The sequence below is a fragment of the Pseudomonas sp. IT-P395 genome (assembly GCF_949767675.1).
Taxonomy (GTDB): Bacteria; Pseudomonadota; Gammaproteobacteria; order Pseudomonadales; family Pseudomonadaceae; genus Aquipseudomonas.
In genome coordinates this window covers 1-56,799 of sequence record NZ_CATKPW010000010.1, presented here as the reverse complement: position 1 = coordinate 56,799, position 56,799 = coordinate 1, and the positions used below count along the sequence as shown (strand labels likewise).

Sequence of the window (56,799 nt, the reverse complement as noted above, 5' to 3'; positions counted from 1 at the left end):
ACCGCTGAAACACTTTTCTTTCCAGTTTCGCAGCGCAGAAGCCCAACGCGGCTTTGATTTCCTTCTCGACCATGCGCGTGGAAATGCCGAAGCGCTGCGAGATTTCCAGATGCGGCGCCTCTTCCAGGCGCGCCGCGATGAAGATCTTCCGGCGCCGTGCGGGCAGCTCGTACAACGCACTGAGCAGCGACTGGATTTCCTTTTGCCCACCCACCACCCGCGCCGGATCGAGGGCTTCATCGCCGATTTGCAGCAGCTCTTCGACTTCCTCGCCGGTGAGCAGGCGCGCATCGGCCTGGCGGCGGTCTGCGGCAATGTTCAGGGCCATGCGATAGAGGTAGGCATTGGGCCGCAGGACGTTCGGCGGCGTCTCCATGCGGTCGACGCGCAGGTAGGTTTCGTGCAGCACGTCGTTGGCCAGATCTTCCGAACCGAGACGCCTGCGCAGGCGCACCCGAAAGTCCTCGTAGGACGTCAGGAACAGTTGGACCATCGAACCTTGTCCGGTGTCTTTCATCCCCCGGAAACTCCTTCCCATTTGGTGCATTCCATGCGTTTCCCTGACGACTCCGGTAACAACAGCAACGTGACCGGCTGACGCAAGGCGCTGGGCGTCGGCCGGTCGATTTTGAGGTTGCGAAAGCTCTCCACCAGCGCGTTGTCGCGCCGTACATCTCCGGTCGAAGTGACCAACCGGTTGTGCTGCACCACGCCATCGCGGCCAACCCAGACCTGTAACACCGCGCGATAACTGCCCGGCCGGGTCAGCGGCGAGCGGCACAGATTGCGCTCGATCGCCGCTTGCACCGCCGTGGCGTAACTGCGATTGACGGCGACGCTTTCCGGCGTCTGTTTTTGTGCCGGCGCCGGCACGTCTTCGACCTGCGCCACTTGCAAAGTAAACGCATCGTCGCGGGCATACCGCGCCATCAAACCACTGCCGCCGAGCAATCGACGCAAGGCATCGGCGGCGGTGTATTCACCGTCCACCGCCAGCGAGCGACGACCGCGACTCAACTGACTGTCGACCAGCACCGCAACGCCGGTGGCGAGGCTGTACTGATCCAGCGCGTGCGCCAGATCCTGTGCCGGAATGTGCAGCGTCATGCGCAAGTCCGCCGGCACCGCGTCGGCCATGGCGTGGCCCGCCGCACAGCCAAGCAGCCACCCCAGACACATCCGGCGCACAAGCCTCGTTGAACGCTGAAAACCGTCCGTGGAATTGCCTCGCTGCACGGCTGACGAATCCTTGGAAATCGTCATCCTGAGGGCTGTTTATGAATCTGGTGTGACGGGCGGTGCAAAAAAACCATCACGGGAATTGCGCACGGCTTGCACTAGACTCAAGCCAAAGCGCGGCCCCTTTCGGCCGGCCAGGAGGCGAGCATGAATAGACTGTGGCGATTGAGCCTTGGCGGGCTGTTGTTGATGGCGCTGTCGAGCGCTTATGCCGAACAGCCGTTGGGCTGTGTCGAGGTGACGGTCGGCGGTTACAAGGCGCCGAATTACGACTGTTTGAGCCAGCAGATGGGTAACAACCCGGAAGGCGCAGCGGCGGCGCAGAAGAATCAGGAAGCGCTGAATGTGCCGGTGAACAAACGGCCACCGAATCAGGTTGGCCTCGCGACACCGGCGGCGACCAGTACGCGTATGGGCAATACCTTTGGCACATCAGTAAAACCACAACGCCCACCGCAATGACACCCCACCGATCGTTCCCACGCTCCGCGTGGGAATGCAGCCCGGGACGCTCCGCGTCCCATCCGGAGCCGAACGCAGAGCGTCCGTTGAGGCATTCCCACGCAGAGCGTGGGAACGATCAGGGCAGGCTCATTCGCTGGGGGTTTGGCGGAAACTCACGGCCAAACGATTCCAGCTGTTGATGGTGGTGACGGCCATGGTCAGGTCGACTAGTTCCCCTTCGCTGAATTGCTCACGGGCCTGCTGATACACCTCATCAGGCACACGACTCTCGGCTAACAACGTCACCGCCTCGGCCCACGCCAGCGCCGCACGCTCACGCGGGTTGAAGAAGTTGCTGTCGCGCCACACCGCAATCGCATACAAACGCCGATCACTCTCCCCGGCCCGTCGTGCATCCACCGAGTGCATGTCGGTGCAGAAGGCGCAGCCGTTGAGCTGCGAGGCACGGATCCGGATCAGTTGCAGCAACGGCTGTTCGATACTGAGGTTGGCAGTCAGCGCCTCCATGGCAATCATCGCTTTCATCGCCTTGGGCGAAGCGTTGTAGTAATCCAGGCGCGGGGACATGGCGGTTCTCGGTAGACGGAATAATGAGTTCACCGTAAACGCCGACAGCCATGCATTACAGCCCCAATTGCACGGAAAACCGCTACACCACTGCCCCCTGCCTTTACGCGCTGATCGTTCCCACGCTCCGCGTGGGAACGATCAAAGATCGCAGCCTTCGGCAGCTCCTACAGGGATTGGGGCCAATTTCGGGTTTTTCGGGTAGGCAACTATTGCCGGTCCCGCAACAGCGGTAATCTGGCGGGCACGCCAAATAGCCTCGGGAGCCTCGTCGGTATGGAACTTCACGTCGTGATCAACGGCCGCAAGGATCTTGCCGGTCAGTTGTATCAGCAGTTGCGCGGCGCCATTGAATCCGGGCGTCTGGCCGCTGGCACGCAGTTGCCGCCCAGCCGTCTGCTCGCCGAGCAACTGGGCATCTCACGCAAGACCATTTCCGACACCTACGCACAACTGACCTACGAAAACTTCCTCACCGGAGTGATCGGCAAAGGCACCTACGTCAACGCACGCCCGGCGCAAATCCAGCGCATGCAAAGCCACAGCGAACTGGCCAGTGCCGAGGTGATCGAGAGCTGGCGCAATCTGCCGGTGTTCCTGCGCCATCCGACACTGGAAGGCTCGCTGCGTTACGACTTCATCGGTGGCGCGACCAGCAAGGGCCAGTTCCCGCAGGATGACTGGCGCCGCTGCGTCGCCCATGCGATGCGCCAGATGAGCCAGTCCAAAGGCTTCTACAGCGTGGCCGAAGGCCTGCCGGCGCTGCGCAATGCGATTGCCCGGCACATCGCGTTTTCCCGCGGGATCAACTGTCAGGACGAAGACATCGTCGTGTGCAACGGCGCGCAACAGGCGCTGGACCTGATCACCCGTGTGCTGATCAGCCCCGGCAGTCTGGTGGCGATGGAAGATCCCGGTTATCCGCCTGCGCGCCTGTTGTTCGGCACCCATGGCGCCGAGGTGGTCGGCGTGCCGGTGGACGCCGAGGGCATTCAGGTCGAGCACATTCCCGATGGCACGCGCCTCATCTATGTCACGCCGTCGCACCAGTTTCCGTTGGGCATGCCGATGAGTCAGGCGCGCCGTGCAGCCTTGCTGGCCCGTGCCCATGAGCTGGGCGCGATCATCATCGAGGACGACTATGACAGTGAGTTCCGCTACGAGGGGCGGCCCACCGATTCGCTGTTCAATCTCGACCAGCGCGGCATCGTCGCCTACGTCGGCACCTTCTCGAAAACCCTGCTGCCGGAGTTGCGTCTGGGTTATGCGATTCTGCCGCCGGCGATTCTCGAAGCGGTGATCCGCGCCAAGCAGCTCACCGATCTGCACGCCTCGACCCTGCCGCAATGGGCGCTGGCCAAGTTCATCGCCGAGGGTTGCCTGCTCAAGCATATCCGCCGTTGTCATGCGATTTATGCGCAGCGCCGCGAGCGGATTCTCGCGCGCATGGCCACCGATCTGGCGCCATGGCTGGAGGCGGTGCCGGCCAGCGCCGGGTTCCATATGGCAGTGTTCTGCAAGGTGCCGATCGACCTGCCGCTGGTGATCGAATTGGCGAAAAAAGTTGAAGTCGGGCTGTACTCGATCAATGGTTTTTATCATCAGCAACCGGCGAAGAACGGCCTGTACTTCGGCTTCGGCGCCATCGAAACCCTCGACATCGACGTTGCACTGGATCGCCTGCGCGACATTCTCCAGCAGGTCGCCTGAGCGATTGGCCTAAAGATTTAACCGCCGATTGGTTATTGGTGTTCCGGGGGTGCAGGCCTATCCTGCACAGGCGTTATCCCTCAATGAGCAGGATTCGTCCGGCCTGATTCAGGAGTGTGAGCAATGTCCAACGAAGTGATCAATACGGTCCAGGTGCAAGCTGCCGCCGGCCGCTCGGATGAACTGGGCAGGCAACTGCAGAGGATCGTCGAAACCCTGCGCGAAACCCCGGGCTGCGATTCCTACCTGGTCGACCGCTGCCCCGAGGACAGCCACCGCTGGACGGTCAGTGCCCGCTGGCAATCGGAAGCGGCGATGCAAGCGCATTTCAACCGGCCCGAAGCGCAGGGGTTTATTGACTTGATCGATAGTCGGCTGGCCAATAGCGTGGATTTCAACAGTTTTCCTATCGTCTGATCTGACGCTATCGCTGGCAAGCCAGCTCCCACAGGGTTCAGCGTCGTTCGATAATTTAATGAACGACACAAAACCTGTGGGAGCTGGCTTGCCAGCGATGGCGTACTCAAACACGCTGAATAACCGCAGATTGGTCACCTGATCTTCCCGAATATTGGCCGTTTGAATGCGCCACCCTGCGGACTACTGTGATTGCACCCCCAGCCATCACAGGTAACCCGCCATGAAAGCCCTGCCCTTGCTCGCCGCTGCGCTCACCTTCAGCCTCTGCACGCCAGCAGCCTTCGCTCACGATCCCTCGGAAAAAGTCACCGTCCTCCAAGACCAAATGCTGAAAAACGCCCCCGGCAAAAAAGCCATGATGATCGAAGTCGACTACAAACCCGGCCAGTCCTCCATCGCCCATAAACACGAGGGCACCGCGATGGCCTACGTACTCGAAGGCGAGGTGATTTCCCAGGTGAAGGGCGAACAGGCGATCACCTACAAGAAGGGTCAGTTCTGGTACGAACCGGCCGGTTCCGAACATCTGGTGTCGAAAAACGCCAGCAAAACCAAACCTGCCAAGTTGCTTGTGTTCATGGTGCTGGCCCCGAATGAGCAAGTGCTGATCCCGCTGAAAAACTGATGGCTGTTTAACCAGCCATAAATAAATGGGCGCAAATCGACGATTGGCGCCTTTTTATTTCCCGGGGAAATTAGCTGTTATGGGTTAAAGCAAATCAAACTATTAGTCGTCTTTTATTACAGCAAATTGTCAGGTTGGCGGGTTTAGTCTGAATTAACGGTCGTCCTCAACGACTTTTAAAACTTTCCGACTGATGTTGTTTCACGGGAGAAACACCATGAAACTTGCGTTCACCAGTGTGCTGGCGATATCGGTTTTAACGCTGTCAGCCTGTTCGGTACCCACCGCGCCTCAAGCAGTTTCCTCACTGGACACCCTGCTCCCCCATCCCACCGGCCGCAGCAGCGCCACTCAGGTAAAAAGCGGTCCCGGCGTGTCGCTCGGTGTGATCTTCAGTCCAAGCACCCAGACCAACCGCGAGTACCTGCGCGACTATCAAGCCAACGCCGGCACCGGTTTCGGCCAGAGCCTGCTGGTGCAGCCGATCCACGACGCCTACGTCGCCAGCTCGAAACCGGACATGGCGGTGGAGTGGGTTAACGCATCCTTGCAACGTCAGTTCGGCTCAGTGACGGTGTATCCGGACATGCAGAGCCTGCGTGCGGCCAAGCCGGATGTGGTGGCAATCGTCGACACCCACAGCCAGTTGATCACTTCACGCAGTTCCGACATCAAAGCGGATGTCAGTGCTGATTTTTATGATGCGCAGTTGAATTACATCGGTACGGCGAAAGGTTCGGATGCGCGGGAGTTGACCCCGGTGTGGGCGGACTTCAAGCGATCGGAAGAGATTGTGGCGGATATTAATCAGCAGCAGGATGTGCAAGTTCGGGCGTTGCAGAAGTTTGACCAGTCGCTCAACAATTTAGTCGCGCGGCCTGCGGATAAAGTGTCGATGCTTGATAATAAACAGGATAAAAACTTGTATTGAATGTAAGGGCCTCATCGCTGGCAAGCCAGCTCCCACAGGTATCGTGGTGCACCCGATCCTTGTGGGAGCTGGCTTGCCAGCGATGAGGTCATAACAGCCAGAAAAAATTCAGGCATAAAAAAGCCCCGGCATCTCACGACACCGGAACTTTTTCATTCAACCACTACTTACGCCAGTTCAAGCTCGGCATTCGCAGCAACCGCAGGCACGACCGCTTGCCCGCTCAACGCCAAATCCAGCAACTCACGGTTAGCCACTGCATACATGGCGTAGTCCGTGCCGCTTGCCGCGCGGATTTCCACCAGCATGGCGCGCCAGCGCGAGATCATGCTTTCGTGCTGTTCCATCCACAGCGCCAGACGTGCTTCCACGTCCAGTGTGCCGTCGCCTTGTTGCAGGACGGAGATGGTGATCGCCCGTTGCTGCCAGTCGACGTCATCACGGAACGCTTCACGGGCCAGGGCTTGCCAGTTGTTTTCAACCGGCAGTGCGCTGATCTGTTGCAGGTACCAGGTGATGTCCAGCGCACTGCCCACGGCGAAGTAAGCCTTGGCCACTTCAGCAGGGTTCTGGCCAGTCACGTCGGACGCTTCGATGATCGGCAGCAAGGTGTACAGGTGCGAGGTGCCCGCTACCATACGCGCCAGCAATTCCGGTACACCAGCTTCGACGTACGCCTGATAACGTGCCTGCCAGTTTTCACGGATTTCGCCGCTCAGCAGTTCGTCGAGTTTCAGGCCCAGCTCTTTCAGGTGCGGACCGAAGTGTGCAACGTCACGGGCAGCGTTCTGCTCGTTGCGACGGGCACGCAGGAACCAGCGCGTAGCGCGACGGCCCAGACGCATCAGCTCGTCCATCAGCTCCAGCTGCACATCAGCGCTGACTTGGTAGTCCAGCGCTTCGATCTGACGGAACCAGTGCGGGAGGTGGAAGATGTCGCGCACGATCACGTAAGCACCGGCCACGTTCGCCGGGCTCATGCCGGTCGACTCTTTGAGTCGTTGAACGAAGGTGATGCCCATGTGGTTGACCAGGTCGTTGGCGATCTGGGTGCTGACGATCTCGCGCTTCAGACGGTGACGACGCATGGCTTCGGAGAACTTGCTGACCAGGGTCGGCGGGAACGCCGTTTCCATGTCGCGGGTCAGGTAATCGTCGTCCGGTACCAGCGAGCCCAACAGCTGCTCTTTGAGGTCGATCTTGCTGTACGAGATCAGCACCGACAGCTCAGGACGGGTCAGACCGTGGCCTTCAGCAATACGCTCGGCCAGTTGCTCTTCGGTCGGCAGGAACTCGATGGCACGGTCCAGCTTGCCACGGCCTTCCAGATCGCTCATCAGACGCTTGTACTCAGCGATGCGCGCATAAGCGCGACGGGCCGCCAGGGACAGGGCCTGAGTCTGCTTGTAGTTGTTGCCCAGCACCAGATTGCCGACTTCGTCGGTCATGCTCGCCAGCAACTGGTTGCGTTGCTTGTCGGTCATGTCACCGGCCTGAACCACTTCGTTCAGCAGGATCTTGATGTTCACTTCGTGGTCGGAGCAGTCGACGCCACCGGCGTTGTCGATGAAGTCGGTGTTGGAACCGCCGCCATTCAGACCGAACTCCACACGACCCAGTTGGGTCATGCCGAGGTTACCGCCCTCGCCCACGACTTTGCAGCGCAGTTCGTTACCGTTGACGCGCAGTGCATCGTTGGCCTTGTCGCCGACATCGGCGTGGCTTTCAGTGCTGGCTTTGACGTAAGTACCGATACCGCCGTTCCACAGCAGATCCACCGGTGCCTTGAGCAAGGCGTTCAGCAGTTCGGTCGGGGTCAGTTTGTCAGCCTTGATGTCGAAGCGTTCCTGCATCTGCGGGGAGATCGCGATGCTCTTCGCGCTGCGCGAGAAGATACCGCCACCTTCGGACATGATGCTGGTGTCGTAGTCGGTCCAGGCCGAACGCGGCAGGTCGAACATGCGCTGACGCTCGACGAAGCTGGTCGCCGGGTTCGGGTTCGGGTCGATGAAGATGTGCATGTGGTTGAAGGCAGCGACCAGTTGCAGCTTGTCGGACATCAACAGACCGTTACCGAACACGTCACCGGCCATGTCGCCGACGCCGACCACAGTGATGCTGTCTTCCTGAACATTGATGCCGCGCTCACGGAAGTGACGCTGTACGCCAACCCACGCGCCTTTGGCGGTAATGCCCATTTTCTTGTGGTCGTAACCGGCCGAACCACCGGACGCAAACGCGTCACCCAGCCAGAAGCCGTAGTCGATGGCGATGCCGTTGGCGATGTCGGAGAAGGTCGCAGTGCCCTTGTCCGCCGCGACTACCAGGTACGGGTCGTCATCGTCGTGGCGAACCACGTTCAATGGCGGCACCAGTGCGCCGTCTTTCAGGTTGTCGGTGATGTCCAACAAACCGGAGATGAAGATGCGGTAGCAGGCGATGCCCTCGGCCGCGATCTCGTCACGGCTGCCGCCCAGTGGCAGGCGACGCGGCAGGAAGCCGCCCTTCGCGCCCACCGGCACGATGACCGAGTTCTTCACTTGTTGAGCTTTAACCAGACCAAGGACTTCGGTACGGAAGTCTTCTTCACGGTCGGACCAGCGCAGACCACCACGAGCGACGTTACCGAAGCGCAGGTGCACGCCTTCAACGCGTGGCGAGTAAACGAAGATTTCGAACTTCGGCACTGGCTTCGGCAGTTCAGGGATCGCGTGCGGGTTGAACTTGAAGCTGAAGTACGACTTGTTCTGGCCGTTGGCGTCAGTCTGATAGAAGTTGGTACGCAGAGTCGCTTTGATCAGGTCGAGGTAACGACGCAGGATGCGGTCTTCGTTGAGCACCTGGACGTCGTCCAGTGCGGTCAGAATCGCTTGTTCCAGACGCAGTTGCTTGTCTTCCAGATCGTCGCTGCCGAGTTTGCGCGCCAGATAGAAGCGGGTCTTGAACAACCGGGTCAGCTCGCGAGCGATGTCGGTGTGGTTGTTCAGGGTGCTGGCGATGTAACCCAGATCGAAGCCCAAACGAATCTGCTTCAGGTAACGCGCGTAGGCACGCAGCAGCGCGACGTCGCGCCATGGCAGGCCGGCGGTCAGTACCAGACGGTTGAACGCATCGTTTTCGGCATCGCCACGGACGATGTGGACGAAGGCGTCCTGCAGGGTGTCGTTGAGTTGCTGGATGTCGAGGTCCAGGCCTTCCGCGGCAGTGAACGCGAAGTCGTGAATCCAGAACTCGCGGCCATTGGTGTGACGCAGACGGTACGGGAATTCACCCAGTACGCGCAGGCCGAGGTTTTCCAGAATCGGCAAGACGTCGGACAGCGCCAGCGGCGTGTCGGCGTGGTACAGCTTGCAATGCAGCTCGCGCTGGCCGGAGACCTGACCGAGCGGCTGATAGAAGCTCATCACCAACGGATTTTTTTCGTTGAGGCTCAGCAGGTGCTGCATGTCGACCACGGCCGAATGCGCGGCAAAACGCTCGCGGTAGCCGGCCGGGAAGCCTTTCGGGAAGTCGGCCAGCACGTTGGTGCCGTGGGCTTCGCCGAAGCTCTCGACGGTCAGAGCGGCGTAATCATCCTGCCAGCTGCGGCAGGCTTGCACGACTTCTTTTTCCAGCAACACCGGGTCGATGTCGAGACGGTTTTTCGGGTCGACACGCAGGATCAACTGCACGCGCGCCAGTACCGACTCGGAGAAGAATGTCCAGAATTCGCAATCGGAAGCCTTCAGGCGCTCCATCAATACTTGCTGGATCTTCTGGCGAACTTCGGTGGAATAGATGTCGCGCGGCACGTAGGCCAGGCAGTAGCAGAAACGACCGTACGGGTCTTTGCGCAGGAACACGCGAATCTTGTTGCGTTCCTGGATCTGCACGATCGACATGACGGTGGTGAACAGTTCGTCGACCGGGGTCTGGAACAGGTCATCACGCGGCAGTACTTCAAGCACCTGCGCCAGTTCCTTGCCCAGGTGAGCCTTGGACTGGAAGCCGGAGCGGGTTTCGATTTCTTCGACCTTGCGGCGGATGAACGGGATGACCCGCACGCTCTCGCCATACACCGAGGAGGTGTACAGGCCCATGAAGCGGTGTTCCTTGATGACTTTGCCGTCAGCGTCGATTTCACGGATCGACACGTAGTCCGGGTACGCCGGACGGTGGACACGGCTTGGGTGCGCAGCCTTGGCGAACGACAGCAAGGTCGGTTCGCGCAGGTAGGCAACGGCGTAGTCTTCGATGCGCAGGTCTTCGTAGGTCAGGCCGGTGCGCAGCAGTTTGGTCAGGCCGAGGAAGGAGTTCTGGTCGTACTCGATGTGGCCGCCATCGGCCTGATCGGTGACCACGAATTCTTCGTAGCCGAGGAAGGTGAAGTGGTTGCCCACCAGCCATTCCAGGAAGCTTTTGATTTCGTTCTTTTCGTCGGCATCGACGGCGAAGGCGCTGTTGTCGAGCTTGGTGAGGATTTCCTGCACCTTGGCTTTCATCGGCTCGAAATCGGCGACCGCAACGCGGACTTCACCGAGAACCTGTTCCAGCTCCTTGCTCAGCACATTCAGTTCGGCCGCGTTGGCGCAGCGGTCGATTTCCAGGTACATCAGCGATTCGTGCAGAACGCCTTCGCCGGTGCTGCCTTTTGGCAGGATTTCCAGCAGCTCGCCCTTGCTGCCACGACGCACGCTGAGCACGGTGGTTTGCAGGGTGTGGATGCTGTAGCCGCGGCGGTTCAGCTCGGTGCGGACCGAGTCGACCAGAAATGGCAGGTCATGGTGCAGGACTTCGACCGCTGTGTGGGTCGACTGCCAGCCATGACGCTCGTAATCAGGGTTGTAGACGCGCACTTGCGGTTGCGCGTGATCGAAGCGCTCAAGCAGGCGCCACGCAGAAAGAGTACAGCCAGCGAGGTCGGAGAGGCGACGTTGAGTCAGCTCGTCCAGGGAAATGATGCCGAAGAATTGTTCAGCGAACAGCGCCACTTGTGGCAGTGCCTGTTCACTGATGTGCTGCGCCAGTGCCGCTTGCAGTTGGTGCTGGAAGTCGGCTTTGCTGGCTGCGGTGAAGAACGCCATCTGTGGTACTCCGCTTAAGCTTGTTATTGATGGAAAGCGTCGCGTGCAACACCCCTTTCGGGGCTTGTGTCGCCCTGTTCCTGATTCTCGGGCAGAGGAAACAGGGGGACAGGTGGGTGAAGCTGGACGGGACACTCAGGTCACATTCACCTTCCATAGAATGAGCATCTGCAAAAGCGACTGCCAGCGGTGCCGACAATGCCTTTACGGGTGCTCATCCGTTGCGCAGCTTAAAGGGTGCGACAATGTGTCTGCTTGCGGTGCTGCGACATATTCGGTCATTGGCACGTAAACCGAGGGTTTGGCACCGGTAAACACTAGCACTCGTGGCGCAAAACGCTGGTCTGAATGCCCGTTTTTACGGTACATGCGTGCCAGAAATGACCATTGACCCACGTCGCGTTCACGACACATCCTCTGACACTCTCACATGCAGAAATTCCCGAGGACTGGCAGAATCGCGCCCATTAGCGACCGACACGCCCTTTGAGGCAGGAATTGACCATGCAAATGACCACCGCCCTACTGATCGTCAACCCGTGCGATGACGAAGAAGACAACATGGCCATGCTCTGCTGCCACAGCGACAAGGGCGACATGTTCCTGATGAGCCGCTACCCGGATGAAGATGAGCTGGAGATCACCCTGGATGGCGAGCCTTCGACCCTCGACGGTGTGAAAGTCACCCTGACTTCGACGCTGCTGAAGATCGAGATTGCGGCGGCGGATGCCGATGCGTTGAATGGGGATGATGTGCTGGAGATCAGCTTTAACCCGGATATGGTGGATCTGGATGAGGTTGTCGAGACCTTGACGAACATCCTTGACGGGACGGGTACCTTCATTAACGAAGTTTGATGGCGTCCAGACTGGCCCCATCGCTGGCAAGCCAGCTCCGACAGTGATCGATGTGTTGCACAATTCGCATGCACAACGCTGAACCTGTGGGAGCTGGCTTGCCAGCGATGAGGCCAGAACAGCCACCTCAACACTCCCCCACTACAAAAACCCAACAATTCCCCCAGTCATTTCCCGCACTTTGCGCAAAATGCCGTTAGTCGCCACCCCCCGCGATGGATTAAAGTAACGCCCCCAGCCCCGGCGTTATCCGAACGCCTGTGGCCACCCCTTTCCAGGAACAGTCACCGATGGAACATCGTGAAGCGCTGCTGGCGCTGCGAACCTTTCTTTCAACGCAGATTCTCGGCCAGGAAAAACTCATCGAGCGTTTGCTCATCGCCCTGCTCGCCGATGGCCACATGCTGGTCGAGGGCGCTCCGGGTCTGGCCAAGACCAAAGCGATCAAAGAACTCGCCGAGGGCATCGAAGCCCAGTTCCATCGCATTCAGTTCACCCCGGATCTGCTGCCGGCCGACATCACCGGCACCGAGATCTATCGCCCGGAAACCGGTAGTTTCGTGTTCCAGCAAGGGCCGATCTTCCACAACCTGGTGTTGGCGGACGAAATCAACCGTGCCCCGGCCAAGGTGCAATCGGCGCTGCTCGAAGCCATGGCCGAGCGTCAAGTCAGTGTCGGCCGCAGCACTTATGAGCTGTCGCCGCTGTTTCTGGTGATGGCCACACAGAACCCGATCGAGCAGGAAGGCACTTACCCGCTGCCGGAAGCGCAACTCGACCGTTTCCTGATGCACGTGAAAATCGGTTTCCCGGACGCCGCCGTCGAACGTCGCATCCTCCAGCAGGCCCGTGGCGAAGCGTTGAACGGTGAAACCAAGCCCGAGCGCCGCGTCAGCCAACAGGCGATCTTTGCTGCACGCAAGGAAATCCTCGGTCTGTACATGGCCGACGCCGTGGAGGAATACCTCGTGCAACTGGTCATGGCCACGCGCAACCCGGCCAAGTTCGACCCGGAAATGGCCGAGTGGATCGCCTATGGCGCCAGCCCGCGTGGCTCGATTGCCCTTGACCGCTGCGCCCGCGCCCACGCCTGGCTGGCCGGTCGCGACTTCGTCAGCCCGGAAGACATTCAAGCGGTGCTGTTCGATGTGTTGCGTCACCGCATCATCCTGTCGTTTGAAGCCGAAGCCGCCGGCATCGATCAGGATCGGGTGGTGCAGCGGATTCTCGACGTCGTAGCTGTCGCTTGACCCCCATGAACGCCTCCCTGCCGTCCGAACCGGGCATCCGCGTCAGCCTCGCCGAGCTGATCGAGATGCGTCACCGAGTGCGTGAGGTGCAGCTGTTTTCCACGCCGAGTCAGCGCAGCCCGCTGATCGGCCTGCATCACTCGAAATTCCGTGGCCGTGGCGTCGACTTCGATCAGGTGCGGGTCTATCAGGCCGGCGACGACGTGCGCACCATCGACTGGCGCGTTACCGCACGCACGCAAGAGCCGCACACCAAGCTGTTCCATGAAGAACGCGAACGGCCGATTTTCATCATGGTCGAGCAAAGCACACGGCTGTTTTTCGGCTCGGGGCTGATGTTCAAATCGGTCCTCGCGGCGCAAGTCGCGGCACTGATTGGCTGGGCCGCGCTTGGTCACAATGACCGGGTTGGCGGACTGGTGTTCGGCGACAACGAGCACTACGAAATCAAGCCACGGCGCAGCAAACAGAGCCTGCTGCAATTGCTCAACCGTCTGGTCAAGGTCAACCAGTCGCTGCACAGCGAGCGTGAGCCGGATCGCGATGCGTTTGGCGTGGCCTTGCGCCGTGCCCGTGAAGTGTTGCGTCCAGGCAGCCTGGCCATCGTGATTTGCGATGAACGCGCCTTGTCCGACAGCGCCGAACAACAGCTCAGCCTCTTATCGCGTCATTGCGACCTGTTGATGTTACCGATTTCCGATCCGCTGGATCATGCCCTGCCCGCCGCCGGGCTGTTGCGCTTCGCACAACGCGGCGCGCAACTGGAACTCGACACGTTGAACTTCGAGCTGCGCCAGACCTATCGCGCCCAGGCCGAAGCACGCATCGCGCGCTGGGAATTGCTCGCGCAAAAGCTGCGGGTGCTGTTGATGCCGCTGAGCACGCAAAGTGAAATGGTCGAGCAGATGCGCGAATTCCTCAATCCGCAGCGTCCGGGGAAAGGTCGATGAACGGCCTCGAACAACTGCAACCGCTGATCTCGCCGCCACCGATTGCCTTCTGGCCGCCGGCGCCGGGCTGGTGGCTGCTCCTGTTGTTATTGCCGCTGCTCGGTTTCGCCGTGTGGAAGCTGCGCCGTTTCATTCCGATGAAAAAACGCCCGATCGTCCGTGCCGAGCAGCCGCTCGACCCGGTGCGCGTCGCCGCCCTCGCTGAACTCGCACAAATGCCCAAACCCTACGACGGCGCCCCGGCCGGTGCCTGGCTGCAGCAACTCAACGGCCTGCTCAAACGCCTGTGCCGCAACCACTACCCCTACAGCCAGAGCCACACCCTCAACGGGCGTAAATGGCTGGCCTTTCTCGACAACCGTTGTCCGGCGGCCGGTCTGACGCGCTGGATGGTGCTGGTCGAAGGCGCGTACAAACCGGAATGCAAACTCGACGACAAAGCCATCGCCGGCCTGACCCAGGCTGTCGACACGTGGATTCGCAAACATGTTTGAGTTCGCCTGGCCGTGGATCTTCGTGCTGGTGCCGCTGCCGTGGCTGATGCGTCTGGTGCTGCCAGTGGCGGACAGTGGCGAGCCAGCCTTGAAAGTGAGTTTTCTTGCCGATCTGGAAGGCCTCGCCCGCCGCCGCGCCCGCGCCAACCTGCCGGCGTGGCGCCAGCAAGCACCGTTCATGCTGTTGTGGCTGTTGCTATTGACCGCCGCCGCCCGCCCGCAATGGCTCGGCGAACCACTGCCGATTGCTGCCAGCGGGCGTGATCTGCTGGTAGCGGTGGACGTGTCCGGCTCGATGGATTTCCCCGATATGCAATGGCAGGACGAAGAGGTCAGTCGCCTGACGCTGGTGCAGCATCTGCTCGGTGATTTCCTTGAAAGCCGCGATGGCGACCGTGTCGGCCTGATCCTGTTCGGCAGTCAGGCTTATCTGCAAGCGCCGCTGACGTTTGATCGCCACACCGTGCGCGTCTGGCTCGACGAAGCGCGCATCGGTATTGCCGGCAAGAACACCGCCATCGGTGATGCCATCGGTCTGGCACTGAAACGCCTGCGCATGCGCCCGGCGCAAAGTCGCGTACTGATTCTGGTCACTGATGGCGCCAACAATGGCGGCGAAATCGACCCGCTGACGGCGGCAAAACTGGCCGCCAGCGAAGGCGTAAAAATTTACCCGATCGGCATTGGCGCCAATCCCGAGGACAGCGGCTCGACCGGTCTGCTGGGCGTCAATCCGAGCCTGGACCTCGACGAGCCGGCGCTCAAAGCCATCGCCGAAGTCACCGGCGGCCAGTATTTCCGCGCCCACGATGGCAAAGAACTGCAAGCCATCAAAGACACCCTCGATCAACTCGAACCAGTGACTCAACAACCGACCCAGGCCCGCCCGGCACAAGCCCTGTACCACTGGCCTTTGGCGCTGGCGTTATGGTTGAGCCTGTTGCTGGTCGCCCGTGAATTGTGGCCGGACAACCCGCTGCAACGCCTGTTCACCAAGGAACTGTATCTGCAAAGTCCACTGCCTGACTGGCGCGAGCGCCTCAAGCGCCTGCGTCTGCGGAGGCGCCGATGATTGCGCTCTGGCCGCACTGGTTCCGTCCGTGGTGGTTGCTGTTGCTGCCGCTGCTCGGCTGGCTGATCTGGCAACTCTGGCACCGGCAGAAACGCGCCGGGCGCTGGCAGATGATTTTGCCGCCGGCCTTTCATGCCACCCTGCTCAGTGGCGGCAGTGGTCGCGACAGCAAACTGCCGTGGATCGCCCTTGGCGTGGCGTGGTTGCTGACGATTCTGGCGCTGCTCGGGCCGAGTTGGGAGCGCGTCGAACAGACCAGCCAGAAGCCCGCTGATCCCTTGGTGGTGGTGCTGGAACTGACCCCGGAAATGCTCGCCACCGACTCGCCGCCGACGCGACTGGAACAGGCGCGGCGCAAGCTCTTCGACCTGTTGCAGGCGCGCAGCGATGCGCAGACCGCCATCGTCGTCTACGCCGGCAGCGCGCACACGCTGGTGCCGCTGTCGGATGACCTGGCGACCAGTCGCAATCTGCTCGATGCGCTCAAGCCATCGTTAATGCCAGAAAGCGGCCATCGCGCCGATCTGGCCGTGAGTAAAGCGCTGGCCCTGCTGAAACAGGGCGCGCTCGGTCAGGGGCGAATTCTGCTGATCGGCTCGTCATTGAACGAAGAGGAGCGCCAGGGCATTCGGCGTGCCCTCAACGGTGAGTCGGCACAACTGTTGATGCTCGGCATCGGCACCGCTGAAGGCGCGCCGATTGCTCAGGAGGACGGCAGTTTCCTCAAGGACGAGCAAGGCGCGATTCGCGTACCGCAACTCGACAGTCCGGGCCTGAGCGCATTCCTCAACAGCGTCGGCGGCGAATACCACCCTGCCCGACTCGACGAAGCGGATCTAGGCGCGCTCGGCCTGCTTAACGGTCCACGCAGTCTGCGCGACGATGGCCAGACCGTGCGCCTCGATACTTGGGCCGATCAGGGTTACTGGCTGCTGTTGCCGCTGTTGTTGCTCGCCGCCTGCGCCGGGCGTCGTGGCTGGTTGTTCTGCCTGCCGTTACTGCTGTGTCTGCCGCAGCCGAGCTACGCTTTTGACTTTGAGGATTTGTGGCTGCGCCCCGATCAACAGGGCCTGCACCTGCTCAAACAGAAGCGCCCGGCCGAAGCCGCGCAGCATTTTGACGATCACCAATGGCAAGGGGTGGCGTTGTACGAAGCCGGCGACTACAGTGGCGCCGCCCAGCGCTTTGCCGAAGGCAGCGATGCCCGCGCCCACTACAATCGTGGCAATGCTTTGGCAAAAAGCGGTGAGCTGGAAGCAGCGATCGACGCCTATGAACAGGCCCTGGAGCTGCAACCGGATTTGCGCCCGGCGCAAACCAACAAGGCGCTGGTGGAAAACCTGCTCAAGCAGAAAAACACGCCGCCGCCGGCCGAGCCGGACACCCAGCCGAGCGAACAGCAAAGTCTGCCGGGCGACGAACCAGCGCCCGCGACCACGCCGCCGCCCGCCGTGAACAGTGAAACCCAGAGCCCGTCGCAGCCTGTCGAGTCGGCCAGCGAACCGCCAACGACCACGCCGCCGCAGCCAGGCCCCAACGAAGTGCCGGGCAGCGACGAGGAAGAACAAACGGACACCGTGCCGACGCTGCGCCCGAGCGAAGACAACCTCCAAGGCGAGCAGCGTCAGGCACTGGAGCAATGGCTGGGCAAGATCCCGGATGATCCGGGCGAATTGCTGCGACGCAAATTCTGGTACGAACAGCAACAACATCAGGATCAGGAAAACACTCGATGACCCGCTTCACCGCTCTCTTGCTGCCCCTGCTGCTCTGCACGGCCACCGCCCAGGCGGCCGAGTTGACGGCCAGCGTGGATCGCAGTCGCCTGAACTCCGGCGAGACGGTCGAACTCACCCTCGAAACCAGCGACGTCACCCAGTTCGGCAAACCCGATCTGACCGCGCTGGAGGCATTGTTCGAAGTGCGCGGCACGCGGCAGGTCAACCAGCTCAATACCCTCAATGGCGACAACCGCGCGACCACGCGCTGGATCATCACCCTGCTGCCCAAAGAGAACGGCAGCGTGGTGATCCCGCCGCTGCAACTGGGCGACGCACAGAGCCAGCCGATCACCGTACAAGTGGTCGAAAGCGACACCCGCGAGAACCAGAACAGCCTTGATCCGGTGTTCATCGAAGCCAGCCTCGATCAGTCCAGCGTCTATGTGCAGGCGCAGGCGATCCTGACTTTGCGCATCTACCATTCGGTGTCGCTGTACGACGACAGCAGCCTGACGCCGCTGCAAATCGCCGATGCGCGCATCGAACAACTGGGCGACACGCGCACCTACGAAAAAGACCTCAACGGCGTGCGCCATGGCGTGATCGAAATGCGCTATGCGATCTACCCGCAACACAGCGGTTTGCTGACCATTGCGCCGCAGACCTTCAGCGCCACACTGGTCGACACGCAGCCGTCTCAGGACGCGAATGCGCAGGGGCCGAAGCCGGGCAAACTGATGCGCGTCAGTTCCGCCGAAATCCCCCTGACCGTCAAACCCAAACCCCTGACCTACCCGGTCGACGCGCCGTGGCTGCCCGCACGCAGCCTGAGCCTCAGCGAAAGCTGGAACCCGGAACCGGAACACACTCAGGTCGGCGATTCCCTGACCCGCAGCCTGACGTTGAAAGTCGAAGGCCTGGCCGCCTCGCAATTGCCGGCGCTGCCCGCCACCGACGTCAACGGCCTGCGCCGCTACCCCGACCAACCGGTGCTGAGCAACCAGAGCACTGACCGGGGCATTGTCGGCAGCCGCGAAGAACGCGAAGCGCTGGTGCCGAGCCGCAGCGGCGCCATCGATTTGCCGACGGTGGACGTGGTCTGGTGGAACACCTTTGAAGATCACCTGGAACACAGCAGCCTGCCGGCGCGCACCCTGCAAGTGGCCAATAACCCAAGCCTGCAAGTCGACACCCCGACCGGCAATTTGCAACCGAGCGTCGTCGATAACGATGTGTTGTGGTGGTGGAAACTCAGCACCCTGATCCTCGCCTGCACCACCCTCCTCGGCTTCGGCCTGTGGTGGCGCGCCCGCTGGCAACCAGCGGTACATCGCGCCGCCCAAACCGGCCCGAGCCCCCGCACGTTGATGGACGACATCAAACGGGCGAGCCAGGCGAATGATCCGCAGGCGACGCGGCAGGCGCTGGATGCGTGGGCGCGTCAGCAGCCGGAGACACTGGCGGACATGGCGGCGCGGTTCGTGCCGTTGTCGGATGCGCTGGATGGGTTGAATGGTGCGCTGTACAGCGAGACGGGCCAGCATTGGCAGGGTGAGGATTTGTGGCGGGCGATTCGCACGATTCCGGCGGCGGAACGGGTGCAGGATCCGGTGGGTGATAGCGGGTTACCGCCGCTTTATCCGAAGTAAAAGCAAAAGATCGCAGCCTCCGGCAGCTCCTACAGAGGGTATGTGTAGGAGTTGCCGAAGGCTGCGATCTTTTGATTTTGCTTTAGGGATAAAAGGCTGAAGACAATCGGAATCAATAGTCGAATTTCGTTTTCACTTGTTCGCCTTCGCGATAGGAGAGAACAAATGCCTTCCAGGGCTCACCGCGAGCGACTGCATGCTCGTGTAATTTTTCTACAAGCGCATAGATTTTCGAATGGTTGAAATCAGTTTCAGCGTCCCAGATTTCTGAGCCATTTTTTTCAACGGCGAGGTCTGCCTCCATATAGTTCCCCCCCCATTCAACGCGGTATCGAAAAGCGTCATAACCGTGAACAATTCCGGCCTCAACCAGCTGAAAAATGGCTGTCACAAGTTCAAAATCTTCTGCAATCACTCTTTGACCTCCGGAAATTGATTGTACCAATCATCCCCTCTTTTAAGTGTGCGCGGAAAAGCTCGACACAGTTGGCCTCTACATCCCGTCTACTTCAATCGCCCAATCCCGTGCAACTAATTCACTTCCCTTATATAGGAAGAAAACTGTCCACCACCTTGGTCCACGTGCAGCCGCCCGCACTGCTGGCATCGATAAACCGTAACAGCCCCTTGGTCTATCGCTTCGTAGAATTCGTCTTCAGACAGCCAGCGATTTGACAGCTCATAGCCAATTTCATCTATCTTCTGTTCAGCGACCAGAGACATTTCACACTCGGACGTCCCTTGAGACAGGTTAATGACGTGACCGCATACACAAGCAAATTTTGGCATGGCTACTGAAGTGTCCTTTTTCTGTTCAAGTTTTGCCTTATGGCGATTTTGGAGTCACACCCACGAAAGATCCCTCAGGGACAGTCCACGTTTATTTAAACGTGGTCTGCCCCATTATCCTCCGCCTATTCAACCTATGCCCGTGGTCTGGACATGCTGGTCGGCGCCTACAACTACCTCGACCTCACGCCCAAGGGCAGAAATGAGGACGAGATCATGGAGTGGGTGCGGTATCATGATCGGTATGATAATGAGACAAAATCCTGCGGATGCCATGAACGATAAAAGATTCCACCACTTCATGGAGATAGCGCTGAACCTGGGAGATTTACGTTGAGTAAATCTCCCAGGGCTTTACAGGAAAAAAACACTCAACCTTCTTCTGGCGCAATGTAGTTGAAATCAATTTTCAACTTCCCCAGCACGGTATCCAACGTGACAACACAGCTGTTCCAAACCGGTAGCCCGGATGTCATGTTTTGCGCTTTATAGAGATTCCTCAGCGCTATCAGGTTTTCATGAATACCAACATCGACCTCTGGGCTGCCTGGGCTGAACCAATCTTTCTCTCCATTGCCATCAATATAGTCAAACAACAACTTACAATGATCATCCTCGGGTGAAAGTTCAGCCTCAACGATAACCGCACTCGCTGCATCAGGAGCAGTGTCAATCAGAATTTGGCCGATCTGGCGATAAATTTCGTCTTCACTCATCCTATTCCCCCGTTTACACCCCAGCCAGCAGCCTCTTAATCCGAAATTTTTTCGTAAACAAAACCCTTGGGGATTTCCGGCCAAAAAGGTTTTTTTACCAGCGCATCGAGATCGTCATAAATATCGCGGAAAAAATTAGCCAGATCCATGAAGTCCACACGTGAATTCATCAGCGCAACTTTCAACATGACATCTTCTGCATTTTCCTTGGCGGATGCCGCTCTGGACATATTGTAGAGAGCGTTTCCCAACCTTTCGGAAAGTTCAACCTCCCAGTCCAGCTTGTAATCGGCCTCCAAACTATTGCCATCAAAGCTACCCGCCTTTTCTTTCATCAGCTCGATGATCAGCTGTTTCACCGACTCAAAATCATTCATCTCAATTTTCTCTCATAGTAAAACGGGGACAGACTACGTTTTCGGAGTACTTTCTAAACGTGGTCTGTCCCCATCATTTACTCGTATGCCTCAAGAAACCCCTTGTCACTCGATTCAACGGTAAGCACTGCTTCCTCATACCCCTCAAGGTCATCGCTCAGCCAGGTTTCCCCTGGGCGCAGCAGATGAAACTTCACCGTCGCATCGAATTCGTCACCCGAAATGACTCCCTGCAGAACTCCCGGCATACATGACTTGTTCCACGCCTCAAACACTAAAGACAGGTAGGAGCACGCGCATGCCAAAAAATCAGCGTTTACATAATCATCGGCATGGATCGAATTTACGAAACATTCATAACCCGTTCTATCTAGGAAATACTTTAGGCTTACATGCTTCAGGACGCTTTCCAGACTCGCCAGAAAAACACAGCCATCCCGTTCCACGAAACCGGACCTTGCGATATCCGCCAACTCGCCGTCCAGAGAAGTACGTCCCGCACGAACGAGCATTTGCTCCATTTCACTGTTAAGTTTCACACACCTCCCTCAAGCATCACGCCACTCCGCCAAGCACCAGGTGCTGCACGGGTGTATAGCGCACGGATAGATGCCACTCATCCAAAGACGAGAGTTTTCTCGAAGTCCCATAAAAATCCGCCTCTTGCTCCAAGTGCTGACGTCTCATTTTCCGGATCCCAAACTCAGTGGCCCAACCTGGTAGAAAGTAATATCCGGGCCATAGTTCTGCTCTGAGTTCGACACCTCTACACAGAAGATCTTCTCTGGAAACTTTTCTTTCAGCACCATGCGCCACGAAAAACCAATCACATTGCACAATTGAAGAAAAACATCATCCGAAACATCACGGGCACCCTGACCAAAAACGTCATAGATCCTCACAACATTCAATAACTGCTCAGTCTTTGAAAGATCACCGGAGGCAAGGGCAAAACACCTGTCAAACACTTCGTCTGAAAAATTTCGTCCTAAAAATACACCACCCTCGGCTACCACAAAGTCAGGGAAGAGCATATTGGAAAACATCAAAACATGGTCGGGCCTGCATTGATCAAAGATGTACGAATGAACATCCAGATCTTCTTGGCTAGACCATTGTTTTTTCCAGGAACAATACGCTTGGGTGTCAGTAACAGAAGGTATCGAATTGACCCGTTTCATTGCACTTGCTCCAAACTCTATATCGCTGTGTGAGCTATCGTGGCGCGGAGGTAGAAGCCCGACGGATTGTTCGATCTCAAAATGATATCAATATAGTGGCTCAATGGTAGGTAACCGGCGTTGGGTCGTCAATGAAGGGATTCGTCGAAATGCCCGGCTACGTCCCGTCCGGACAAGCCCTCCCGCCGCAATAATCTGTAAACTCTCCCCTCTTTCGCCGCCCATCATTTCCTCGCGGCCATCACCTATTTAATTGTTGCGGAGTCCACCTTGCGTCTGTTCCACACCTCCGACTGGCACCTTGGGCAAAACCTGCACGGCCAGGAGCGCGATTTCGAGCATGCGTGCTTCCTCGAATGGCTGCTGCGCCAACTGCAACTGGCGCAGCCGGATGTGCTGCTGATCGCCGGGGACATCTTCGACACCGTCAATCCTCCGGTGAAAGCTCAGGAACGCCTCTACGACTTCATCGTCAGCGCCCACGAGCAGCAGCCGTTGCTGACCATCGTGATGATTGCCGGCAACCACGATTCCGGCTCGCGGATCGAACTGCCCGCGCCGCTGATGCGCCGTTTGCGTACCCATGCGCTGGGGCGGGTGTTGTGGCTGGATGATGGGCAACTGGATGCCGAACGCCTGCTGCTGCCGTTGCCGAATAAAACCGGCGAAGTCGCTGCATGGTGCCTGGCGCTGCCGTTCCTGCGCCCGGCGGAGGTGACTGGCGCACATCTGGGCGATAACTATTTGCGCGGCATCGGTCAGGTGCACGAATGGCTGATCGAAGCAGCCAACGCCAAGCGCAAACCCGGTCAGGCGCTGATTGCCATCAGCCACGCGCACATGGCCGGCGGTTCAGTGTCGGAAGACTCTGAGCGCAGCCTGATCATCGGTAACGCGGAGGCCCTGCCCGCCAGCCTGTTCGGCCCGAGCATCAGCTATGTTGCCCTCGGCCATTTGCACAAGCCGCAGAAGGTCAACGCAGAAGAGCGCATTCGTTATAGCGGTTCGCCGATTCCGTTGTCGTTTTCGGAGATCGGCTATCAGCACCAGATTCTCGACGTCACCCTTGATGGCGAAACCCTGGTCAGCGTCGAGCCGAAACTGATCCCGCGCTCGGTCAATCTGCAGCGCATCGGCCCGGCACCGCTGGCCGAGATTCTGCTGCAACTGGCCGACCTGCCGAACATCGATCTGCTCGCCGAAACCCAACGCCAGCCATGGCTGGAAGTGCGTGTAACCCTCGATGAACCGCAGCCGGATCTGCGTCATCAAGTCGAAAGCGCCCTGCAAGGAAAAGCCGTGCGGTTGGTGCGCATCGCCGCCGAATACGCTGGCAACCGTGGCGCTGACGGTTCGGAGGACGGCAGCGCGCTGATCGAACTCGACCAACTCACCCCGCAAGAACTGTTCAGCCGCGCCTGGCTCGATAACTACGGCAGTGAAGTCGATGAGCAGACGCTGAAGGACTTCGCCGAACTGCTGCAGGACGTACAACTGGAGGGCGAGCAGCCATGAAGATTCTCGCCATTCGCTTGAAGAACCTTGCCTCGCTGGCGGGTCCGTTCGAGATTGATTTCACCGCTGAGCCGCTGGCCAGTGCCGGTTTGTTCGCGATTACCGGCCCGACCGGCGCCGGTAAAAGTACTTTGCTCGACGCCTTGTGCCTGGCGCTGTTCGGCGCCGTGCCGCGTCTGAACAACACTGGCCGTGACGCCAAAGTCCCGGATGCCGACGGCGAAATCGCCACCGGCGACCCGCGCACCTTGCTGCGTCGCGGTACTGGCGAAGGTTATGCCGAAGTGGATTTCGTCGGTGTCGATGGCCGTCGTTATCGGGCGCGCTGGGAGGCCAACCGCGCCCGCGAGAAGGCCGGCGGCAAGTTGCAGGCCAGCCGGCAGAGCCTGCGCGATATCGATCAGGATCAACTGCTCGCCAGCCAGAAAGGCGAATACAAAACTCAACTGGAAGCTGCGCTCGGCCTGAACTTCGAACAGTTCACCCGCGCCGTGCTGCTGGCGCAGAGCGAGTTCAGCGCATTCCTCAAGGCAGACGACAACGACCGCAGCGAACTGCTGGAAAAACTCACCGACACCGCGCTGTACACCCGCCTCGGCCGCCGCGCCTTCGACAAGACCAAAGAGGCCCGCGAAGCGCACAAGCTGTTGCAGGATCAGGCTACCGGCGTGACCCCGTTGGCGCCCGAAGCCCGGGCCGAGCTGGATGAGCGTTTCAATGCTGCGCAACAGCAAATGAAGTTGCAGCAGGCGCAGCTCAAACAACTTGAGCAGCAGCACGCCTGGCTCAAGGATTTTCGTGTGTTGCAGGACGCGCAGCAGGCCGCCACCGAGCAATTGCACAGCGCACAGCAGCAATCGCAAGGTCTGGCCGGCGAACGGGTGAAACTGACGCGACTGGAGCAGCTTGGCCCGCAACGGCACCAGTTCGCCCGCAAAAGCGAACTCGATGCCCTGTTGGCGCCGTTAGCCGCACAAATCGCCGCGCACACCCGGCAACACGCCGAACTGACTGAGCGCCAGACGCAACTGGAGCAGGATCTCGAAGCAGCAAAAGTCGCCCTGAGCGAAGCGCAGCAACGGCAAAGTGAAAACGCGCCGCTGTTGCGTCAGGCCTTTGAAGAACAAAGCACCCTCGCCCGTCTGGCCAAGGATGTCGCGCAAAGTGGCGAAGCCAGGCTCAATGCGCAGCAGGCTTGCACCGAAGGCCAGAACGCCATTCAAGCCTTGCTGGAAAAACAGACGCAGGTCGCCGAGCGCCTGCAGCGCATTGCCGCCGAGCTTGAGCAAAGCGCTCATCTGGCGCCGTTGAGCGATGCATGGAATGCCTACCGCGATCGCCTGCAACAGCTGATGCTGATCGGCAACCGCTTGAACAAAGGCCAGGCCGAACTGGCGAGCCTTGAAGAAAACGCCAACCGCAGCGCTGAAGAACTGACCACGCAAAAGCAGCAACTGGAAGTGCTGTTCAAAGAAGCTGGCGCCGAACCCGATGCCGTCGCCGAACAGATCGGTCTCCTCGGCACGCTGCTGCAGGACAACCGCAAGCAACTGCGCGCCTTCGAAGACTTGTCGCGTCTATGGGCCACGCAACAGGATCTGGACAAGCGCAGCAGTGAGTTGCAACAGCGTCAGCTCAGCGCCCAGCAGGAACGCGAACGCCTGACGCAGGACGGCGTGAAAAGCAAAGCCGAGCTGACCGTCGCCGAACAAACCCTCAATGTCACCCGCGAGCTGCTCGAACGCCAGCGCCTGGCGCGCAGTGCCAGCGTCGAAGAGTTGCGCGCGCAGTTGCAGGACGATCAGCCGTGCCCGGTCTGTGGCAGCAGCGAGCACCCGTATCATCAGCCCGAAGCGCTGCTGCAAAGCCTCGGTCGCCACGACGAAAGCGAGCAGGCCAACGCCCAGCAGGTGGTCGATCAGCTCAAGGAAAAACTCATCGAACTGCGCGCCGAAGTCGGTGGCGTGATTGCTCAGCAGAAAGAATTGCTGCAACAGCAGGAACAACTGGCCACCCAGCAGCAAGCGTTGGCGCCTAGCCTCGATGCGCATCCGCTGTCCGCGCAGTTGTTCAATCAGGATGCTGACAAGCGCGATGCCTGGCTCGCCCGGCAAAACGAGCAACTGAACCAGAGCATCACTCAGGACGAACAACGCCAGAGCGCCCTGCTCACCTTGCAACAGGACGCCGCGCGTCTGACCCAGCAATTGCGTCAGGCCGAAACCGCGCATCAGCAAGCGGCGCAGCACCTGAGCAATCAGCAGCGCGAGCTGAGCAGCGACCGTCAGCGCCTCGACGAAGAACTCACCGCGTTCGGCAATCTGCTGCCAGCCGACACCCTTGAAGCCCTGCGCCAGGAGCCGGCGGCAACGTTCATGCAGCTTGACCGGCAGATCGCCGAACGTCTGGCGCAGGTCGAACAGCACAAGGAAGAACAGACCGAGCAACAGCAGCGTCAACAAACGCTGGAGAAAGAACAGGATCGCCAACAGACCCGCGCGCAGCAGTTGCTCAGCGTCGAACAGCAATTCACGGCGCTGACCGAGCAGCAGCACACCTGCCAGCAGAAACTCGCGCAACTGCTCGGCGAACACAGCAGCGCCGAACACTGGCAGCAGCAACTTGAGCAAGCGGTCGAGCAGGCGCGCAATACCGAAACCGCTACCGCGCAGGAACTGCAAAACGTGCGCACGCAACTTGTGCAGATCGCTGCCGAGCTCAAGGCGCAGCAGGAGCGTTTGCAGGCGCTGGAAACCGAAGAGCAGGATCTGGCCGGCAAGATTGCCGACTGGCGCGCCCGCCATCCTGAACTGGACGACGGTGGCCTCGAAGACCTGTTGCGGGTTGACGACGCGCAAGTCGCCGAACTGCGTCAGCGTCTGCAACACAATGAAAAAGCCATCGAACAAGCCAAGGTGTTGTTGCAGGAGCGTGACCAGCGTCTGCTCGATCATCAGGCGCAGCACAACGGCAACCTCGATACCGAACAACTCGCCAGTGCCCTCGCCGAGCTGCAAAACCAGTTCAACCTCAGCGAGCAACAGTGCGCCGAATTGCGTGCCGAACAGGCCGAAGACCAGCGCCGGCAAAACGCCAATCAGGCGCTGACCCAGCAGATCGCCTCGGCCTATGCCGAATATCAACGCTGGGCGCGCCTGAGTGCCTTGATCGGCTCGGCCACCGGTGACACCTTCCGCAAGATCGCCCAGGCCTACAACCTCGACCTGCTGGTGCATCACGCCAACGTGCAACTGCGCCAACTGGTCAAACGCTATCGCCTGAAACGCGGCGGCAGCATGCTCGGTTTGCTGGTGATGGACACGGAAATGGGCGACGAACTGCGCTCGGTGCATTCGTTGTCCGGCGGCGAGACGTTCCTGGTGTCGCTGGCCCTCGCTCTGGGCTTGGCGTCAATGGCGTCGAGTACGCTGAAGATCGAGTCGCTGTTTATCGATGAAGGTTTCGGCAGCCTCGATCCAGAGTCGCTGCAACTGGCGATGGATGCGCTGGACGGTTTGCAGGCACAGGGCCGCAAAGTGGCGGTGATTTCCCACGTGCAGGAAATGCACGAGCGGATTCCGGTGCAGATTCAGGTGCAGCGTCAGGGCAATGGTTTGAGCACGCTGGAGGTGAAATGAACACGCTGTATTCCTTCCGCCGCTGCCCGTACGCGATGCGCGCGCGGATGGCGCTGCGTTATTCGAACGTGCCGGTGGAGATCGTTGAGGTCAGTCTCAAGGCCAAGCCGGCCGCGATGCTGGCGATCTCGCCCAAGGGCACGGTGCCGGTGCTGGATGCCGGTGGGCAGGTGATTGACGAGAGTCTGGAGATCATGCGCTGGGCGTTGGCGCAGAATGATCCGCAGGATTGGTTGCTTGATGGCGACTCGCGGATTGCTGAATTGATCGAAGCGAATGATCAAGGGTTCAAAGTGCATTTGAATCGCTACAAGTACGCCGAACGTTACCCGGAGCAACCGATGGAGATTTATCGGGCTGAGGGGGCGCTGTACTTGCAGAGGCTGGAGGAGCTGCTTGAAGGTCGCGAATATTTGCTGGGCGATCATCCGAGCCTGGCGGATATCGCCCTGCTGCCCTTCGTTCGGCAGTTTGCCCATGTTGACCGCGAGTGGTTTGCGCAGACGCCTTATGTTCGCTTACAGGCCTGGTTGCAGCGTTTCCTCGAATCCGAACTGTTCACCTCGATCATGAAGAAATAACCTTACCTTCCTGCGTTGATCGTTCCCACGCTCTGCGTGGGAACGATCACTCCTACAGGGTCAAGCCAGTGCGTTGCACATGCCGAGTGCCATGCAATCTATCTCGAACGGGCCGAGAAAATCGGCCGAGACCTTCACCGGTGGATTGCCGGCCATCAGCCCCAGAGTATTCGCCCGTTCGATGTTGTGCGCGATGGTGTGATTGGCCTCTATGGCCCGTGCCAGAGCTCCAACCGAGCCTTGACCTATTCCCAGCAATGAAGCGCCGTTGGTCATGATTGCCAGACTGGCAATGACCCAAAGTCTGTAGCCTTTCATGCGCCGCCGACTCCCGCGAGTTCGGCCCGATCGACCATCACGCTTTGCGAGCGGACTTCGAACTGGACGCCGGGATGGGCGACTTGAATCGGCGCGTCGAAGCTGTGTTCCATCTGCGAGGCGATGCTGACGACCAGCACCACGGCCAGGTACAGACCGATGACCAGATAGGCGCCGCGTTTGGCTGAATGAAGGATTGCGCTGGCCATGGTGTTCTCCCGTGGGCATGTTTCGATGTCCACAGAATCAATCAAAAAAGCCGCGCTAACCACTCAGGGTTTGCCATAGTAAACATCAGCTTCGTTGATTATTTAGCCAGTCTATTTGCGTGTTTGAAGAAACCTATCGTGCTGCGAAAAACACACGCACACATGTAGGAGCTGCCGAAGGCTGCGATCTTTTGATTTTGCTTTTTCCGATCGTTCCCACGCTCTGCGTGGGCATGCAGCCCGTGACGCTCCGCGTCACTGGACGCAGAGCGTCCCTAGAGGCATTCCCACGCAGAGCGTGGGAACGATCAAACATCCCAAGGGCAAGATCAAGACTGCAGCCTTCGGCAGCTCCTACAGGGAGTTGTGCAGAACGGGCATTTCAGTGTTGGGCTTTGTGATCCAGGGCGGCGTAGAAGTTAGCGCTCTGTTGCAGGTATTTCTGGGTGTAGCTCTGGGTGTGGGATTTTTTGCTGTTGATTTCAACGTTGGCACTGGCTGGCAGCACCACGGTGGCGGAGATGGCGGAAGCGGCAATCACGGAGAAAAGATTGAAGTTCATGGCGGTAACCCTCGTGTTCGGTTGGCTTGCTTGCCCGGTTGGGCCGTGAAGCAAACTTAACGCTCGAGGGTTGATCGCTTGAAATGCTTTGTAGCATTACCGGATATCAGCGCGATTAATACAAAGAGACAGGCCCCGCAAACCGGGGCCTGTGGCTTATTGTCGCACTAGAAACTTGACGTCGCTCGGCGCGTCCATCGGCAGTTTCTGCACGGTTTTGCCGAGCAGACCGGTCTTGCCATCACGCTCGACAACGACAATTTCGTTGCTTTTCTGGTTGGCGATCAGCAGGAATTTGCCACTAGGGTCGAGGCTGAATTCGCGCGGGTGATCACCTTCCACCGAACGTTTTTGCAGCTCTTTGAGCTGGCCGGTTGCCGGATCAATCGCGAACACCACCAGTTGATTGGCGGTGCCACGGTTGCTGACGTAGAGGAACTTGCCATCCGCCGAGGCGTGCAGCGCTGCAGCGGCTTTGTCCGAGGTCGGCTGGCCGGCGGCCAGATCGACCAGTTGCGTCTGGGTCAGCACGCCGTCGTTGTAGTCGAACACCGCAACCTGTGCGCTCATTTCCATGGTCAGCCAGGCGTGTTTGCCATCGGCGCTGAACAGCAAATGACGTGGGCCGCTGCCGGCGGGCAAGGCGACCGAGGCGGTTTTCGCCGGGGTCAACGGCAGTTCGGGGTTGGCTTTCGGGTCGAATTGGTAGATGAAAACTTTGTCCGCACCCAGGTCGTTGGAGAACACGTAGCGACCGTCCGGCGAGGAAACCGTCGAGTGCACGTGGTTGGAGGCCTGGCGCTCAGGATTGACCCGGCTGGCCGGGTGCGCGCTCATCTGCACCACCGGTTTGAGTTTGCCGTCGGCACCGACCGGCAATACCGCCAGCGTGCCGCCCGGGTCTTCCACCACCGAATAGTTGCTGACGAACAGGTGGCTGGTGTCACCGCTGAGGCTCGAATGGGTCGGCTCATTGCCCAGGCTCTGCACTTGACTGATCAGGTTCAGGGCGTGGGTTTTCGGATCAATCGAATAGCTGCTGACACGGCCAACCGGGTCTTTCTGACCCGGGCCGTTTTCGTTGACCACGAACAGACGTTTCTGGTCTTTGGACAGGGTCAGCCATGACGGGTTTTCGCTCTTGACCACTTGCAGCGGCTTGGCGGCGATCTGGCCGGTGGCACTGTCGAAGTTCATGCGATAGATGCCCTGGCTGGTGCCGGCGGTATAAGAGCCGACCAGCAACTGGAAGTTCTCGGCAGAGGCCGTGGACAGCCCCATGGCGCCGACGCTGCCGGCCATCAGCAGCGGCCAGAATTTACGCATTTTCATCAGATTCTTCCTCATCATCGCTGCTGCTGACTACGTCGCCATGGCAGACCAGGCGGTGTTCGCCGATCGCTTTGGTCTCATTGAAATAACCGACGATCAGCCAGCTTTGCAGTGAGTCATCAAATGTTGCCGCTGCAACCTGAGCCGGAGTGAATTCCCAATGCTTGGCCGCTCGGCCATCGATGCATTCGATGTGCAGGTTGTCATCTTCGTCGAGGGCGAATTCGAAGGCGTGCAGGCCGTCGATTTCGACCATACCGCAGTGTTCGAGGGCGTTGAGAAGGGTTTGGGCAGTCATGGCAGTAAAGTCTTTCAGGGGGGAAATCGGCAATGATAGCTCAAGAAGCACACTCCCCCTGTAGGAGCTGCCGAAGGCTGCGATCTTTTGATGTCTGATCGTTCCCACGCTCAGCGTGGGAACGATCAAAAAAAAGATCAAAGGATCGCAGCCTTCGGCAGCTCCTACAGGGGTGTTTTTCAGAGGGCTTCGCGGCTAGGTTTGCCATCAACCAGGCGCTGGATGCGCAGCGGGTTGGCGTTTTTCAGTGGCTCGGGCAACAAGCTGTCCGGGTAGTTCTGGAAGCACACCGGGCGCAGGAAACGGTCGATGGCCAGCGTGCCCACCGACGTGCCACGGGCATCGGACGTCGCCGGATACGGCCCGCCGTGCACCATCGAATCACAGACCTCGACACCGGTCGGATAACCGTTGAGCAGGATCCGCCCGACCTTCTGCTCCAGCAACGGCGTCAGCTCAGGGAAACGTTCGAAATCCGCCTGCTCGCCAATGATCGTCGCGGTCAGTTGCCCGTGCAGGCCATGCAGTGCGGCGCTGAGTTGCGCCTTGTCCGCCACTTCGACAATCACCGTGGTCGGGCCGAACACTTCTTCCTGTAGCACTTCATCGCCATCGATCAACAGGCTCGCATCGGCCTTGAACAATTGCGGTTGCGCCTGATTACCCTGCTGTGGATTGCCGGCCAGATGCTCAATGCCGGGATGCGCCAGCAGTTTCTGCAAGCCTTTGCCGTAGCTGCCGAGGGTGCCGGCGTTGAGCATGGTTTGCGCCGGTTGATCACCGATCAAACCAGCGACTTGCTGCACGAACGCGCTGAACTGCGGCGAACGAATACCGATCACCAGACCGGGATTGGTACAGAACTGACCGCAGCCCTGCACCACAGATGCAGTGAGGTCACGAGCAACGGTTTCCGAACGCTCGGCAAGGGCTTGCGGCAGAACGATCACCGGGTTGATGCTCGACATCTCGGCGAACACCGGGATCGGTTGCGGGCGCGCAGCGGCCATGTCACAGAGAGCGCGACCGCCCTTGAGCGAACCGGTGAAACCCACTGCCTGAATTGCCGGATGCTTGACCAGCCATTCGCCGACGCCACCGCCGTAGATCATGTTGAATACGCCGGCCGGCATCGCGGTTTTTTCGGCAGCGCGGATCAGCGCATCAGCAACCAGTTCCGCTGTCGCCATGTGGCCGCTGTGAGCCTTGAACACCACCGGGCAACCGGCGGCGAGTGCCGAAGCGGTATCGCCGCCAGCCGTAGAAAATGCCAGCGGGAAATTGCTCGCGCCGAACACTGCGACAGGGCCTAGGCCGATGCGGTATTGACGCAAATCCGGGCGCGGCAACGGCTGGCGATCCGGTAACGGCAGATCAATGCGCGCACCGTAGAAATCACCTCGGCGCAGGACTTTGGCGAACAGACGCATCTGCCCGCTGGTGCGTCCGCGCTCGCCTTGAATGCGTCCGGCCGGCAACGCGGTTTCGCGGCAGACCACAGCGACGAAGTCATCACCGAGCGCATCCAGCTCATCAGCAATCGCATCGAGAAACTGCGCGCGGCGTTCGGCGCTAAGGCTGCGATAAGCGGGGTAGGCGGCAGCGGCAGCTTTGGCTGCAGCGTCGACTTCTTCAACCGTGGCCTGAATGAAATCGTGCGGCAATTGTTCGCCCGTGGTTGCGTCGACCGATTGCAGTTTGACGTCGCCAGCGGCGCTGCGCTGACCACCGATGTAGTTGTGACCGAGAATCTGAGTCATGGGATCTCCTTAAAGGGTGCCGATGCTGTCCGGTTCATAAACCGCTGGGACCGGGACGATGCCATTGAGCAGTGGCGCGCCGAATTCGGCCTGGCTGATTTCAAAGACGTCGCCCGGCTGGGTGCGGATGCCATCGGCGAACGACAGGGTCGCGGTGCCGAAGAAGTGAATGTGCACGTCACCGGGACGCAGGAACTGACTGTATTTGAAGTGGTGGTATTCGAGGTTGGCGAGGCTGTGGCACATGTTCGCCTCGCCACTGAGAAACTCGTTCTGCCAGAGCACTTCGCCGTCACGCAGGATGCGACTGGTGCCGGCCAGATGTTGAGGCAGTTCACCGCTGCGAAGTTCCGGGCCGTAACTGCAACTGCGCAATTTCGAGTGGGCGAGGTACAGGTAATTCTTGCGTTCCATGACATGGTCGGAGAACTCGTTGCCCACCGCAAAACCGAGACGGTAAGGCTTGCCGTCGTGGCCAATGATGTACAAACCGGCCATTTCTGGTTCTTCGCCGGCGTCTTCGGCAAACGGCGGCACCGGGAAGGGTTGACCGGGGCGAACGACGATGCTGCCGTCGCCCTTGTAGAACCATTCCGGTTGCACACCGGCCTGCCCCGCCGCCGGTTTGCCGCCCTCCACGCCCCATTTGAAGATGCGCATGGTGTCGGTCATCGCCGCTTCGTCGCCGGCCTGCTGGTGCATCTTGTCCCGCGCCGAGGCACTGCCAAGATGCGTCAGGCCGGTGCCGCTGATCAGCATGTGCGCCGGGTCCGGGTGATCGAGGGGCGGTAGCACGCGCAGTTGTGCGAGCAGCTCGGCGTAATCGTGGCTGATGCCGAGGCCGAGGGTTTGCACTTGCTGCTCCAGGGTGTTGCCGGCCTCGATGGCGGCCAGGGCCAGATCGCGCACGGAACGCGCGTCTTGCACTTCGCGCACCAGACCGTTGTCGACCACGCCGACGCGGCGTTCGCGGTTGCTTAATTCGAATTGAACCAGATGCATATGTCCTCTCCTGTATACAAAACTTCAAAACACTGCAAAACCCTGTGGGAGCTGGCTTGCCAGCGATGGCAATCTGTCTGACACATCAATGTTGAATGTGCCGCCGTCATCGCTGGCAAGCCAGCTCCCACAGGTTCCTTGGTGATTGATAGCGGGGGTCAGGTACGGGTGGCACCGCGTGCACTTGCTGCGAATTGGTCAACCGGGAGCACGTGTTTGCGCTCCAGCACGCGGTAGACGATGCCGGTCAGAATCAAGCCAAACACCATCACCCCCGAGAGAAAATACAGGCCGGACGCGAGGTTGCCGGTGTACTCCTTCAACGCCCCAATCACAAACGGCCCGATGTACCCGCCCAGATTCCCCACCGAATTGATCAGAGCAATCCCCGCCGCCGCACTCGCGCCGGCAAAGAAGCGCCCCGGCAAGGTCCAGAACACCGCCGTGCAGGAAAACAGCGCGAACGCCACCAGACACAGCGCCGCCAGTTGCGCCACCGGCAACGACAACCAGGCACTGAGGAACAGGCCAATCGCGCCCAGCACATAAAGCACGGCCAGATGCCCGTAGCGATCATTCAAACGATCGGAACTGCGCGGCACGATCAGCAAGCCGATGATGCCGAAGATGTACGGCACCGACGAGACGAAACCGGTGACCAGATCGCTGCCGCCAAACTGTTTGATCAGCGTCGGTAACCATAGACCGAGACCATAAATGCTCAACGTCACCGGCAGATAAAACAGCGCCAGCAGCAACACGCGTTTGTCTTTCAGCGCATGCAGCGGATTGCCGTGACGGGTCTGGCCGTATTCCTGCAGATCCTTTTTCAGCTCACCGGTCAGCCAGTCTTTCTCGGCCTGATCCATCCATTTCACTTGCTGCGGGCCATCCGGCAACCAGCGCAACACCGGCCAGGTCAGCAAGATCGCCGGAGTGCCGATGACGATGAACAGCCACTGCCAGCCGTGCAGCCCGAGGACGCCATCCATGCCGAGCAAACCGCCGGACACCGGACCGGTGATCATCATCGCGATCGGTTGGGAGAGGATGAACAGCCCGAGGATCTTGCCGCGATGGCGCACCGGGAACCATTGGGTGATGTAGTAGAGAACGCCAGGGAAGAACCCCGCCTCGGCCGCGCCGAGCAGAAAGCGCATGACGTAGAAACTGTGCGGGCCCTGGACGAAGGCCATGCCGATGGTGATCGCGCCCCAGGTGATCATGATCCGCGCAAACCAGCGCCGCGCACCGAAGCGTTCGAGCATCAGGTTGCTGGGGATTTCGAAAAGGAAGTAACCAATGAAGAACAGCCCGGCGCCGAGGCCGTAAGCCGCATCGCCAATGCCGATGTCGGCGCCCATGTGCAGCTTGGCGAAGCCGACGGCGGAGCGATCCACATAGGCGATCAGGTACAGCAGGATCAGGAAGGGAATCAGTTTCAGCGTAATGCGCCGTATCAGCCGCAGTTCCTGGCTCATGAGATCGGTCTCCGATTGTTGTTTTTATAGAACCTCGGGGGACGCCTCTCACGGAAAACCGTCAGGGCCATCCCTCCGTCGAAAACGACTATATAGTAATACTAATTCACCAACAACACTTCCAAACCTCAGATTTTGCGCTTAGATTAGGCCGTAGCTGGAACACTATAGTCATACAATAAGAGAATCGATCATGTCTGATAAGAAACCCACCCTGCGCTCCGCCCAATGGTTTGGCACGGCCGACAAGAACGGCTTCATGTACCGCAGCTGGATGAAGAATCAGGGCATCGCCGACCACCAGTTTCACGGCAAGCCGATCATCGGCATCTGTAACACCTGGTCGGAACTGACCCCGTGCAACGCGCACTTCCGCCAGATCGCGGAGCACGTTAAACGCGGGGTGATCGAGGCCGGTGGCTTCCCGGTGGAATTCCCGGTGTTCTCCAACGGCGAATCGAACCTGCGCCCGACCGCCATGCTCACCCGCAACCTGGCGAGCATGGATGTCGAAGAGGCGATTCGCGGCAATCCGATCGACGGCGTAGTGCTGCTGACCGGTTGCGACAAAACCACTCCAGCGCTGCTGATGGGCGCGGCGAGTTGCGATGTGCCAGCGATTGTTGTGACCGGCGGGCCGATGCTCAACGGCAAGCACAAGGGCAAGGACATCGGCTCGGGCACGGTGGTCTGGCAGCTCAGCGAACAGGTCAAGGCCGGCACCATCACGATTGACGATTTCCTTGCAGCCGAGGGCGGCATGTCGCGTTCGGCGGGCACCTGCAACACCATGGGCACCGCATCGACCATGGCTTGCATGGCTGAAGCACTCGGCACTTCGCTGCCGCACAACGCGGCGATCCCGGCGGTGGATGCGCGGCGTTATGTGTTGGCGCACATGTCCGGCATGCGTGCGGTGGAGATGGTTCGCGAAGATCTGAAACTGTCGAAGATCCTCACTAAAGAAGCCTTCGAGAATGCTATCCGGGTCAACGCTGCCATCGGTGGTTCGACCAACGCGGTGATTCACTTGAAAGCCATCGCCGGGCGCATCGGTGTTGAACTGGATCTGGACGACTGGACCCGCATCGGGCGCGGCATGCCGACCATTGTCGACCTGCAACCGTCGGGGCGCTTCCTGATGGAAGAGTTCTATTACGCCGGTGGTTTGCCAGCGGTGTTGCGCCGCCTCGGTGAAGCCAATCTGATTCCAAATCCGAATGCACTGACGGTGAACGGCAAGTCGATCGGCGAGAACACCAAGGACGCGCCGATCTATGGCGAAGACGAAGTGATCCGCACCCTCGACAATCCGATTCGCGCCGACGGTGGTATCTGCGTATTGCGCGGCAATCTGGCGCCGCTCGGCGCGGTACTCAAGCCGTCCGCTGCAACCCCGGAACTGATGCAGCATCGCGGCCGCGCGGTGGTGTTTGAAAACTTCGACATGTACAAGGCGCGGATCAATGATCCGGAGCTGGATGTCGATAAGGATTCGATTCTGGTGATGAAGAACTGCGGGCCGAAGGGTTATCCGGGCATGGCCGAAGTCGGCAACATGGGCTTGCCGGCCAAGTTGTTGGCCCAGGGTGTGACCGACATGGTGCGCATTTCCGATGCACGGATGAGCGGTACGGCGTATGGCACCGTAGTTTTGCACGTGGCGCCGGAAGCGGCGGCCGGCGGGCCTTTGGCGACAGTGAAGGAAGGCGACTGGATCGAGCTGGATTGCGCCACCGGGCGTTTGCACCTGGATATTCCGGATGCTGAACTGGCGGCGCGCATGGCGGATCTGCAGCCACCGCAGCAGTTGCTGGTGGGCGGTTATCGTCAGCTGTACATCGACCATGTGTTGCAGGCGGATCAGGGCTGTGACTTCGATTTCCTTGTCGGTTGCCGAGGGGCTGAAGTGCCGCGCCATTCCCATTAAAATCAAAAGATCGCAGCCTTCGGCAGCTCCTACATTGGAATGCATTTGATCGTTCCCACACTCCGCGTGGGAACGATCATTACCCGCCTCAAGATTGTCTGGTGCCTGCTATGATGCGCGGCATCTCCATCGCTCAGGATCGCGCCACTCCCCATGGATTACCGCAAACCCTCCGACCGTAAAAGCATGCACTCGCGCATCGTCCAGGAACTGGGCATGCAGATCGTCTCCGGACGCTTTTTGCCCGACGACAAACTGCCCGCCGAAGCCTTGCTCTGCGAGGAGTACGCGGTCAGCCGGCCGGTATTGCGTGAAGCCACACGGGTGCTGGTAGCCAAAGGTCTGGTGTATTCCAAGCCACGCGTCGGCACGGTGGTCAAAGCGCGCCGCGAGTGGCACATGCTCGATCCCGATGTACTGCATTGGCTGATGCAAAGCAGCCCGCAGAATGAATTTTTCAATGTGCTGACCAGTGTGCGCAGCATTATCGAACCGGCGGCTGCCGCCCTCGCCGCCCAGCATGCCACCGATGCCGAAATTGCCGGGATCGGTGAGGCTTACCAGCGCATGGAAGCCGCGCCGACGCCGGAAGCGTTGTTGCAGCCGGATCTGGACTTCCACAGCCGGATTGCCGATGCGACGCACAATGATTTGCTGGCGAACCTGTGCAACATGTTGTCGGTGGCGATTGCCGAGGCGTTGAAGCATTCGAATCAGCGGCCGAATCTGCATGAATTGGCATTGCCTCGGCATAAGGCGATTTTGACGGCGATTGAGAATCGTGATGCATTGGGGGCTCGGCATGCGACGTTGGTGCAGCTGGATGATGCGCGTAGTGCGCTCAGTGTCGTGCTCGGCACTGAGCTTTCCTGAATCTTGAGACTGCTTGCCCTCACCCTAGCCCTCTCCCAGAGGTAGAGGGGACCGATTGGGGGATATTCGAGATTTACGCCGACTTGAAAGATTTGCTGTGAATCCATAATCGACTCGGCATCTAAAGTCGACCGATCTGCTGTGAATCCATAATCAACTCGGTGCTTCAGGTCGATGTATCAAGCCGCACCACTCGGTCAGTCCCCTCTCCCTCGGGGAGAGGGTTAGGGTGAGGGGCTCTTGATCTTCAGCCACAAAAAAAGCCGCAACCCAAAGGTTGCGGCTTTGTCGTTTCAGCCCTTCAGATCAATGCGCAAACAGCGAATTGCCCTTCTGCCCCGCCAGTTTCTCCGGCTTGATCAGGAACTTCGCCAGTGCCGGCAGCAGCCACAGCGCACCGAACATGTTCCACAGCAGCATGAAGGTCAGCATCAGGCCCATGTCGGCCTGGAACTTGATCGCCGAGAAGATCCAGGTGCACACACCAATCGCCAGGCACAGACCGGTGAACAGCACCGCTTTACCGGTGGATTTCAGCGTCTGGTAATAGGCTTCCTGCAACGGCAACCCGGCACGCAGGAAACTTTCCAGGCGGCTGTAGATATAGATACCGTAGTCGACACCAATCCCCACACCCAGCGCCACCACCGGCAAGGTCGCAACCTTCACACCGATGCCCATGAACGCCATCAGCGCGTTGCCGAGTACCGAGGTCAGCACCAGCGGCAGGACGATGCACAGGGTCGCCGCCCACGAGCGGAAGGTGATCATGCACATCACCGCCACGCAGATGTACACCAGAACCAGGATAGTCAGCTCAGCCTGTTTGATGACTTCGTTGGTGGCCGCTTCGATCCCGGCGTTACCGGCAGCAAGGATGAATTCCAGGCCGTCCTTGTTATTTTCCTGGGCAAATTCCTGCACCGCGTGCACCGCACGATCGAGGGTTTCGGCCTTGTGATCGTTGAGGAACACCAGCACCGGCGCCAGCGAGCAACTGTTGTTGTACAAGCCATCGGCACGGGCAATCGAGTTGTTCAGCACGTCCGGGTTGCGCGACAGGGTTTCCCATTTCAGGTTGCCCTCGTTCATGCCCTTGATCATCTGTTTGGACACGGTCACCAGCGAGATCGCCGACTGCACGCCCTCGGTGTTCTGCATCTTCCACATCAACTGATCGATCGGCGCCATGGCTTCATAACGCGAACAGCCTTCGGCTTTGGTCTTGACCATCACCACCAGTACGTCAGAGCTGGTGGAGTAATTGCTGATGATGAAGTTGTTGTCCTTGTTGTAGCGCGAGTCCGGACGCAGTTCCGGTGCGCCCTGGTCGAGGTCGCCGATTTTCAGGTTCTGGCTGTACCAGAGGCCGCCACCGAAGGCGATCAGCGCCAGCACCACCGAAATGCGTGCGACTTTCGGATTGGCGAAATTCGACAGCAGCCGCCAGAACGGATGTTCGCGGTTCGCGTCTTTCTTGCTCTTGGCAATCGCGCGCTTGCTGATGCCGACATAGGAAATCGCCACCGGCAGCAGAATCAGGTTGGTGAAGACGATCACCGCCACGCCGATGGAGGCGCCGATGGCCAGTTCACGGATCACGCCGATATCGATGATCAACAGCGTGATGAAACCCACCGCATCCGCCAGAATCGCGATCATCCCCGGCAGGAACAGTTGCCGGAAGGTCCGCCGCGCTGCGGTCAGCGCGTTGTCGGCCTCACTGGATTGCAGGGCGATACCGTTGATCTTCTGCACGCCGTGGGAAATACCGATGGCGAAGATCAGGAACGGCACCAGCATCGAATACGGATCAAGTCCGAAGCCGAAAAAGTGCATCAAGCCGAGCTGCCAGACCACCGCCACCAGCGTCGTGCTCAACACCGCGATGGTGCTGCGTACGCAGTTGGTGAACCACAGCAGCAGGATCAGGGTGATGACGAAAGCGATGCCGAAGAACAGCACGACCATCACCAGACCGTCGATCAGGTCGCCGACCTTCTTGGCGAATCCGACGATGTGGATCTTGACGTTGGGGTTCTGCGCTTCGAACTTGTTGCGGATCTTGTCTTCGAGTTCATGGGAGAACTTGCGGTAGTCCAGCGCGAGCAACTTGCCCTGGTCTTCCGGGTCCGGGTAGGACTCCAGCAGCGGGATGTCGACGATGCTCGACTTGAAGTCGTTGGCCACCAGACGCCCGACCTGGCCGGACTTGAGCACGTTGTTGCGCAGCAGATCGAGGCTGTCCTGCGAGCCGTTGTAGCTCTGCGGGATCACTTCACCGCCGGCAAAACCCTCTTCGGTCACTTCGGTCCAGCGTACGCTCGGACTCCACAGCGACTTCAGCCCGGAGCGGTCGACGCCGGAGATGTAGAACACCTCGTCGTTGATCTGGCGCAGGGTCTCCATGTACTCCTTGGAGAAGATGTCGCCGTCCTTGGCTTCCACCGAAATGCGCACGGTGTTGCCCAGGTTCGCCAGATCGTTGCGGTGCTCCATCATCTTTTCGATGAAGGGATGCTTGAGCGGGATCATTTTTTCGAAACTGGTCGACGGCCGGATCAGCGTGGCCTGCCAGAACAGGAAAATGCTCACCACCAGACAGATCAGGATCACGGCCGGGCGGTTGTTGAAAATCAGGCGCTCAAGAAACGTCGCCTTGTCCTGCTGAGGAGTGATCAAGGAAGTCATAGCCCCGCCTTCTTGTTATTGATCTCGGCACCGTTTGGCTGCGTGGTGTGAAGCCCACCCTGCCCGCTCAGAATCAAGTTGCCGTCGCCGGCAGCGGTGACCGATGACAGCGAGATGCGGTCCGGACGGTTGAACACGCTGAAGGTTTCGCCGTTGTCGCTGCTGCTGATCACCGAACCGCCGTTGCCGACGATGACGATCGAGCCATCCGGGAGCAAGGTTGCGCCGGACAAGCCGAATTCCAGCGCACCGCGTGCGGCTTTCAGTTCGACCTGTTGCCAGTTGCTGCCGAAATCGGTGGAGCGGTAGAGGTTGCCGCGCAAGCCGTAGGCCAGCAGGGTCTGCGGTTGGGCCGTGCCGATCACGCCGAAGAGCGAACCTTCGTACGGGCCTTCGAGTTTTTCCCAGGTCTGACCGTCGTCGGCGGAGCGAAACATGCTGCCCGACTCGCCAACGATGAACAGCCCGGCGTCCTTCACCGCCGCAATGGCGTTAAGGTGGAATTGATCTTCGTTGTCGAGGCGGTCGCTGACGTCTTCCCAGTTCTTGCCGCCGTCGGTGGTTTCCAGCAGCGCGCCGTACGCGCCCACAGCGAGGCCACTGTTGACGTCCTTGAACCAGACGTCGAGCAGCGGCGACTCACGTTTGAGGTCTTCGAATTGCTTGGTCCAGGTCAGACCGCCGTCTGCGCTGGCGAGGATTTGCGCGTCGTGGCCGACCGCCCAGCCGTGCTTGTCGTCGACAAAGTACACCGCCGTCAGCAGTTGCCGGGTCGGCACTTTGGCCTGGGTCCAGGTTTTGCCCTGGTCATCGGAATAGAGAATGTGCCCACGATCGCCGACCGCGACCAGGCGCGCGCCAGCGTGGACGACATCGAGAATCAGACTTTTCGCGGCTTTCGCAGATTCGGTGGCATAGACCACGTCAGCCGGGGCCTCGGCGGCAATCACAGGTGCCGATAACGTGGCAAAGCCCAGCAGAGAGAGTGCTGTGGCCAGCAACGCGGTGTTGCGTAACGCCGGCGGGCGGCAACGACTCATAGACCTTCCCCTATTTATTATTGTTAGGCCATCTGGCCTTCAAGGGCGCCGCAAGTGTGCTCCGCTGATGGCTGGTCAGAAGCATAGTCCTGAAACCCGCAATCCAGAGCCACTTCGGAAGCTGGCTCATCCTATCGGGCTTTCGAAACGTCTGACAATCGGCGCCACGTTATCTTTTGTTAACCGCATTGCTGACGAATTTCACCCTGTAGGAGTGAGCCTGCTCGCGATAGCGGTGTATCAGGTAAGAATTCATTGACTGACACACCGCTATCGCGAGCAGGCTCACTCCTACAGGGGGTCGTGGGGGCTTTGGGATTTGAATACATGACCATTCGCCGGGGTGATGCGGCAAAAGTTACCGGGGGGACTTGCACGATCGGTATTATGGTATACCATCAGACGCACAGACACTCTCAATCCCCCAACGGAGCAGCTCATGAGTTTCGAAATTCGCAAGATCGTCAGCTATGTCGAAGAAACCTTCATCGAAGGCGGCAAGGCCACTGACAAGCCAGTGACCATGGTCGGTCTCGCCGTGGTGATGAAAAACCCTTGGGTGGGCAACGGTTTCGTGGAAGACCTCAAGCCGCAGATTCGCGCCAACTGCTCTGACCTCGGCGCACTGATGGTTGAGCGTCTGGTCGGCATCATCGGCGGTGCCGAGAAGATCGAGGCCTACGGCAAAGCCGCCGTGGTCGGTGCTGATGGCGAGATCGAACACGCCTCCGCCGTGATCCACACCCTGCGCTTCGGCAACCACTACCGCGAAGCCGTCAACGCCAAGAGCTACCTGAGCTTCACCAACAAGCGCGGCGGCCCGGGCACCTCGATTCAGATCCCGATGATGCACAAGGACGACGAAGGTCAGCGTTCGCACTACATCACTCTGGAAATGCAGATCGAAGACGCGCCGCGTGCCGACGAAATCGTCGTCGTGCTGGGTTGCGCCGACGGTGGTCGCCTGCACCCGCGCATCGGTAACCGCTACATCGATCTGGAAGAACTGGCCGCCGAAAAAGCCCAGTAATCACAATAAAAAGGCACTGCAGGAGCGCTCCATGATTCGGCTCACCGCTGAACTCACCCCGGCTGGCACCAGTTACCTGGCGACCGGCCAAGGCCAGCCCGTGGTTTTGATCCACGGCGTGGGCCTGAACAAAGAAATGTGGGGCGGGCAGATTGTCGGCCTGTCCAGCCAGTACCAGGTGATCGCCTACGACATGCTCGGCCATGGCGCGAGCCCGCGACCGGCCAGCGGCACCGCCCTGCTCGGTTACGCCGATCAGTTGCTGGAGTTGCTCGATCACCTGAATCTGCAACAGGCAGCGGTGATCGGTTTCTCCATGGGCGGTCTGGTCGCGCGAGCCTTTGCCCTGCATTACCCGGAGCGCCTGCAAAGCCTGGTGGTGTTGAACAGCGTGTTCAACCGCAGTGAAGAACAGCGTGCCGGCGTCATCGCTCGCACCGCGCAAGCCGCCGAACATGGCCCGGACGCCAATGCCGAAGCGGCGCTGTCACGCTGGTTCAGCCGCGAATATCAGGCAGCCAACCCGGCGCAGATCGCTGCGATCCGCCAGACCCTGGCCGGCAATGATCCGCAAGGCTATCTGACCACCTACGAATTGTTCGCCACCCAAGACATGTACCGCGCCGACGACCTGGGCAGCATTCAGGCGCCGACGCTGATCGCCACCGGTGAACTCGATCCGGGTTCGACCCCGGAAATGGCCGAGCAACTGGCCCGACGCATCCCCGGTGCGAAGGTTGCCGTGCTGTCTGAGCAACGGCATATGATGCCCGTAGAGTCGCCGCGTCTGGTCAATCAGACGCTGCTGGAATTTCTCGAATTCGCACACTCCCGACAAAACCATATAAAGGGGATCGTTGCATGACACTCGCACGCTTCCAGATGTGCATCGGCGGAGAATGGGTCGACGCCCTCTCCGGCAAGACCTTCGAAAGCCTCAACCCGGCCACGGCGCAAGCTTGGGCCCAGCTGCCTGACGCTGATGAAGCGGATGTCGAACGCGCCGTGGAATCGGCACAGACTGCTTTCGACGGCCCGGCGTGGCGCGGTCTGACCGCCACCGCGCGCGGCAAACTGCTGCGCCGTCTCGGCGACTTGATCGCCGAAAACAAAGAACAACTGGCGCAGCTGGAAAGCCGCGACAACGGCAAGCTGATCCGCGAAACCCGTGGTCAGGTCAGTTATCTGCCGGAGTTCTTCCACTACACCGCCGGCCTTGCCGACAAGCTCGAAGGCGGCACCCTGCCGCTGGATAAGCCCGATCTGTTTGCCTACACCGTGCATGAAGCAATGGGTGTGGTCGCCGCGATCATTCCGTGGAACAGCCCGCTGTACCTGACAGCGATCAAGCTCGCCCCGGCCCTCGCCGCCGGTAACACGATCGTGATCAAGCCGTCCGAGCACGCTTCGGCAACTATTCTCGAGCTGGCGCGTCTGGCCCTCGAAGCGGGGATTCCGCCGGGTGTGGTCAACGTCGTCACCGGTTACGGCCCGAGCACCGGCGCCGCCCTCACCCGCCATCCGCTGATCCGCAAAATCGCCTTCACCGGCGGCGCAGCCACAGCGCGGCATGTGGTGCGCAGCAGCGCCGAGAACTTCGCCAAGCTGTCGCTGGAACTGGGCGGCAAGTCGCCGAACATCATCTTCGCCGACGCCGATCTGGACAGCGCGATCAACGGTGCGATTGCCGGGATCTACGCGGCGTCCGGACAAAGTTGCGTGTCCGGTTCACGGCTGTTGGTGCAGGACGAAATCTACGACGAGTTCGTCAACCGACTGGTCGAACGCGCCCAGCGCATTCGCATCGGCAACCCGCAAGAAGACGACAGTGAAATGGGCCCAATGGCCACCGCGCAGCAACTGGCGGTTGTCGAAGGTCTGGTCGCGGATGCCATCGCCGAGGGCGCGCGCTTGCGTACCGGCGGCAAGCGCCCGACCGATCTCGGCGAAGGCTGGTTCTATGAGCCGACGCTGTTCGAATGCGACCGCAATTCGATGAAGATCATGCAGGAAGAAGTCTTCGGCCCGGTGGCGTCGGTGATTCGCTTCAAAGATGAAGCCGAGGCACTGGCGATCGCCAACGACTCACAGTTCGGCCTCGCCGCTGGCATCTGGACGCGTGATTTAGGCCGCGCTCATCGCCTGGCTCGCGATGTTCGCTCGGGAATTATCTGGGTCAACACTTACCGTGCGGTGTCAGCGATGGCACCGATCGGCGGCTTCAAGAACAGTGGCTATGGACGCGAAAGCGGCATCGATTCGGTGCTGGCCTACACCGAACTGAAAACGGTGTGGATCAACCTCTCCCAGGCACCGATGCCTGATCCGTTTGTGATGCGCTAGGAGTCCTGCGAAATGATCGAACCCGGCATTTACAAAGACGTCATGAGCTCGTTCCCGTCCGGCGTCACGGTGGTCACCACCCTCGACCCGGACGGCGGCATCGTCGGCATCACCGCCAGCGCTTTCAGCGCGCTGTCGATTGACCCGGCGCTGGTGCTGTTCTGCCCCAATTATGCTTCCGACACCTACCCGGTGCTGCGTGACAGCAAGAAGTTCGCGATCCATTTGCTGTCCGCCGACCAGACGGCTGAGGCCTATGCGTTTGCTGGTAAAGGCAAGGACAAGGCCAAGGACATCGAGTGGCATTTGAGCGAGTTGGGTAACCCGATTCTGGCCAAGGCCACGGCGATCATCGAGTGCGAGTTGTGGCGGGAATACGATGGTGGTGATCACGCGATCATTGTTGGCGCGGTGAAGAACCTGATCCTGCCGGCGCAACCGGTGACGCCGATGATTTACCACAAAGGCAAGCTCGGGCCGTTGCCGACACTGGCCTGAAGCGACAATGCAAAACCCTGTGGGAGCTGGCTTGCCAGCGATGAGGGCTTAACATTCAACATTGATGTTGGCTGATAGTCCGCTATCGCTGGCAAGCCAGCTCCCACAGGGATTGAGGTGAGGCAAAGAATATGAGTAACGAAAAGTACGAAAAAGGCCTGAAAATCCGCACTCAGGTACTCGGCGAAGCCTACGTGCAGCGCTCTATAGAGAACGCCGACGACTTCACCCGTCCGCTGCAGGAAATGGTCACCGAATACTGCTGGGGCCATGTCTGGGGTCGCGAAGGTTTGTCGCTCAAGGAGCGCAGCATGATCAACCTGGCGATGATCTCGGCGCTCAACCGTCCGCACGAACTCAAGCTGCATGTGCGTGGCGCCTTGCGTAACGGCCTGAGTCGTGAGCAAATACGCGAAATTCTGCTTCAGGTCGGCATTTATTGCGGCGTTCCGGCGGCCGTGGACAGTTTCCGGCTGGCCCGTGAAGCCTTTGCCGAAGCCGACGCCGAAGCCCCAGTTAACCCCTCGGCTGTTTAGATGCCCGTCTGGCATGGACAGCCAACCGAAAGAGCGGACCCCATGAAACGCCAGCCACTCGACGACAGCTTCAAGGTCAATCGCAACCCCGTTACCCTGCGCGAAATCGTGCTGGATAAACTGCGTAGCGCGATCATGAATTTCCAGCTCATGCCCGGCGATCGTCTGGTCGAACGCGATCTGTGCGATCGCCTGGGCGTTAGCCGTACGTCGGTGCGTGAAGCCTTGCGTCACCTGGAATCCGAAGGTCTGGTCGAGTTCGCCGATGCGAAAGGCCCGCGTGTAGCAATCATCACCCTCGCCGATGCCGTCGATATCTACGAGTTGCGTTGTGTGCTCGAAGGCCTGATCGTGCAGCTGTTCACCCTGCGCGCCAAAGCCAAGGACATCAAAGCCCTGGAAAAAGCCCTCGACGAAAACCGCAAGGCGCTCAAGGACGGCGAACTGCAACAGGTGATCGACTCGGTGCAGGGCTTCTACGACGTGCTGCTCGAAGGCTCGGGCAACCATGTTGCGGCGACTCAGCTACGTCAGTTGCAGGCGCGCATCAGCTACCTGCGCGCGACCTCGGTATCGCAGGAAAACCGTCGCGGTGCGAGTAATCAGGAAATGGAGAAAATGGTCGAAGCGATCAAGAGCGGTGATCCGCTGGTGGCGCATCAGGCCTGTGTTGATCACGTTCGCGCTGCCGCTGCGGTAGCGCTCGACTATCTCAAGCGCAAGCAGGAAGAGACCGGCGCAACCCCGGCCATGACCCTGCCCATCGCGCTGAAAGAACCCCGTATAGGTCACTGATATGTTCAGCCCGAGCTATTGCCCGAAATGCGGTGGCCCTGACCTTGGTCAGCAGATACCGGCGGGCGATACGCACGAGCGCCTGATGTGCCGTGGCTGCGGCTACATCCACTACGTCAATCCGAAGATCATCGCCGGCTGCATCATCGAGCAGGATGGCAAATACCTGCTGTGCCAACGGGCGATTCCCCCGCGCCCGGGCACCTGGACGCTGCCGGCCGGGTTCATGGAAAGCGGCGAAACCACCGAGCAAGCGGCGATCCGTGAAGTCTGGGAAGAAAGCGGCGTGCGCGCGGAAATCGTCTCGCCATATTCGATTTTCAGCGTGCCGAAGATCAGCGAGGTGTACATCATCTTCCGTGCGATCGCGCTGGAGATCACCGGGCAGTATGGGCCGGAGACCATGGATTACAAGTTCTTCGCGCCTGAAGACATTCCGTGGGAACAGATCTATTACCCGGCGATCCGGCAGATTCTCGAGCGTTATATCGAGGAGCGTCAGGCTGGGGTGTATGGGATTTACATGGGCAATGATGACAGCGGCAAGATCCACTTTATCCGCTGATCACCACCTTTCCCCCTGCCTGATCGTTCCCACGCGGAGCGTGGGAATGCAGCCCGGGACGCTCCGCGTCCCTTTCACAGCCGAACGCGGAGCGTCCGAAGAGGCATTCCCACGCGGAGCGTGGGAATGCAGCCCGGGACGCTCCGCGTCCCTTTCACAGCCGAACGCGGAGCGTCCGAAGAGGCATTCCCACGCGGAGCGTGGGAACGATCAATACCGTAGGCTTCAGAGTGGGGCAATGCCTTCAACGATGATGATCTCCGCCCTCGCCCATTCCTCGCGATAACTCTTCGCTTCCTGGTACGCCGCCGAGTGGTAGCACGCCACAGCCTTCTCATAGCTTTCGAACTCGATCACCACGCTACGCTGCGGCGTCTCGCGCCCTTCCATCGCCTCGCTGCGCCCGCCTCTGGCCAGAAACTTCGCGCCAAACTCAGCGAAGGCTGCCGGCGCGCGCTGGGTGTATTGGCTGTAATGATCGGCATCGGCTATATCCACGTGAGCAATCCAGTACGCCTTCATAGTGACCTCTTTGTTGATTTTGTATTATGGTATACCAATATATTTCCAACGAACCCTGAGAGTCCAGCATGGCCTTCAACAGCATCGAAGAAATCATCGAAGATTATCGCCTCGGCAAAATGGTTTTGCTGGTCGATGACGAAGACCGCGAAAACGAAGGCGACCTGTTGCTCGCAGCCGACCGTTGCACGCCTGAGACGATCAGCTTCATGGCCCGTGAAGCGCGCGGTCTGATCTGCCTGACGCTGACTGACGAACACTGCCAGCGTTTGGGCCTGGAGCAAATGGTGCCGGCCAATGGCAGCGTGTTCAGCACCGCGTTTACCGTGTCGATTGAAGCGGCGGTTGGCGTGACCACCGGTATTTCGGCGGCGGATCGCGCCTGCACCGTTGCCGCCGCCGTCGCGCCGAATGCGCGTGCGGAAGATCTGGTGCAGCCGGGCCATATCTTCCCGCTACGCGCCAAGGAAGGTGGCGTGCTGACCCGCGCCGGCCACACCGAAGCAGGCTGCGATCTGGCGCGCCTTGCTGGTTTTACCCCGGCCTCGGTGATCGTCGAGGTGATGAACGACGACGGCACCATGGCCCGTCGCCCGGATCTGGAAGTATTTGCGCGCAAGCACGGGATCAAGATCGGCACCATCGCCGACCTGATCCACTATCGCCTGAGCACCGAACACACCATTGAACGCATTGGCGAACGTGAGCTGCCGACAGTGCATGGCACGTTCCGTTTGATCACCTTTGAGGATCGCATCGAGGGCGGCGTGCACATGGCGATGGTCATGGGTGATTTGCGCCGTGAGGAACCGACGCTGGTGCGTGTGCATGTGATCGATCCGCTGCGTGATCTGGTCGGCGCCGAATACAGCGGGCCGACTAACTGGACGCTGTGGGCGGCGCTGCAACGGGTCGCGGCTGAGGGACATGGGGTTGTGGTGGTGCTGGCCAATCATGAATCGTCGCAGGCGTTGCTGGAACGTGTGCCGCAACTGACGCAGCCGCCGCGGCAGTTCAGTCGTTCGCAATCGCGGATTTATTCCGAGGTGGGGACTGGGGCGCAGATTCTGCAGAATCTGGGGGTGGGTAAGCTGCGGCATCTTGGGCCTCCTCTTAAATATGCCGGCTTGACTGGCTATGACCTCGAAGTAGTCGAGAGCATTCCCTTCACCGAATAAAGCTGCCCTCACCCCAGCCCTCTCCCGGAGGGAGAGGGAGCCGACCGAGGTGTTTGCCCGCTATACGCCGACCTGAAATACCGAGTCGAACTCAGGTTTGAACAGCCTCCAATCGGCCCCCTCTCCCGAAGGGAGAGGGCTGGGGTGAGGGGCTGGATCTAACATTCACAAAAACATCCAAGCCGAACGCATCAAATAACTGCCCGGCCAGATAACCGGTAAGGCAAAGTGCTTGCACAAAGTTTGGAATACCATAATATGATATTCCATAGACCGGACACTCCAACGAACGTCCAGCTACTGCTCCCGACAGGCGGGCAACAACGCAAGCCCGCTCAAAAACACAACAATGAGGGCGTAAAAATGGTGTTGAACAAAGCTGCAACCGCGATCTTTTTTGCGGGACTGCTCAGCGTCACCGGCCAGGCTGCAATGGCTGCCGAAAGCGTGAACTTCGTCAGCTGGGGCGGAAGCACCCAGGATGCGCAGAAACAGGCCTGGGCTGATCCTTTCAGCAAGGCCAGCGGCATCACCGTCGTCCAGGACGGCCCGACCGACTACGGCAAACTCAAAGCCATGGTCGAGAGCGGCAACGTGCAATGGGACGTGGTTGATGTCGAAGCCGATTTCGCCCTGCGCGCCGCCGCTGAAGGCCTGCTCGAACCCCTCGATTTCAAAGTCATTCAGCGCGACAAGATCGACCCGCGCTTCGTCAGCGATCACGGCGTCGGCTCGTTCTTCTTCTCCTTCGTCCTCGGCTACAACGAGGGCAAACTCGGCGCCAACAAGCCGCAGGACTGGAGCGCCCTGTTCGACACCAAAACCTACCCCGGCAAACGCGCCCTCTATAAATGGCCAAGCCCTGGCGTGCTCGAACTGGCGCTGCTGGCCGACGGCGTAGCGGCCGACAAGCTCTACCCGCTGGATCTGGATCGCGCCTTCAAAAAACTCGACACCATCAAGAAAGACATCGTCTGGTGGGGCGGCGGCGCGCAGTCGCAGCAACTGCTGGCGTCCGGTGAAGCGAGCATGGGCCAATTCTGGAACGGCCGTATCCACGCCCTGCAGGAAGACGGCGCGCCAGTGGGCGTGAGCTGGAAACAGAACCTGGTCATGGCCGACATTCTGGTCATCCCCAAAGGCTCGAAAAACAAGGACGCGGCGATGAAGTTTCTGGCCGCCGCCAGCAGCGCCAAAGGCCAGGCCGACTTCTCCAACCTGACCGCCTACGCCCCGGTCAACCTCGACAGTGTGGAGCGTCTGGATTCGACGCTGGCCCCCAACCTGCCGACTGCCTACGCTAAGGATCAGATCACTCTTGATTTCGCGTACTGGGCCAAAAACGGCCAGGCCATCGCGACACGGTGGAACGAATGGCTGGTCAAATGAAAATGGCAGCCACCGCGTCCCGTCCCTCCACTGCCACCGGGAGCGCCAACGGCGCTGCCGGTTCGGCCCACGGAACACAGGCGGTTGCGATGCAGCAAACCCCGTCCCTCAGACAACGCTGGCGCGGCGCCGGCAACCTCGCCCCGGCGTTGCTGTTCATCGGCCTGTTCTTTCTCGCGCCGTTGATTGGCCTGCTGTTGCGCGGCGTGCTCGAACCGACGCCAGGCCTTGGCAACTATGAGCAACTGTTCGCCAACTCGGCGTATGCCCGGGTGCTGCTCAACACCTTTTCGGTGGCCGGGCTGGTGACCCTGTTCAGCCTGCTGCTGGGCTTTCCGCTGGCCTGGGCGATCACCCTGGTGCCGCGTGGCTGGGGTCGCTGGATCCTCAACATCGTGCTGCTGTCGATGTGGACCAGCCTGCTCGCCCGCACCTATTCGTGGCTGGTGTTGCTGCAAGCGTCCGGCGTGATCAACAAGGCCTTGATGGCGCTGGGCATCATCGATCAGCCGCTGGAGATGGTGCACAACCTCACCGGCGTGGTGATCGGCATGAGCTACATCATGATTCCGTTCATCGTCCTGCCGTTGCAGGCAACCATGCAGGCCATCGACCCGATGATTCTGCAGGCCGGCTCGATCTGCGGCGCCAGTCCATGGACCAACTTCTTCCGGGTGTTCCTGCCGCTGTGCCGGCCGGGTCTGGCCTCCGGTGGCTTGATGGTGTTCGTCATGTCGCTCGGTTACTACGTCACCCCGGCGCTGCTCGGCGGGGCGCAGAACATGATGCTGCCGGAGTTCATCATTCAGCAGGTGCAATCGTTCCTCAACTGGGGCCTGGCCAGTGCCGGCGCCGCGTTGCTGATCGCGATCACGCTGGTGCTGTTCTACTTCTACCTGAAGCTTCAACCGGAATCCCCGGTTGGCGCCAGTAACGCGAGGTAAGCCGACATGCTCCTGACTCCCAATGCGATGAGCCGGCGCATGCGCTTCGGTCTCTACGCCACCACCGGGCTGATCGGTCTGTTCCTGCTGTTGCCGATCGTGTTCATCGTGCTGCTGTCTTTCGGCTCCTCGCAGTGGCTGGTGTTTCCGCCACCGGGCTGGACGCTGAAATGGTACGGCCAGTTCTTCTCCAACCCCGACTGGATGAACGCCGCTGCGGCCAGCCTCAAGGTTGCCGTGCTAACGACGATTTGCGCAGTGGCCCTCGGTTTGCCGACTGCGTTCGCACTGGTGCGCGGGCGCTTTCCCGGCCGGGAAATGCTCTACGGCCTGTTCACCCTGCCGATGATCGTGCCGCTGGTGATCATTGCCGTGGCGGTGTACGCGCTGTTCCTCAAGCTCGGTTACACCGGGACGATGTTCGCGTTTGTCGTCAGCCATGTGATCGTCGCGCTGCCGTTCACCATCATCTCGATCATCAACTCGCTGAAGCTGTTCGATCAGTCGATTGAAGACGCCGCGGTGATCTGCGGCGCGTCACGCCTGCAAGCGGTGTTCAAGGTGACGTTCCCGGCGATTCGTCCGGGCATGGTTGCCGGCGCCCTCTTCGCCTTCCTCGTTTCGTGGGACGAAGTGGTGCTCAGCGTGATGATGGCCAGCCCGACCCTGCAAACCCTTCCCGTGAAAATGTGGACCACCCTGCGCCAGGACCTGACGCCAGTGATCGCCGTCGCTTCGACGCTGCTGATCGGCTTGTCTGTTTTGGTCATGGTCATCGCCGCCGCGCTGCGCCGGCGCAACGAAATCAGCGCCTGAGCGCCCAGGAGTACGACATGAGTGCCGTGATCAAAGACGCCTCCCAGCAGAATGACAAACCCCTGGTCAGCCTGCGCAACCTGAACAAGCACTACGGCGACTTTGCCGCCGTCGACAACATTTCGCTGGACATCAAGGACGGCGAGTTCCTGACCTTCCTCGGCTCCAGCGGCTCGGGTAAAAGCACCACGCTGTCGATGCTCGCCGGATTTGAAACGCCGAGCAGTGGCGAAATCCTCGTCAACGGCCAGTCGCTGGTGAATGTGCCGCCGCACAAGCGTGATATCGGCATGGTGTTTCAGCGCTATTCGCTGTTCCCGCATCTGTCGGTGCGCGACAACATCGCCTTCCCGTTGGCAATTCGCAAACTGGCGGCGGCTGAGCGTGACAAGCGCGTCGATGCGATGTTGAAACTGGTGCAGCTTGAGCAGTTCGCCCATCGCCGCCCTTCGCAACTGTCTGGCGGCCAGCAGCAACGAGTCGCCATCGCCCGCGCCTTGGTCTACGAACCACGCATTTTGCTGATGGACGAACCGCTCGGTGCGCTGGATAAAAAGCTGCGGGAAGATCTGCAGGATGAGTTGCGCCAACTGCATCGTCGTCTAGGCATCACCATTGTTTACGTGACCCACGACCAGGAAGAAGCCATGCGCTTGTCGCAACGTATCGCGATTTTCAGTCATGGCAAGATTGTTGGTCTGGGCAGCGGTTATGACCTTTATCAGAATCCGCCGAATGCGTTTGTCGCCTCGTTCCTCGGCAACTCGAACTTCCTCAAACTCAAGGCGCAGGGCAATGCGGCGGCGAGTTTTGAGGGGCAGTCGTTGTCGATTCGACTGACCGCTGGGTTGCACACCGATCAGGACGTTTTGCTGATGGTGCGGCCGGAAAAGGCACTGGCGTTGAGCGTCGCGCAGGCGATCAGCGAACCGTTGCCGTCGGGTTGGAACGAGGTCTCAGCGAAGGTTGTGGAGGTTTTGTTCCTCGGTGAAAGCCAGACCTGTAGCGTAGTCACCTCGGGCGGGACTTCGATGACAGTGAAGGCGTTGTCGGCTGCTGGCATGCCGCTCAAGGCTGGCGACCCGGTGCAAGTGCGCTGGGCGACTGCCGACGCCTGCGTCTACACCGAATGGACCGAAAGCGACCTCAACAAAGCCGCCGGCGCCCACTGAAATCCCCTGTAGGAGCTGCCGCAGGCTGCGATCTTTTGATCTTGCTGTTAAAAACAAGATCAAAAGATCGCAGCCTCGTTTCACTCGACAGCTCCTACAGGAATGCATTCCGAATGTGGGAGCGAGCCTGCTCGCGAATGCGGTGTGTCATTCAACGTTGAGGTTGACTGACACGGCCTCTTCGCGAGCAAGCTCGCTCCCACAGGGTCTGCCGTCATTTCAAGAATGTCCCCCTCAGGGCCACCCCAGCGTCGGGCTGCGGTGGCTCTTTTTTTTGTCTCAAGGCGCCACCGTCACATCGCCCTGTCCACTCTCGGCCAGCGCTGCAGCGACAAACCCTTCAGCCTTCTTGCGCTCGACGAACGCCCGCACATACGCTGCGCCTGCCTCCCGCCCACGGGGCACCGCCATGGCCTGGCGAATCGCCGTGAATGCGCCGTCCAGCACGCGGTAACGCGCGTCGGCATCCGCGACTTTCTGCAATGGCTGACGGACACCGGCGGCGGCATCCAGGTGTTGCTCGATAAACAGGTCAACGGCACCCGCCGAGGTTTCGGCACGCTCCAATTGTGCGTGCTGCAGCGTGCGACTGAGGAACAGGTCGTAGGCTGCGCCTTTGCCAACGGCCAGTCGCAATCCTGGCTGATCCAGATCCTCGACCTGGCGATACGCCGACTGCACCTCGACCAGATAAGTCCCCTCGATGATCACGTACGGCTCGCTGAACGCAATCTGCGCCTCACGCACCCGCTCGATGGCGAGGAATGCCAGGTTCCACACGCCCTCCTCCAGCGCCGCGAAAACCTTGCCCGCCGCATCAAACGTACGCATCTCCAACTCGACACCCAACTCGGCAGCCAGCGCTATCGCCAAAGCCACCGAGACACCTTGCGGCGCACCATCCGCCCTGCGCTGCGCCAGCACCGGGTTACCGAAGTTGATCGCGGCATGCAGCACGCCGTCGGGCGCGAGATCGGCCATCACGGCCGGGGTGATTGGACTCATGGTGTTGCTCCCTGATTGGATAAAAAGTCAGTGTGCGTCGTGGCTGACACTGTCGAGGACACAACACACAGCGGGTAAGCCTTATGTCGTTGCCTGACAGGCACTCAAGTGTTCCAGCGCCCGACGCGTCACCGCATCGATGTAAGCCGCGTCACCATAGACCCGAGCCAGCAGAATCGCCCCCTCGTAATCCGCCACCCATTGTCGAGCGGTCAGCAAGGCTTGGACTTCATCGACCTGGCCTTCCAGCAAATGCGCAAACGCCTTGGCCCATGCATCGAAAAAGCTGCGAATCGGCTCCAGCAGTTCACTTTTGCCGTACGCCGCATCGACCGCCACCACACCCATCAGGCAACCGATCGAGTCATCCTGAAACAGCCTCGCCGCCTTACGCCCCATTTTTGTCAGGCGTTCTTCGGGGCTGAGTTTTTCATCAAAAGCTACGGCAAACAGGGTCTGGTTAATTACCTGATGCGTCCAGTCCAGCACGTCACGCAGCAAGGCTTCCTTATTGGGGTAGTGGTGATAGAAAGACGCCTTGGTGAAGCCGCAGGCGGCAGCAAGCACGTCCATGGTGGTGCCATGATAGCCAAGGCGCTTGAAGGTATTGGCGCACCGCAGAAGCAATTCTTCACGGGGGATTTTCAACGGTCGCACGAGTATTTCCTGATCCGGATAACTGGCGGTGATTCTATGACATAAGCCTGCCCTTCTCAATTTGACGGTTACCAACTGTTCGTTTAGTTTCTGTTTACCAAACAAATGGTCAGTAACTGGCGACCAATAGAATTCAAGGAGAGCAGAGATGAACGAAGCCAACAGTGGCCCCGGCAGAGTCACCCGCGAACAACACGGCCAGCTGTTTTTGATCGGTCTGGATCGCGCCGGCAAACGCAATGCATTCGACAGTGCAATGCTGACGGACCTGGCATTGGCCATCGGCGAGTATGAGCGCAATGACGAACTGCGCTGCGCCGTGCTGTTCGCGCATGGCGAGCACTTCACTGCGGGTCTGGACTTGATGGAACTGACGCCAAAACTGGCGTCTGGCGCCTTCAAGTATCCTGAAGAAGGCATCGACCCATGGGGCGTTTCCAAACCGCGCAGGCGTAAACCGGTGGTGGTTGCCATTGAAGGCATTTGCTGGACGGCGGGCATCGAATTGATGCTCAACGCCGACATCAGCATTGCCGCCACCAATGCCCGTTTCGCTCATCTGGAAGTGTTGCGCGGGATCTCACCCGCCGGCGGTTCCACCGTGCGCTTCACCCGCGCAGCGGGCTGGACCGCCGCCATGCGCTACATGCTCACGGGGGAAGAGTTCGATGCCACTGCCGCCCTGCACATGCGCCTGCTGACCGAAGTAGTCGAGCCCGGTCAGACTCTGGCACGCGCCATCGAATACGCCGAACGCATTGCCAATGCTGCGCCTCTGGCGATTCAGGCGACGCTGCAATCGGCGTTTCTGGCGCAGGATCAGGGAGACGATGCGGCATTGTCGAAGCTTGATGAACAACTGCTGGCCCTGATCAAAACCGAGGATGTCCGCGAGGGCGTCATGGCGATGATGCAGAAGCGCGAACCGCAGTTCAAAGGTCGCTGAAGGCTTTGCTCAACTCACTCGGAACAATTTCATGAACACCATGGCCGCAGCCTTTGCCGAATCGATCCAGAGACAGGACATCGCCCTCATTGCCCGCGATGGTTATCCATTGTCAGCCAAGCGCTACAGCGCGGCGGGCGCGGTCAAAGGCAACCTGATCATGGCCGGCGCCACCGGGGTGCAACAGCGCTTTTATCGGCGTTTTGCCGAGCACGCGGCGCGCCAGGGCTTTCACGTGCTGACCCTCGATTACCGGGGCATCGGTGAGTCGAAACCGGCTTCCCTCAAAGGCTTTGAGATGTCTTATCTGGATTGGGCTTATCAGGATCTGGCGGCGGCAGTGGATCTGCTAAGCCAGGAAGCGTTGCCGTTGTATTGGGTCGGCCATTCGTTTGGTGGTCACGCGATTGGTCTGTTGCCCAATCACCACGCCCTGACGGCTTGCTACACCTTGGGCAGTGGTGCGGGATGGAGCGGCTGGATGTCCAGAGCCGAGGCCTGGAAAATCCGTCTGATGTGGACGTTTGTGCTGCCGGTGATTGTCGCCCGCAAAGGCTACATGGCCTGGAGCATGCTGGGCATGGGCGATGATTTGCCGCTGGGCGTTTATAACGACTGGAAACGCTGGTGCAAATTCCCCCACTACTACTTCGACGACCCCGAGATGAGCCATCTGCATGCACTCTACGCCGAGGTCACAACGCCATGCGTTTTCGCCACGTCGGTCGATGATCCGTGGGCGCCGCCGCGTTCGCGCGATGCGTTTGTCAAAGCCATGGTGAATGCACCGCTGACATTGCTGGATCTGCAGCCGCCACTGGGCAGCAAACCGTACGGGCACATGGGTTACTTCCGCGAAAGCGCACAGCCGTTGTGGGATGAGGTGCTTGATTGGCTGCAAAGCGCCCCTGCACACACCACATAACCTGAGCTGCCGCAGGCTGCGATCTGTTGATCTTGCTGTTAAAAACAAGATCAACAGATCGCAGCCTCGTTTCACTCGACAGCTCCTACAGGAGTGCATTCCAACTGTGGGAGCGAGCCTGCTCGCGAATGCGCTGTGTCATTCAATGTTGATGTTGACTGACACGGCCTC

At 59.7% G+C, this 56,799-nt stretch carries 53 protein-coding genes and 1 pseudogene (1 of these 54 only partly in view); 32 read left to right on the top strand and 22 right to left on the bottom strand.

Annotated elements, in window-relative coordinates; genetic code table 11:
• Together ACM6IN_RS08300 and ACM6IN_RS08295 are read right to left on the bottom strand one after the other, a co-directional pair.
• Positions 1-517, bottom strand: the 5' portion of a protein-coding gene (locus ACM6IN_RS08300; RefSeq protein WP_007913935.1) for an RNA polymerase sigma factor. 35 nt of this gene lie to the left of the window's left edge; 517 of the gene's 552 nt are visible here — the first part of the coding sequence; it begins with the start codon at positions 515-517; its stop codon lies beyond the left edge, outside the window.
• Positions 514-1,179, bottom strand: coding sequence for a secretin and TonB N-terminal domain-containing protein (locus ACM6IN_RS08295; RefSeq protein ID WP_414915793.1), 666 nt, complete (start codon positions 1,177-1,179; stop codon positions 514-516). Before ACM6IN_RS08295 ends, ACM6IN_RS08300 begins: the two co-directional genes overlap by 4 nt.
• Before the next feature lie 207 nt (positions 1,180-1,386).
• Here ACM6IN_RS08295 and ACM6IN_RS08290 point away from each other — a divergent pair, with 207 nt between their 5' ends.
• Entirely contained in the window at positions 1,387-1,701 is a 315-nt protein-coding gene (locus ACM6IN_RS08290) for a hypothetical protein (RefSeq protein WP_007913932.1), read from the top strand.
• 129 nt (positions 1,702-1,830) lie between these two features.
• On the opposite strand, the gene ACM6IN_RS08285 is transcribed toward ACM6IN_RS08290, so the two are convergent.
• Positions 1,831-2,271 carry a carboxymuconolactone decarboxylase family protein gene (locus ACM6IN_RS08285; RefSeq protein WP_320336998.1) on the bottom strand — a complete coding sequence of 147 codons (441 nt, stop codon included), beginning with the start codon at positions 2,269-2,271 and terminating at the stop codon, positions 1,831-1,833.
• Between the two features lie 276 nt (positions 2,272-2,547).
• Between ACM6IN_RS08285 and ACM6IN_RS08280 the strand changes: the two genes are divergently transcribed.
• The 4 genes from ACM6IN_RS08280 to ACM6IN_RS08265 all read left to right on the top strand — a co-directional run bounded on the left by ACM6IN_RS08280 (position 2,548) and on the right by ACM6IN_RS08265 (position 5,957).
• Positions 2,548-3,981 carry a PLP-dependent aminotransferase family protein gene (locus tag ACM6IN_RS08280; protein WP_414915752.1) on the top strand — a complete coding sequence of 478 codons (1,434 nt, stop codon included), beginning with the start codon at positions 2,548-2,550 and terminating at the stop codon, positions 3,979-3,981.
• A 123-nt stretch (positions 3,982-4,104) separates the two neighbouring features.
• A complete protein-coding gene (locus tag ACM6IN_RS08275; protein WP_007913929.1) occupies positions 4,105-4,398 on the top strand; it encodes a putative quinol monooxygenase in 294 nt (97 codons plus the stop codon).
• Positions 4,399-4,621: 223 nt separating this feature from the next.
• Positions 4,622-5,026 (top strand): cupin domain-containing protein, encoded by a 405-nt coding sequence (locus tag ACM6IN_RS08270; RefSeq protein WP_414915751.1) that lies wholly within the window; start codon positions 4,622-4,624, stop codon positions 5,024-5,026.
• A gap of 217 nt (positions 5,027-5,243) precedes the next feature.
• Positions 5,244-5,957 (top strand): ATPase, encoded by a 714-nt coding sequence (locus ACM6IN_RS08265; RefSeq protein WP_414915750.1) that lies wholly within the window; start codon positions 5,244-5,246, stop codon positions 5,955-5,957.
• Between the two features lie 167 nt (positions 5,958-6,124).
• Here the strand turns inward: ACM6IN_RS08265 and ACM6IN_RS08260 are convergent, their stop codons facing one another.
• The gene (locus ACM6IN_RS08260; protein ID WP_007913920.1) at positions 6,125-11,020 is read right to left on the bottom strand and encodes an NAD-glutamate dehydrogenase; all 4,896 of its coding nucleotides are present in this window, start codon (positions 11,018-11,020) and stop codon (positions 6,125-6,127) included.
• A 504-nt stretch (positions 11,021-11,524) separates the two neighbouring features.
• Here ACM6IN_RS08260 and ACM6IN_RS08255 point away from each other — a divergent pair.
• From ACM6IN_RS08255 to ACM6IN_RS08225, 7 genes are all read left to right on the top strand, one after another.
• Positions 11,525-11,878, top strand: a complete 354-nt coding sequence (locus ACM6IN_RS08255; protein WP_007913918.1) for a hypothetical protein — start codon at positions 11,525-11,527, stop codon at positions 11,876-11,878.
• A gap of 290 nt (positions 11,879-12,168) precedes the next feature.
• The gene (locus ACM6IN_RS08250; RefSeq protein WP_007913915.1) at positions 12,169-13,128 is read left to right on the top strand and encodes an AAA family ATPase; all 960 of its coding nucleotides are present in this window, start codon (positions 12,169-12,171) and stop codon (positions 13,126-13,128) included.
• Between the two features lie 5 nt (positions 13,129-13,133).
• Positions 13,134-14,078, top strand: a complete 945-nt coding sequence (locus tag ACM6IN_RS08245; RefSeq protein ID WP_007913913.1) for a DUF58 domain-containing protein — start codon at positions 13,134-13,136, stop codon at positions 14,076-14,078.
• Positions 14,075-14,572 carry a DUF4381 domain-containing protein gene (locus ACM6IN_RS08240; RefSeq protein ID WP_414915749.1) on the top strand — a complete coding sequence of 166 codons (498 nt, stop codon included), beginning with the start codon at positions 14,075-14,077 and terminating at the stop codon, positions 14,570-14,572. Before ACM6IN_RS08245 ends, ACM6IN_RS08240 begins: the two co-directional genes overlap by 4 nt.
• Positions 14,565-15,644: a vWA domain-containing protein gene (locus ACM6IN_RS08235; RefSeq protein ID WP_007950106.1), complete on the top strand. Its 1,080-nt coding sequence runs from the start codon at positions 14,565-14,567 to the stop codon at positions 15,642-15,644. The genes ACM6IN_RS08240 and ACM6IN_RS08235 overlap by 8 nt, the downstream gene beginning before the upstream one ends.
• Positions 15,641-17,380 (top strand): tetratricopeptide repeat protein, encoded by a 1,740-nt coding sequence (locus ACM6IN_RS08230; protein ID WP_007916502.1) that lies wholly within the window; start codon positions 15,641-15,643, stop codon positions 17,378-17,380. Before ACM6IN_RS08235 ends, ACM6IN_RS08230 begins: the two co-directional genes overlap by 4 nt.
• A complete protein-coding gene (locus tag ACM6IN_RS08225) occupies positions 17,377-19,014 on the top strand; it encodes a BatD family protein (protein WP_007916503.1) in 1,638 nt (545 codons plus the stop codon). Before ACM6IN_RS08230 ends, ACM6IN_RS08225 begins: the two co-directional genes overlap by 4 nt.
• A 112-nt stretch (positions 19,015-19,126) precedes the next feature.
• Here ACM6IN_RS08225 and ACM6IN_RS08220 read toward each other — a convergent pair whose 3' ends face one another.
• Positions 19,127-19,429 (bottom strand): hypothetical protein, encoded by a 303-nt coding sequence (locus ACM6IN_RS08220; RefSeq protein ID WP_007916505.1) that lies wholly within the window; start codon positions 19,427-19,429, stop codon positions 19,127-19,129.
• Between the two features lie 500 nt (positions 19,430-19,929).
• Here ACM6IN_RS08220 and ACM6IN_RS08215 point away from each other — a divergent pair.
• Positions 19,930-20,088, top strand: a pseudogene (locus ACM6IN_RS08215) (DUF899 family protein); the annotation flags it as partial.
• Positions 20,089-20,174: 86 nt separating this feature from the next.
• Here ACM6IN_RS08215 and ACM6IN_RS08210 read toward each other — a convergent pair.
• The 4 genes from ACM6IN_RS08210 to ACM6IN_RS08195 form a co-directional block, all read right to left on the bottom strand.
• Complete coding sequence (locus tag ACM6IN_RS08210) at positions 20,175-20,519, bottom strand: hypothetical protein (RefSeq protein ID WP_007916515.1); 345 nt, start codon at positions 20,517-20,519, stop codon at positions 20,175-20,177.
• A gap of 35 nt (positions 20,520-20,554) precedes the next feature.
• Positions 20,555-20,896, bottom strand: coding sequence for a hypothetical protein (locus ACM6IN_RS08205; RefSeq protein WP_007916522.1), 342 nt, complete (start codon positions 20,894-20,896; stop codon positions 20,555-20,557).
• 77 nt (positions 20,897-20,973) lie between these two features.
• Positions 20,974-21,435, bottom strand: coding sequence for a hypothetical protein (locus tag ACM6IN_RS08200; RefSeq protein ID WP_414915748.1), 462 nt, complete (start codon positions 21,433-21,435; stop codon positions 20,974-20,976).
• Between the two features lie 144 nt (positions 21,436-21,579).
• Positions 21,580-22,077: a hypothetical protein gene (locus ACM6IN_RS08195; protein WP_007916528.1), complete on the bottom strand. Its 498-nt coding sequence runs from the start codon at positions 22,075-22,077 to the stop codon at positions 21,580-21,582.
• A gap of 270 nt (positions 22,078-22,347) precedes the next feature.
• Here ACM6IN_RS08195 and ACM6IN_RS08190 point away from each other — a divergent pair, with 270 nt between their 5' ends.
• The 3 genes from ACM6IN_RS08190 to ACM6IN_RS08180 are packed head-to-tail and all read left to right on the top strand — an operon-like array spanning position 22,348 to position 27,811.
• A complete protein-coding gene (locus ACM6IN_RS08190) occupies positions 22,348-23,592 on the top strand; it encodes an exonuclease SbcCD subunit D C-terminal domain-containing protein (protein ID WP_414915747.1) in 1,245 nt (414 codons plus the stop codon).
• Positions 23,589-27,230: an SbcC/MukB-like Walker B domain-containing protein gene (locus ACM6IN_RS08185; protein WP_414915746.1), complete on the top strand. Its 3,642-nt coding sequence runs from the start codon at positions 23,589-23,591 to the stop codon at positions 27,228-27,230. Before ACM6IN_RS08190 ends, ACM6IN_RS08185 begins: the two co-directional genes overlap by 4 nt.
• Complete coding sequence (locus ACM6IN_RS08180) at positions 27,227-27,811, top strand: glutathione S-transferase (RefSeq protein ID WP_414915745.1); 585 nt, start codon at positions 27,227-27,229, stop codon at positions 27,809-27,811. Before ACM6IN_RS08185 ends, ACM6IN_RS08180 begins: the two co-directional genes overlap by 4 nt.
• A gap of 60 nt (positions 27,812-27,871) precedes the next feature.
• On the opposite strand, the gene ACM6IN_RS08175 is transcribed toward ACM6IN_RS08180, so the two are convergent.
• From ACM6IN_RS08175 to ACM6IN_RS08140, 8 genes are all read right to left on the bottom strand, one after another.
• Entirely contained in the window at positions 27,872-28,129 is a 258-nt protein-coding gene (locus ACM6IN_RS08175; RefSeq protein WP_007916537.1) for a hypothetical protein, read from the bottom strand.
• Positions 28,126-28,338 (bottom strand): hypothetical protein, encoded by a 213-nt coding sequence (locus ACM6IN_RS08170; RefSeq protein ID WP_007916539.1) that lies wholly within the window; start codon positions 28,336-28,338, stop codon positions 28,126-28,128. Before ACM6IN_RS08170 ends, ACM6IN_RS08175 begins: the two co-directional genes overlap by 4 nt.
• Before the next feature lie 382 nt (positions 28,339-28,720).
• Positions 28,721-28,900, bottom strand: coding sequence for a hypothetical protein (locus ACM6IN_RS08165; RefSeq protein WP_007917967.1), 180 nt, complete (start codon positions 28,898-28,900; stop codon positions 28,721-28,723).
• A gap of 156 nt (positions 28,901-29,056) precedes the next feature.
• Positions 29,057-30,232, bottom strand: a complete 1,176-nt coding sequence (locus ACM6IN_RS08160; protein ID WP_414893988.1) for a lactonase family protein — start codon at positions 30,230-30,232, stop codon at positions 29,057-29,059.
• Positions 30,219-30,530, bottom strand: a complete 312-nt coding sequence (locus tag ACM6IN_RS08155) for a DUF5629 family protein (RefSeq protein WP_007917971.1) — start codon at positions 30,528-30,530, stop codon at positions 30,219-30,221. Before ACM6IN_RS08155 ends, ACM6IN_RS08160 begins: the two co-directional genes overlap by 14 nt.
• Before the next feature lie 179 nt (positions 30,531-30,709).
• Positions 30,710-32,290: an aldehyde dehydrogenase (NADP(+)) gene (locus ACM6IN_RS08150; protein ID WP_123374993.1), complete on the bottom strand. Its 1,581-nt coding sequence runs from the start codon at positions 32,288-32,290 to the stop codon at positions 30,710-30,712.
• Between the two features lie 9 nt (positions 32,291-32,299).
• Positions 32,300-33,292 carry an AraD1 family protein gene (gene araD1 / locus ACM6IN_RS08145; RefSeq protein WP_414915744.1) on the bottom strand — a complete coding sequence of 331 codons (993 nt, stop codon included), beginning with the start codon at positions 33,290-33,292 and terminating at the stop codon, positions 32,300-32,302.
• A gap of 158 nt (positions 33,293-33,450) precedes the next feature.
• Complete coding sequence (locus ACM6IN_RS08140; protein ID WP_007917982.1) at positions 33,451-34,773, bottom strand: MFS transporter; 1,323 nt, start codon at positions 34,771-34,773, stop codon at positions 33,451-33,453.
• Between the two features lie 193 nt (positions 34,774-34,966).
• On the opposite strand from ACM6IN_RS08140, the gene ACM6IN_RS08135 reads away from it, so the two are divergent.
• Together ACM6IN_RS08135 and ACM6IN_RS08130 are read left to right on the top strand one after the other, a co-directional pair.
• Positions 34,967-36,703 (top strand): IlvD/Edd family dehydratase, encoded by a 1,737-nt coding sequence (locus ACM6IN_RS08135; RefSeq protein WP_007917984.1) that lies wholly within the window; start codon positions 34,967-34,969, stop codon positions 36,701-36,703.
• Between the two features lie 153 nt (positions 36,704-36,856).
• Positions 36,857-37,576, top strand: a complete 720-nt coding sequence (locus tag ACM6IN_RS08130; protein ID WP_273914989.1) for a FadR/GntR family transcriptional regulator — start codon at positions 36,857-36,859, stop codon at positions 37,574-37,576.
• A gap of 306 nt (positions 37,577-37,882) precedes the next feature.
• On the opposite strand, the gene ACM6IN_RS08125 is transcribed toward ACM6IN_RS08130, so the two are convergent.
• Together ACM6IN_RS08125 and ACM6IN_RS08120 are read right to left on the bottom strand one after the other, a co-directional pair.
• Positions 37,883-40,267: an efflux RND transporter permease subunit gene (locus ACM6IN_RS08125; protein ID WP_095111456.1), complete on the bottom strand. Its 2,385-nt coding sequence runs from the start codon at positions 40,265-40,267 to the stop codon at positions 37,883-37,885.
• The gene (locus ACM6IN_RS08120) at positions 40,264-41,307 is read right to left on the bottom strand and encodes a WD40/YVTN/BNR-like repeat-containing protein (protein ID WP_095111457.1); all 1,044 of its coding nucleotides are present in this window, start codon (positions 41,305-41,307) and stop codon (positions 40,264-40,266) included. Before ACM6IN_RS08120 ends, ACM6IN_RS08125 begins: the two co-directional genes overlap by 4 nt.
• A 439-nt stretch (positions 41,308-41,746) precedes the next feature.
• On the opposite strand from ACM6IN_RS08120, the gene ACM6IN_RS08115 reads away from it, so the two are divergent.
• From ACM6IN_RS08115 to ACM6IN_RS08085, 7 genes are all read left to right on the top strand, one after another.
• A complete protein-coding gene (locus ACM6IN_RS08115) occupies positions 41,747-42,337 on the top strand; it encodes an amino acid synthesis family protein (RefSeq protein ID WP_007917992.1) in 591 nt (196 codons plus the stop codon).
• Between the two features lie 31 nt (positions 42,338-42,368).
• Positions 42,369-43,202: an alpha/beta fold hydrolase gene (locus ACM6IN_RS08110; protein ID WP_414915743.1), complete on the top strand. Its 834-nt coding sequence runs from the start codon at positions 42,369-42,371 to the stop codon at positions 43,200-43,202.
• Positions 43,199-44,680 (top strand): aldehyde dehydrogenase, encoded by a 1,482-nt coding sequence (locus ACM6IN_RS08105; protein ID WP_414915742.1) that lies wholly within the window; start codon positions 43,199-43,201, stop codon positions 44,678-44,680. Before ACM6IN_RS08110 ends, ACM6IN_RS08105 begins: the two co-directional genes overlap by 4 nt.
• A gap of 12 nt (positions 44,681-44,692) precedes the next feature.
• On the top strand, positions 44,693-45,178 hold the full coding sequence (locus ACM6IN_RS08100; RefSeq protein WP_007917997.1) for a flavin reductase family protein: 486 nt from the start codon (positions 44,693-44,695) through the stop codon (positions 45,176-45,178).
• 131 nt (positions 45,179-45,309) lie between these two features.
• Positions 45,310-45,714, top strand: coding sequence for a carboxymuconolactone decarboxylase family protein (locus ACM6IN_RS08095; protein WP_008088075.1), 405 nt, complete (start codon positions 45,310-45,312; stop codon positions 45,712-45,714).
• A 42-nt stretch (positions 45,715-45,756) separates the two neighbouring features.
• Entirely contained in the window at positions 45,757-46,509 is a 753-nt protein-coding gene (locus ACM6IN_RS08090) for a GntR family transcriptional regulator (protein WP_007918001.1), read from the top strand.
• Position 46,510: 1 nt separating this feature from the next.
• Positions 46,511-47,074 carry an NUDIX hydrolase gene (locus ACM6IN_RS08085; protein ID WP_095111462.1) on the top strand — a complete coding sequence of 188 codons (564 nt, stop codon included), beginning with the start codon at positions 46,511-46,513 and terminating at the stop codon, positions 47,072-47,074.
• 225 nt (positions 47,075-47,299) lie between these two features.
• On the opposite strand, the gene ACM6IN_RS08080 is transcribed toward ACM6IN_RS08085, so the two are convergent.
• Positions 47,300-47,596, bottom strand: a complete 297-nt coding sequence (locus ACM6IN_RS08080; protein ID WP_150795455.1) for a DUF1330 domain-containing protein — start codon at positions 47,594-47,596, stop codon at positions 47,300-47,302.
• A gap of 68 nt (positions 47,597-47,664) precedes the next feature.
• Here ACM6IN_RS08080 and ribBA point away from each other — a divergent pair, with 68 nt between their 5' ends.
• The 5 genes from ribBA (at position 47,665) to ACM6IN_RS08055 (ending at position 53,095) form a co-directional block, all read left to right on the top strand.
• Positions 47,665-48,774, top strand: a complete 1,110-nt coding sequence (ribBA, locus tag ACM6IN_RS08075) for a bifunctional 3,4-dihydroxy-2-butanone-4-phosphate synthase/GTP cyclohydrolase II (protein WP_414915741.1) — start codon at positions 47,665-47,667, stop codon at positions 48,772-48,774.
• 363 nt (positions 48,775-49,137) lie between these two features.
• Complete coding sequence (locus tag ACM6IN_RS08070) at positions 49,138-50,163, top strand: ABC transporter substrate-binding protein (protein WP_007918009.1); 1,026 nt, start codon at positions 49,138-49,140, stop codon at positions 50,161-50,163.
• Positions 50,160-51,107, top strand: a complete 948-nt coding sequence (locus ACM6IN_RS08065; protein WP_414894167.1) for an ABC transporter permease — start codon at positions 50,160-50,162, stop codon at positions 51,105-51,107. The genes ACM6IN_RS08070 and ACM6IN_RS08065 overlap by 4 nt, the downstream gene beginning before the upstream one ends.
• Positions 51,108-51,113: 6 nt before the next feature.
• The gene (locus tag ACM6IN_RS08060; protein ID WP_007918021.1) at positions 51,114-51,923 is read left to right on the top strand and encodes an ABC transporter permease; all 810 of its coding nucleotides are present in this window, start codon (positions 51,114-51,116) and stop codon (positions 51,921-51,923) included.
• Positions 51,924-51,940: 17 nt separating this feature from the next.
• Complete coding sequence (locus ACM6IN_RS08055; RefSeq protein ID WP_095050091.1) at positions 51,941-53,095, top strand: ABC transporter ATP-binding protein; 1,155 nt, start codon at positions 51,941-51,943, stop codon at positions 53,093-53,095.
• A gap of 279 nt (positions 53,096-53,374) precedes the next feature.
• Here ACM6IN_RS08055 and ACM6IN_RS08050 read toward each other — a convergent pair whose 3' ends face one another.
• The gene (locus tag ACM6IN_RS08050; protein WP_414915740.1) at positions 53,375-54,100 is read right to left on the bottom strand and encodes a transporter substrate-binding domain-containing protein; all 726 of its coding nucleotides are present in this window, start codon (positions 54,098-54,100) and stop codon (positions 53,375-53,377) included.
• A gap of 81 nt (positions 54,101-54,181) precedes the next feature.
• Complete coding sequence (locus ACM6IN_RS08045; protein ID WP_123374984.1) at positions 54,182-54,757, bottom strand: TetR/AcrR family transcriptional regulator; 576 nt, start codon at positions 54,755-54,757, stop codon at positions 54,182-54,184.
• Positions 54,758-54,905: 148 nt separating this feature from the next.
• On the opposite strand from ACM6IN_RS08045, the gene ACM6IN_RS08040 reads away from it, so the two are divergent.
• Positions 54,906-55,703 (top strand): crotonase/enoyl-CoA hydratase family protein, encoded by a 798-nt coding sequence (locus ACM6IN_RS08040; protein WP_414915739.1) that lies wholly within the window; start codon positions 54,906-54,908, stop codon positions 55,701-55,703.
• 31 nt (positions 55,704-55,734) lie between these two features.
• Positions 55,735-56,628 (top strand): alpha/beta fold hydrolase, encoded by an 894-nt coding sequence (locus ACM6IN_RS08035; RefSeq protein WP_123374983.1) that lies wholly within the window; start codon positions 55,735-55,737, stop codon positions 56,626-56,628.
• Positions 56,629-56,799 lie beyond the last annotated feature (171 nt).

Coding starts and splice junctions, on each gene's coding strand:
- ACM6IN_RS08035 (WP_123374983.1), top strand. CDS start 55,735: ATGAACACCATGGCCGCAGCCTTTGCCGAATCGATCCAGAGACAGGAC.
- ACM6IN_RS08210 (WP_007916515.1), bottom strand. CDS start 20,519: ATGAGTGAAGACGAAATTTATCGCCAGATCGGCCAAATTCTGATTGAC.
- ACM6IN_RS08065 (WP_414894167.1), top strand. CDS start 50,160: ATGAAAATGGCAGCCACCGCGTCCCGTCCCTCCACTGCCACCGGGAGC.
- ACM6IN_RS08090 (WP_007918001.1), top strand. CDS start 45,757: ATGAAACGCCAGCCACTCGACGACAGCTTCAAGGTCAATCGCAACCCC.
- ACM6IN_RS08260 (WP_007913920.1), bottom strand. CDS start 11,020: ATGGCGTTCTTCACCGCAGCCAGCAAAGCCGACTTCCAGCACCAACTG.
- ACM6IN_RS08050 (WP_414915740.1), bottom strand. CDS start 54,100: ATGAGTCCAATCACCCCGGCCGTGATGGCCGATCTCGCGCCCGACGGC.
- ACM6IN_RS08085 (WP_095111462.1), top strand. CDS start 46,511: ATGTTCAGCCCGAGCTATTGCCCGAAATGCGGTGGCCCTGACCTTGGT.
- ACM6IN_RS08275 (WP_007913929.1), top strand. CDS start 4,105: ATGTCCAACGAAGTGATCAATACGGTCCAGGTGCAAGCTGCCGCCGGC.
- ACM6IN_RS08180 (WP_414915745.1), top strand. CDS start 27,227: ATGAACACGCTGTATTCCTTCCGCCGCTGCCCGTACGCGATGCGCGCG.
- ACM6IN_RS08110 (WP_414915743.1), top strand. CDS start 42,369: ATGATTCGGCTCACCGCTGAACTCACCCCGGCTGGCACCAGTTACCTG.
- ACM6IN_RS08055 (WP_095050091.1), top strand. CDS start 51,941: ATGAGTGCCGTGATCAAAGACGCCTCCCAGCAGAATGACAAACCCCTG.
- ACM6IN_RS08115 (WP_007917992.1), top strand. CDS start 41,747: ATGAGTTTCGAAATTCGCAAGATCGTCAGCTATGTCGAAGAAACCTTC.
- ACM6IN_RS08165 (WP_007917967.1), bottom strand. CDS start 28,900: ATGAACTTCAATCTTTTCTCCGTGATTGCCGCTTCCGCCATCTCCGCC.
- ACM6IN_RS08280 (WP_414915752.1), top strand. CDS start 2,548: ATGGAACTTCACGTCGTGATCAACGGCCGCAAGGATCTTGCCGGTCAG.
- ACM6IN_RS08240 (WP_414915749.1), top strand. CDS start 14,075: ATGAACGGCCTCGAACAACTGCAACCGCTGATCTCGCCGCCACCGATT.
- ACM6IN_RS08290 (WP_007913932.1), top strand. CDS start 1,387: ATGAATAGACTGTGGCGATTGAGCCTTGGCGGGCTGTTGTTGATGGCG.
- ACM6IN_RS08295 (WP_414915793.1), bottom strand. CDS start 1,179: ATGTGTCTGGGGTGGCTGCTTGGCTGTGCGGCGGGCCACGCCATGGCC.
- ACM6IN_RS08205 (WP_007916522.1), bottom strand. CDS start 20,896: ATGAATGATTTTGAGTCGGTGAAACAGCTGATCATCGAGCTGATGAAA.
- ACM6IN_RS08130 (WP_273914989.1), top strand. CDS start 36,857: ATGGATTACCGCAAACCCTCCGACCGTAAAAGCATGCACTCGCGCATC.
- ACM6IN_RS08140 (WP_007917982.1), bottom strand. CDS start 34,773: ATGAGCCAGGAACTGCGGCTGATACGGCGCATTACGCTGAAACTGATT.
- ACM6IN_RS08120 (WP_095111457.1), bottom strand. CDS start 41,307: ATGAGTCGTTGCCGCCCGCCGGCGTTACGCAACACCGCGTTGCTGGCC.
- ACM6IN_RS08080 (WP_150795455.1), bottom strand. CDS start 47,596: ATGAAGGCGTACTGGATTGCTCACGTGGATATAGCCGATGCCGATCAT.
- ACM6IN_RS08105 (WP_414915742.1), top strand. CDS start 43,199: ATGACACTCGCACGCTTCCAGATGTGCATCGGCGGAGAATGGGTCGAC.
- ACM6IN_RS08225 (WP_007916503.1), top strand. CDS start 17,377: ATGACCCGCTTCACCGCTCTCTTGCTGCCCCTGCTGCTCTGCACGGCC.
- ribBA (WP_414915741.1), top strand. CDS start 47,665: ATGGCCTTCAACAGCATCGAAGAAATCATCGAAGATTATCGCCTCGGC.
- ACM6IN_RS08175 (WP_007916537.1), bottom strand. CDS start 28,129: ATGAAAGGCTACAGACTTTGGGTCATTGCCAGTCTGGCAATCATGACC.
- ACM6IN_RS08150 (WP_123374993.1), bottom strand. CDS start 32,290: ATGACTCAGATTCTCGGTCACAACTACATCGGTGGTCAGCGCAGCGCC.
- ACM6IN_RS08070 (WP_007918009.1), top strand. CDS start 49,138: ATGGTGTTGAACAAAGCTGCAACCGCGATCTTTTTTGCGGGACTGCTC.
- ACM6IN_RS08185 (WP_414915746.1), top strand. CDS start 23,589: ATGAAGATTCTCGCCATTCGCTTGAAGAACCTTGCCTCGCTGGCGGGT.
- ACM6IN_RS08250 (WP_007913915.1), top strand. CDS start 12,169: ATGGAACATCGTGAAGCGCTGCTGGCGCTGCGAACCTTTCTTTCAACG.
- ACM6IN_RS08195 (WP_007916528.1), bottom strand. CDS start 22,077: ATGAAACGGGTCAATTCGATACCTTCTGTTACTGACACCCAAGCGTAT.
- ACM6IN_RS08095 (WP_008088075.1), top strand. CDS start 45,310: ATGAGTAACGAAAAGTACGAAAAAGGCCTGAAAATCCGCACTCAGGTA.
- ACM6IN_RS08230 (WP_007916502.1), top strand. CDS start 15,641: ATGATTGCGCTCTGGCCGCACTGGTTCCGTCCGTGGTGGTTGCTGTTG.
- ACM6IN_RS08270 (WP_414915751.1), top strand. CDS start 4,622: ATGAAAGCCCTGCCCTTGCTCGCCGCTGCGCTCACCTTCAGCCTCTGC.
- ACM6IN_RS08160 (WP_414893988.1), bottom strand. CDS start 30,232: ATGAAAATGCGTAAATTCTGGCCGCTGCTGATGGCCGGCAGCGTCGGC.
- ACM6IN_RS08285 (WP_320336998.1), bottom strand. CDS start 2,271: ATGTCCCCGCGCCTGGATTACTACAACGCTTCGCCCAAGGCGATGAAA.
- ACM6IN_RS08235 (WP_007950106.1), top strand. CDS start 14,565: ATGTTTGAGTTCGCCTGGCCGTGGATCTTCGTGCTGGTGCCGCTGCCG.
- ACM6IN_RS08245 (WP_007913913.1), top strand. CDS start 13,134: ATGAACGCCTCCCTGCCGTCCGAACCGGGCATCCGCGTCAGCCTCGCC.
- ACM6IN_RS08125 (WP_095111456.1), bottom strand. CDS start 40,267: ATGACTTCCTTGATCACTCCTCAGCAGGACAAGGCGACGTTTCTTGAG.
- ACM6IN_RS08060 (WP_007918021.1), top strand. CDS start 51,114: ATGCTCCTGACTCCCAATGCGATGAGCCGGCGCATGCGCTTCGGTCTC.
- ACM6IN_RS08100 (WP_007917997.1), top strand. CDS start 44,693: ATGATCGAACCCGGCATTTACAAAGACGTCATGAGCTCGTTCCCGTCC.
- ACM6IN_RS08170 (WP_007916539.1), bottom strand. CDS start 28,338: ATGGCCAGCGCAATCCTTCATTCAGCCAAACGCGGCGCCTATCTGGTC.
- araD1 (WP_414915744.1), bottom strand. CDS start 33,292: ATGCATCTGGTTCAATTCGAATTAAGCAACCGCGAACGCCGCGTCGGC.
- ACM6IN_RS08155 (WP_007917971.1), bottom strand. CDS start 30,530: ATGACTGCCCAAACCCTTCTCAACGCCCTCGAACACTGCGGTATGGTC.
- ACM6IN_RS08135 (WP_007917984.1), top strand. CDS start 34,967: ATGTCTGATAAGAAACCCACCCTGCGCTCCGCCCAATGGTTTGGCACG.
- ACM6IN_RS08040 (WP_414915739.1), top strand. CDS start 54,906: ATGAACGAAGCCAACAGTGGCCCCGGCAGAGTCACCCGCGAACAACAC.
- ACM6IN_RS08255 (WP_007913918.1), top strand. CDS start 11,525: ATGCAAATGACCACCGCCCTACTGATCGTCAACCCGTGCGATGACGAA.
- ACM6IN_RS08265 (WP_414915750.1), top strand. CDS start 5,244: ATGAAACTTGCGTTCACCAGTGTGCTGGCGATATCGGTTTTAACGCTG.